General features: G+C 41.1%; 55 protein-coding genes and 1 other annotated feature (1 of these 56 running past the window's edge). Of the genes, 17 read left to right on the forward strand and 38 right to left on the reverse strand.

Features of this window, described 5'->3' with window-relative positions; translation table 11 throughout:
* Positions 1 to 313: 313 nt before the first annotated feature.
* Positions 314 to 760, reverse strand: a complete 447-nt coding sequence (locus GN217_RS01330; RefSeq protein ID WP_156854541.1) for a CotO family spore coat protein — start codon at positions 758 to 760, stop codon at positions 314 to 316.
* A 547-nt stretch (positions 761 to 1,307) separates the two neighbouring features.
* Complete coding sequence (gene mgtE, locus GN217_RS01335; protein ID WP_156854542.1) at positions 1,308 to 2,693, reverse strand: magnesium transporter; 1,386 nt, start codon at positions 2,691 to 2,693, stop codon at positions 1,308 to 1,310.
* A gap of 131 nt (positions 2,694 to 2,824) precedes the next feature.
* Here mgtE and prpE point away from each other — a divergent pair, with 131 nt between their 5' ends.
* Positions 2,825 to 3,565: a bis(5'-nucleosyl)-tetraphosphatase PrpE gene (prpE, locus tag GN217_RS01340; protein WP_156854994.1), complete on the forward strand. Its 741-nt coding sequence runs from the start codon at positions 2,825 to 2,827 to the stop codon at positions 3,563 to 3,565.
* Here the strand turns inward: prpE and GN217_RS01345 are convergent.
* From GN217_RS01345 to yjbM, 3 genes are read right to left on the reverse strand one after another with little or no spacing between them, the layout of a single operon-like run.
* On the reverse strand, positions 3,562 to 4,452 hold the full coding sequence (locus GN217_RS01345) for an RluA family pseudouridine synthase (protein WP_156854544.1): 891 nt from the start codon (positions 4,450 to 4,452) through the stop codon (positions 3,562 to 3,564). The two genes, prpE and GN217_RS01345, sit on opposite strands and share 4 nt — an antisense overlap.
* 16 nt (positions 4,453 to 4,468) lie before the next feature.
* Positions 4,469 to 5,287: an NAD kinase gene (locus GN217_RS01350; RefSeq protein ID WP_156854546.1), complete on the reverse strand. Its 819-nt coding sequence runs from the start codon at positions 5,285 to 5,287 to the stop codon at positions 4,469 to 4,471.
* Positions 5,288 to 5,317: 30 nt separating this feature from the next.
* Positions 5,318 to 5,926 carry a GTP diphosphokinase gene (yjbM, locus tag GN217_RS01355; RefSeq protein ID WP_156854548.1) on the reverse strand — a complete coding sequence of 203 codons (609 nt, stop codon included), beginning with the start codon at positions 5,924 to 5,926 and terminating at the stop codon, positions 5,318 to 5,320.
* 135 nt (positions 5,927 to 6,061) lie between these two features.
* Between yjbM and GN217_RS01360 the strand changes: the two genes are divergently transcribed.
* The 4 genes from GN217_RS01360 to GN217_RS01375 all read left to right on the forward strand — a co-directional run bounded on the left by GN217_RS01360 (position 6,062) and on the right by GN217_RS01375 (position 9,303).
* A complete protein-coding gene (locus GN217_RS01360; RefSeq protein ID WP_156854550.1) occupies positions 6,062 to 6,649 on the forward strand; it encodes a CYTH domain-containing protein in 588 nt (195 codons plus the stop codon).
* Positions 6,650 to 6,744: 95 nt separating this feature from the next.
* Positions 6,745 to 7,131, forward strand: coding sequence for a globin domain-containing protein (locus GN217_RS01365; RefSeq protein WP_156854552.1), 387 nt, complete (start codon positions 6,745 to 6,747; stop codon positions 7,129 to 7,131).
* A gap of 18 nt (positions 7,132 to 7,149) precedes the next feature.
* Positions 7,150 to 8,010, forward strand: coding sequence for a DsbA family protein (locus GN217_RS01370; RefSeq protein WP_156854554.1), 861 nt, complete (start codon positions 7,150 to 7,152; stop codon positions 8,008 to 8,010).
* A 1,113-nt stretch (positions 8,011 to 9,123) separates the two neighbouring features.
* Positions 9,124 to 9,303, forward strand: a complete 180-nt coding sequence (locus GN217_RS01375; RefSeq protein WP_156854556.1) for a hypothetical protein — start codon at positions 9,124 to 9,126, stop codon at positions 9,301 to 9,303.
* 36 nt (positions 9,304 to 9,339) lie between these two features.
* Here GN217_RS01375 and pepF (GN217_RS01380) read toward each other — a convergent pair whose 3' ends face one another.
* From pepF (GN217_RS01380) to GN217_RS01405, 6 genes are all read right to left on the reverse strand, one after another.
* Positions 9,340 to 11,148, reverse strand: coding sequence for an oligoendopeptidase F (gene pepF / locus GN217_RS01380; RefSeq protein WP_156854558.1), 1,809 nt, complete (start codon positions 11,146 to 11,148; stop codon positions 9,340 to 9,342).
* Between the two features lie 105 nt (positions 11,149 to 11,253).
* A complete protein-coding gene (locus GN217_RS01385; RefSeq protein ID WP_156854560.1) occupies positions 11,254 to 12,429 on the reverse strand; it encodes a competence protein CoiA in 1,176 nt (391 codons plus the stop codon).
* A gap of 98 nt (positions 12,430 to 12,527) precedes the next feature.
* Positions 12,528 to 13,211, reverse strand: coding sequence for an adaptor protein MecA (mecA, locus tag GN217_RS01390; protein ID WP_156854562.1), 684 nt, complete (start codon positions 13,209 to 13,211; stop codon positions 12,528 to 12,530).
* A gap of 757 nt (positions 13,212 to 13,968) precedes the next feature.
* The gene (gene spxA / locus GN217_RS01395; RefSeq protein ID WP_156854564.1) at positions 13,969 to 14,364 is read right to left on the reverse strand and encodes a transcriptional regulator SpxA; all 396 of its coding nucleotides are present in this window, start codon (positions 14,362 to 14,364) and stop codon (positions 13,969 to 13,971) included.
* Between the two features lie 282 nt (positions 14,365 to 14,646).
* Complete coding sequence (locus GN217_RS01400; RefSeq protein ID WP_156854566.1) at positions 14,647 to 15,864, reverse strand: putative glycoside hydrolase; 1,218 nt, start codon at positions 15,862 to 15,864, stop codon at positions 14,647 to 14,649.
* 133 nt (positions 15,865 to 15,997) lie between these two features.
* Positions 15,998 to 16,819, reverse strand: coding sequence for an MBL fold metallo-hydrolase (locus GN217_RS01405; RefSeq protein ID WP_156854568.1), 822 nt, complete (start codon positions 16,817 to 16,819; stop codon positions 15,998 to 16,000).
* A 147-nt stretch (positions 16,820 to 16,966) separates the two neighbouring features.
* Between GN217_RS01405 and GN217_RS01410 the strand changes: the two genes are divergently transcribed.
* Positions 16,967 to 17,734 carry a nuclease-related domain-containing protein gene (locus tag GN217_RS01410; RefSeq protein ID WP_232334292.1) on the forward strand — a complete coding sequence of 256 codons (768 nt, stop codon included), beginning with the start codon at positions 16,967 to 16,969 and terminating at the stop codon, positions 17,732 to 17,734.
* A gap of 961 nt (positions 17,735 to 18,695) precedes the next feature.
* Positions 18,696 to 18,871: a binding site (T-box leader), on the forward strand.
* A 51-nt stretch (positions 18,872 to 18,922) separates the two neighbouring features.
* Positions 18,923 to 19,912, forward strand: coding sequence for a tryptophan--tRNA ligase (gene trpS, locus GN217_RS01415; protein ID WP_156854570.1), 990 nt, complete (start codon positions 18,923 to 18,925; stop codon positions 19,910 to 19,912).
* Positions 19,913 to 19,956: 44 nt separating this feature from the next.
* On the opposite strand, the gene GN217_RS01420 is transcribed toward trpS, so the two are convergent.
* From GN217_RS01420 to GN217_RS01445, 6 genes are all read right to left on the reverse strand, one after another.
* On the reverse strand, positions 19,957 to 20,715 hold the full coding sequence (locus tag GN217_RS01420) for a DUF3603 family protein (protein WP_156854572.1): 759 nt from the start codon (positions 20,713 to 20,715) through the stop codon (positions 19,957 to 19,959).
* Between the two features lie 83 nt (positions 20,716 to 20,798).
* Entirely contained in the window at positions 20,799 to 21,005 is a 207-nt protein-coding gene (locus GN217_RS01425) for a YuzI family membrane protein (RefSeq protein ID WP_156854574.1), read from the reverse strand.
* A gap of 137 nt (positions 21,006 to 21,142) precedes the next feature.
* A complete protein-coding gene (gene fabF / locus GN217_RS01430; RefSeq protein ID WP_156854576.1) occupies positions 21,143 to 22,384 on the reverse strand; it encodes a beta-ketoacyl-ACP synthase II in 1,242 nt (413 codons plus the stop codon).
* A 23-nt stretch (positions 22,385 to 22,407) separates the two neighbouring features.
* A complete protein-coding gene (locus GN217_RS01435) occupies positions 22,408 to 23,346 on the reverse strand; it encodes a beta-ketoacyl-ACP synthase III (protein WP_156854578.1) in 939 nt (312 codons plus the stop codon).
* 162 nt (positions 23,347 to 23,508) lie between these two features.
* Complete coding sequence (locus tag GN217_RS01440) at positions 23,509 to 24,465, reverse strand: BMP family ABC transporter substrate-binding protein (protein WP_156854580.1); 957 nt, start codon at positions 24,463 to 24,465, stop codon at positions 23,509 to 23,511.
* A gap of 24 nt (positions 24,466 to 24,489) precedes the next feature.
* A complete protein-coding gene (locus GN217_RS01445) occupies positions 24,490 to 25,110 on the reverse strand; it encodes a hypothetical protein (RefSeq protein WP_198042554.1) in 621 nt (206 codons plus the stop codon).
* A gap of 176 nt (positions 25,111 to 25,286) precedes the next feature.
* Between GN217_RS01445 and GN217_RS01450 the strand changes: the two genes are divergently transcribed.
* Complete coding sequence (locus GN217_RS01450) at positions 25,287 to 25,463, forward strand: DUF2929 family protein (RefSeq protein WP_156854584.1); 177 nt, start codon at positions 25,287 to 25,289, stop codon at positions 25,461 to 25,463.
* 52 nt (positions 25,464 to 25,515) lie between these two features.
* On the opposite strand, the gene GN217_RS01455 is transcribed toward GN217_RS01450, so the two are convergent.
* Positions 25,516 to 25,833: a hypothetical protein gene (locus GN217_RS01455; RefSeq protein ID WP_156854995.1), complete on the reverse strand. Its 318-nt coding sequence runs from the start codon at positions 25,831 to 25,833 to the stop codon at positions 25,516 to 25,518.
* A gap of 113 nt (positions 25,834 to 25,946) precedes the next feature.
* On the opposite strand from GN217_RS01455, the gene GN217_RS01460 reads away from it, so the two are divergent.
* A complete protein-coding gene (locus GN217_RS01460; RefSeq protein WP_370459698.1) occupies positions 25,947 to 26,759 on the forward strand; it encodes an undecaprenyl-diphosphate phosphatase in 813 nt (270 codons plus the stop codon).
* A gap of 83 nt (positions 26,760 to 26,842) precedes the next feature.
* Here the strand turns inward: GN217_RS01460 and GN217_RS01465 are convergent, their stop codons facing one another.
* Positions 26,843 to 27,154: a metal-sulfur cluster assembly factor gene (locus tag GN217_RS01465; RefSeq protein ID WP_156854588.1), complete on the reverse strand. Its 312-nt coding sequence runs from the start codon at positions 27,152 to 27,154 to the stop codon at positions 26,843 to 26,845.
* Between the two features lie 83 nt (positions 27,155 to 27,237).
* Positions 27,238 to 27,999 carry an esterase gene (gene yjfP / locus GN217_RS01470; protein ID WP_156854997.1) on the reverse strand — a complete coding sequence of 254 codons (762 nt, stop codon included), beginning with the start codon at positions 27,997 to 27,999 and terminating at the stop codon, positions 27,238 to 27,240.
* Between the two features lie 300 nt (positions 28,000 to 28,299).
* On the opposite strand from yjfP, the gene GN217_RS01475 reads away from it, so the two are divergent.
* The 3 genes from GN217_RS01475 to GN217_RS01485 all read left to right on the forward strand — a co-directional run bounded on the left by GN217_RS01475 (position 28,300) and on the right by GN217_RS01485 (position 30,112).
* Positions 28,300 to 29,130: a Cof-type HAD-IIB family hydrolase gene (locus GN217_RS01475; RefSeq protein ID WP_156854590.1), complete on the forward strand. Its 831-nt coding sequence runs from the start codon at positions 28,300 to 28,302 to the stop codon at positions 29,128 to 29,130.
* A 99-nt stretch (positions 29,131 to 29,229) separates the two neighbouring features.
* Positions 29,230 to 29,424, forward strand: coding sequence for a DUF3813 family protein (locus tag GN217_RS01480; RefSeq protein WP_156854592.1), 195 nt, complete (start codon positions 29,230 to 29,232; stop codon positions 29,422 to 29,424).
* 424 nt (positions 29,425 to 29,848) lie between these two features.
* Positions 29,849 to 30,112, forward strand: a complete 264-nt coding sequence (locus tag GN217_RS01485; protein WP_156854594.1) for a NifU N-terminal domain-containing protein — start codon at positions 29,849 to 29,851, stop codon at positions 30,110 to 30,112.
* Between the two features lie 48 nt (positions 30,113 to 30,160).
* Here the strand turns inward: GN217_RS01485 and GN217_RS01490 are convergent, their stop codons facing one another.
* A complete protein-coding gene (locus GN217_RS01490; protein ID WP_156854596.1) occupies positions 30,161 to 30,574 on the reverse strand; it encodes a putative periplasmic lipoprotein in 414 nt (137 codons plus the stop codon).
* Between the two features lie 5 nt (positions 30,575 to 30,579).
* Positions 30,580 to 31,422 (reverse strand): YitT family protein, encoded by an 843-nt coding sequence (locus GN217_RS01495; RefSeq protein ID WP_156854598.1) that lies wholly within the window; start codon positions 31,420 to 31,422, stop codon positions 30,580 to 30,582.
* A gap of 359 nt (positions 31,423 to 31,781) precedes the next feature.
* Here GN217_RS01495 and GN217_RS01500 point away from each other — a divergent pair, with 359 nt between their 5' ends.
* Positions 31,782 to 32,648, forward strand: a complete 867-nt coding sequence (locus GN217_RS01500) for a DegV family protein (RefSeq protein ID WP_156854600.1) — start codon at positions 31,782 to 31,784, stop codon at positions 32,646 to 32,648.
* Positions 32,649 to 33,159: 511 nt separating this feature from the next.
* On the opposite strand, the gene GN217_RS01505 is transcribed toward GN217_RS01500, so the two are convergent.
* From GN217_RS01505 to GN217_RS01530, 7 genes are all read right to left on the reverse strand, one after another.
* Positions 33,160 to 34,674 (reverse strand): alpha-amylase family glycosyl hydrolase, encoded by a 1,515-nt coding sequence (locus GN217_RS01505; protein ID WP_156854602.1) that lies wholly within the window; start codon positions 34,672 to 34,674, stop codon positions 33,160 to 33,162.
* 405 nt (positions 34,675 to 35,079) lie between these two features.
* A complete protein-coding gene (locus tag GN217_RS01510) occupies positions 35,080 to 35,442 on the reverse strand; it encodes a YisL family protein (protein WP_156854604.1) in 363 nt (120 codons plus the stop codon).
* Complete coding sequence (locus tag GN217_RS18645; RefSeq protein ID WP_198042555.1) at positions 35,403 to 35,624, reverse strand: hypothetical protein; 222 nt, start codon at positions 35,622 to 35,624, stop codon at positions 35,403 to 35,405. The genes GN217_RS01510 and GN217_RS18645 overlap by 40 nt, the downstream gene beginning before the upstream one ends.
* 29 nt (positions 35,625 to 35,653) lie before the next feature.
* Positions 35,654 to 36,817 carry a DUF418 domain-containing protein gene (locus GN217_RS01515; RefSeq protein ID WP_156854606.1) on the reverse strand — a complete coding sequence of 388 codons (1,164 nt, stop codon included), beginning with the start codon at positions 36,815 to 36,817 and terminating at the stop codon, positions 35,654 to 35,656.
* 87 nt (positions 36,818 to 36,904) lie between these two features.
* Entirely contained in the window at positions 36,905 to 40,633 is a 3,729-nt protein-coding gene (addA, locus tag GN217_RS01520; RefSeq protein ID WP_156854608.1) for a helicase-exonuclease AddAB subunit AddA, read from the reverse strand.
* Positions 40,633 to 44,121 (reverse strand): helicase-exonuclease AddAB subunit AddB, encoded by a 3,489-nt coding sequence (gene addB, locus GN217_RS01525; protein WP_156854609.1) that lies wholly within the window; start codon positions 44,119 to 44,121, stop codon positions 40,633 to 40,635. Before addB ends, addA begins: the two co-directional genes overlap by 1 nt.
* Before the next feature lie 446 nt (positions 44,122 to 44,567).
* Positions 44,568 to 45,230, reverse strand: a complete 663-nt coding sequence (locus GN217_RS01530; RefSeq protein ID WP_156854610.1) for a TVP38/TMEM64 family protein — start codon at positions 45,228 to 45,230, stop codon at positions 44,568 to 44,570.
* Between the two features lie 186 nt (positions 45,231 to 45,416).
* Here GN217_RS01530 and GN217_RS01535 point away from each other — a divergent pair, with 186 nt between their 5' ends.
* The gene (locus GN217_RS01535; protein ID WP_156854611.1) at positions 45,417 to 45,800 is read left to right on the forward strand and encodes a YhjD family protein; all 384 of its coding nucleotides are present in this window, start codon (positions 45,417 to 45,419) and stop codon (positions 45,798 to 45,800) included.
* Here GN217_RS01535 and GN217_RS01540 read toward each other — a convergent pair.
* Entirely contained in the window at positions 45,781 to 46,332 is a 552-nt protein-coding gene (locus tag GN217_RS01540) for a competence protein ComK (protein WP_156854612.1), read from the reverse strand. The genes GN217_RS01535 and GN217_RS01540 overlap by 20 nt on opposite strands.
* Before the next feature lie 355 nt (positions 46,333 to 46,687).
* Entirely contained in the window at positions 46,688 to 47,683 is a 996-nt protein-coding gene (gene lplA, locus GN217_RS01545; RefSeq protein WP_156854613.1) for a lipoate--protein ligase, read from the reverse strand.
* Positions 47,684 to 47,915: 232 nt separating this feature from the next.
* Here lplA and yhfH point away from each other — a divergent pair, with 232 nt between their 5' ends.
* Both yhfH and pepF (GN217_RS01555) read left to right on the forward strand, forming a co-directional pair.
* Positions 47,916 to 48,044, forward strand: coding sequence for a protein YhfH (gene yhfH, locus GN217_RS01550; protein WP_156854614.1), 129 nt, complete (start codon positions 47,916 to 47,918; stop codon positions 48,042 to 48,044).
* A 210-nt stretch (positions 48,045 to 48,254) separates the two neighbouring features.
* Positions 48,255 to 50,075: an oligoendopeptidase F gene (gene pepF, locus GN217_RS01555; RefSeq protein ID WP_156854615.1), complete on the forward strand. Its 1,821-nt coding sequence runs from the start codon at positions 48,255 to 48,257 to the stop codon at positions 50,073 to 50,075.
* Between the two features lie 45 nt (positions 50,076 to 50,120).
* Here pepF (GN217_RS01555) and GN217_RS01560 read toward each other — a convergent pair whose 3' ends face one another.
* The 5 genes from GN217_RS01560 to GN217_RS01580 form a co-directional block, all read right to left on the reverse strand.
* On the reverse strand, positions 50,121 to 50,423 hold the full coding sequence (locus tag GN217_RS01560; protein WP_156854616.1) for a hypothetical protein: 303 nt from the start codon (positions 50,421 to 50,423) through the stop codon (positions 50,121 to 50,123).
* 54 nt (positions 50,424 to 50,477) lie between these two features.
* Complete coding sequence (gene hemY / locus GN217_RS01565) at positions 50,478 to 51,878, reverse strand: protoporphyrinogen oxidase (RefSeq protein ID WP_156854617.1); 1,401 nt, start codon at positions 51,876 to 51,878, stop codon at positions 50,478 to 50,480.
* Complete coding sequence (gene hemH, locus GN217_RS01570) at positions 51,871 to 52,812, reverse strand: ferrochelatase (protein WP_156854618.1); 942 nt, start codon at positions 52,810 to 52,812, stop codon at positions 51,871 to 51,873. The genes hemY and hemH overlap by 8 nt, the downstream gene beginning before the upstream one ends.
* A gap of 43 nt (positions 52,813 to 52,855) precedes the next feature.
* Entirely contained in the window at positions 52,856 to 53,893 is a 1,038-nt protein-coding gene (hemE, locus tag GN217_RS01575) for a uroporphyrinogen decarboxylase (RefSeq protein WP_156854619.1), read from the reverse strand.
* A gap of 106 nt (positions 53,894 to 53,999) precedes the next feature.
* Positions 54,000 to 56,129 (reverse strand): transglycosylase domain-containing protein, encoded by a 2,130-nt coding sequence (locus tag GN217_RS01580; protein WP_232334293.1) that lies wholly within the window; start codon positions 56,127 to 56,129, stop codon positions 54,000 to 54,002.
* A 325-nt stretch (positions 56,130 to 56,454) separates the two neighbouring features.
* Here GN217_RS01580 and GN217_RS01585 point away from each other — a divergent pair, with 325 nt between their 5' ends.
* Positions 56,455 to 56,958 carry an antibiotic biosynthesis monooxygenase family protein gene (locus GN217_RS01585; protein WP_156854623.1) on the forward strand — a complete coding sequence of 168 codons (504 nt, stop codon included), beginning with the start codon at positions 56,455 to 56,457 and terminating at the stop codon, positions 56,956 to 56,958.
* Positions 56,959 to 57,113: 155 nt separating this feature from the next.
* On the opposite strand, the gene GN217_RS01590 is transcribed toward GN217_RS01585, so the two are convergent.
* Both GN217_RS01590 and GN217_RS01595 read right to left on the reverse strand, forming a co-directional pair.
* Positions 57,114 to 57,596 (reverse strand): thioredoxin family protein, encoded by a 483-nt coding sequence (locus GN217_RS01590; protein WP_156854625.1) that lies wholly within the window; start codon positions 57,594 to 57,596, stop codon positions 57,114 to 57,116.
* 5 nt (positions 57,597 to 57,601) lie between these two features.
* Positions 57,602 to 57,671 carry the end of a disulfide oxidoreductase gene (locus GN217_RS01595; protein ID WP_156854627.1) on the reverse strand. It continues 365 nt past the right edge of the window, so only the last 70 of its 435 coding nucleotides appear in the window; the start codon falls outside the window, past its right edge; its stop codon occupies positions 57,602 to 57,604.

The raw sequence follows: 57,671 nt of genomic DNA on the forward strand, positions 1-57,671 counted from the left end.
GGCCTGGTCGTATTGTTGTTATATCAATTCCCATAATTTGCATGAGTAATACTCTGATTGGGCTTAGGATTTATTTTCATTATAGTTTGTGGATACGCAAAGCGTAGCCATGATTGTTTCAGTGGGGAGGGAAGGAATTCCCCACTGAATGAAGTTTCACTTTAGCACGCATTAACGGTCTGTAATACCCCAACCTCTAAACATGAGGGAAGCCCAATATGTGAAGGTGGAGGATAAACAGTCCGTAAATCCTTGATTCTGTTCAACATTCAGTGGGGCAGGGAAGGAAACCCTCACTGAATGAAGCTTCACTTTATAAGCTGAGCAGCCGGATTCGTTCGATTTCTTCACGGGAAATTTCCAGTCTTCTCCTTCCACTTCGGATTGTTACTACGCCATCCAGATAATTTAACACTACCCCCCTATAGCTTCGTTGATTGGTTCTAATCTCACAAACTATTCGTGGCGCATAGGAAGGTTTATCCGTTAAGTAAACCAACTGCTCTTCTACCGTCATTTCTTGGAAGTTTTTATTCTTTATTTGTTCCGTGTCTTCCGATTCGCTTTCATCTGTCTCTGAGTTATGATTATAGACTGGTGACATTTTTTTAATCCGACCGGGACTGGATGGCTTTTCTTCTGTACTTTCCCGCTTCATTTTGGATGACCGATAGTACTGTTGCATGTTTGCATTAATCTTCTCCGTACGGGTTTGATGAATATATAACAATGGATCCTTGGCATACCGTTCCTTATCCAAAATCCCTCTCCCCTTTGTTTTAAATTTTCATATTCAGTATATGCGAGAACCGCCCAGCCGTGTGTAAGTAAAATGGGATACATATACTGACCCGTTTACCCGAATAAACTCTACATAGAATTAACCGGCACTCCCCTGTCTGAGCCCACTATCAATTTCTAAAAGGGGTACAAATTAATCTGCTATTAAGCATAATAATTTATTATACCTTAGGTCTTCCTAATTCAGATAAGAAAAAAGGAGTAAACACAGTAAAACCTGGAGATTTTTTTAGGAGTATTGTAGAAAAATTCCCTCTTGTTAGGGAATATGGACTTCTTGGTACGGGAGCGTTGAGAGAGGTCTTGGTTTTCCATAAGGTCCATGGCTTTTGACCAATTTTTTTAATCAGAAAGGTGAGATAACGTTCGTCTACTTGAACCAAAGATATTGGTCCCGGTAATGAAATAAAGGAGGGAAGAAGCACTCCCCCCTGTTTTCGATTTAAAAATTAAAAACTGCGCCCGCGAAATGAATCGCATACTTAACCTGTAAGGAGCCTTTGTTCTTACACCAAGTACGACATGAAGGATGTTGCCATGCCGAAGTAAATCAGGATTGATGTGATATCGTTCAAAGTAGTAATGAAAGGACCGGATGCGACAGCCGGATCAATCTTTAGCCGATCCATGAGTATTGGAATAAATGCCCCTGCTATCGTCGCTACAATTAGGGACGCAAAAATCGACACCCCGACAAGTAATCCTAAAACGAGATTCTGTTGCCAGATAAAGATGACAATAGCAAGGATTACACCAGAAACACCACCCGTAATCATCCCTGTTCCAAGTTCGCGCAGCAGCCACTTAAATTTCCCTTGCTTTCCAAAGTTTCCTGTTGCAAGACCACGCACTGCAACCGCTAGAGACTGTGTTCCGGTATTACCTGCCATCCCAGCAATTAACGGAATGAATATTGCAAGAACTGCAACCTGTTCCAGTGTTTCTTCAAACTGTCCGATAAGACTTGCTGTGAACAGACCAAGAAATAAAAGTATAATAAGCCACGGCAATCGTTTCTTCGCTGCTTCAAATGGTGTGTCTGTGTGGTGTTCGCCATCGGCTACCCCAGCAAGCTTGGAATAGTCTTCACTCGCTTCCTCATCCACTACATCTAAAATATCATCAACTGTAATAATCCCGATAAGGTGATTTTGAAAATCTACAACCGGTACAGCAAGAAAATCGTAATCCATAAACAATTGTGCAACTTCCTCTTGGTTTTTGCCGGCAGAGACAGTGATGACCCACTCACTCATTACATCTTTAATCAATGCATCGTAATCGGAAACAATCAAATCACGAATTGAGAGCACTCCAACAATTTTCTTCGCTTCATCCACAACATATAAATAATAAATCATTTCAGCATCAGGCGCTTCTTCTTTCAGCAGTTTCATGACCTGTTCGACAGTTTGTGTATCATACAAGGCGATAAACTCCGTCGTCATAATACTACCGGCAGTTTTTTCCTCATAATTTAAAAGGAGTTTAATTTCTTCGGCGGATTCCTGGTCCATGAGCGTCAGGAAGCTTGCAACTTCATCTTTTTCCAATAAACTTAGAATATCGACCGCATCGTCCACCGGAAGTTCGGTCATAATGGCGCCGGAATACTGTGGGTCCATTTCTGTAAAGTACTCTAGCGTTTCTTCAAAATCCATACTCTCGATAATCTCAGCAAATTCCGCTGGAGATAAATAGCCGTAAATCCAACGCCTGAGCTCTACAGGCTGTTCCCTGAAAAAACTTGCCTGTTCATACGTATGCATATCAAGAAAGTCTTCCCGGAAGCCTTTAATATCGTCTTCTTCAAGAGATATTTGTAATTTATTAAAGCGGGCTTGGTAGTTTTCCTGCTTTTCTGCTTCGTATCTCTCTAATGATTCGCTCATGTTCACCAATCCTTTCCTGCAAACCTCTCCATTTATATCTTTCCACGAATAAAAATAAAAAAACGAAGAGAATAAAGTCTTATTAATATCGGTCATGTTGTGTACAATAGTTCTTAAAGGAGGCACGAATGATGAAAATTGATTGTATTGGAGATGTGCACGGCTGCATCGATGAGCTGCACAATCTTTTCCAAAGTTTAGGTTACCATTATGATAATCAAGTTTTCAAGCATCCCGGTGGCCGAGTTCCTGTTTTTCTCGGTGATTTAACTGACCGTGGCCCGAATTCGCTTGCGGTAATCCGTCTTGTCTATCGTATGGTTATTACGGAAAAAATCGCTCGCTATGTGCCCGGAAATCATTGTAATAAACTGTACCGCTTCTTTCTAGGGAATAATGTCCAACAAACGCATGGACTGGAGACAACGGTTCAGGAATTCGAGTCGCTAAGTAAAGATGAAAAGCAGCACATTCGCAAACAGTTCATGACTTTATACGAACAAGCCCCGCTCTATCTCGAAATCCCTGAACTGAATGCCGTTATCTGTCATGCCGGAATAAAGGAAGAATACATCGGTCGTACGGATAAACGGGTGAAGACTTTTGTTCTCTACGGGGACATTACCGGCGAATCCGACGAAAAGGGCAGACCAATTCGACGTGATTGGGCAAAACACTATCACGGAAAACGCTGGATTATTTATGGACATACCCCTGTTAAGGAGCCAAGAATTGTCAATCATACGATAAATATTGATACTGGCTGTGTATTCGGGAATGCACTTTCGGCCTATCAGCTTCCCGAAAAAAATTTAGTTTCCGTTCGTTCCCAACAACCTTTGAACGAAGACAAGTTTCGTACATTCGATTAATCGTTTGATAATTGCTTCATTGCCTGCTCCATATCTTCTGGTAAGCGAGCATTCGTTGTATGAAGCTTCCTTGTAAATGGGTGCAAGAAACTAATTTCATGGCAATGGAGAGCCTGACGATTTAAGTAGTCTTTTTTCCCACCATATAAATCATCCCCTAGTAAAGGGTGGTGAATATGTGAAAAATGGACCCGAATCTGATGGGTTCTCCCTGTTTCAAGTTCCACTTCCAAAAGTGTATGCTCATCCATCCGTTGTTTCACTTTATAGTGACTCACTGCCGGCTTCCCTATCTCTGTGACAACGCGTTCCACAATAGAACCAGGCTTCCTTCCAATCGGCGCGTTAATTTTCCCTTCATCCTCTGCCATCTCACCTTCTACAATCGCCAAATACTTCCGCTTAATTGTGAATTGCTGTTGACTTTTTGCTAGCAAGCTATGGCTCAGTCGGTCTTTTGCAATGAGTAATAAACCGGAAGTATCTTTATCCAGTCTTGTGACAACATGGATTGTATGAGGATTTCCGATTTTTTCATAATGGGCAAGCACCCCATTTGCAACAGTGCCCGATTTATATTTTGGCGAGGGAAGTGTTGGCATCCCTGCCGGTTTATTTATGACTAGTACCGCTTCATCTTCATATACAATGGAAAGTTCAAGTGATTCGGGAAAAAGCCATTTACTCACAGGCTCTGGGGGAAGCTTTACCTCCAAGACATCTCCCGCTTGCAGTTGCCCCCTTACCGTCTGCTTTACCCCATTCAGCAAAATATTCCCCTCAGCAGATTTTGCAGCAATTAAAATCCGTCTAGAAAACCCGCCCACTTGCTGCAAAAAGTCACGGATTAACATGCCTGCCTGTTCTTCCTTAATTATCCATTTCATTTAAATAATTGCCTCTCTATTCTCCAAACCTTTGATTTCCCTCAGAAACGAAAGAATCACGCACCCGGTTCCAGAATGGAAACTGTCTGAACCTTGCAAAACGTACTTTTTCCTTGGCAACCCGGCACTGAATTGATTTCACATCTGTATACGTGTTCGTATAATGATCAATCGAAATTAGAAAGCTGCTATCACGCATCGGACGCAGCATACAGGTATGATGTTGCGGTAAAATAAGCGGTGAGCCGATCGTTCGGAACACCCGATTATTTATCGACGCCATCTCCGTTAACTGAATCGCTTCAAATGAAGGATGGATAATTGCACCACCAAGCGCTTTATTATAAGCAGTACTTCCTGACGGTGTAGATATGCAAATACCATCCCCACGGAATGTTTCAAAATGCTCACCCTTAATCTCAACATCGAGAACAACGGAAGATCCATCTGCTGTTTTGATCATGACTTCATTTAGTGCAAGTAACCGGTCCTCTTTTTCTCCGGTTTTGGAGCGGATAATGACTTCAAGGAGCGGGTACTCCACCGTTTGAAATGGCGTCTTCGCAATTTCAATGATTAATTTCTCTAGTTCATCCGGTGTGTAATCGGCATAGAAGCCAAGATGCCCTGTGTGTACACCAATAAAAGCAGTTTCCTTCAATCGGTGGTGGTAACGGTGGAATGCTTCCAGGAATGTGCCATCTCCTCCGACCGATATTACAAGTTCAGGTTCTTCTTTACTATATTCCAAATCAAATTCTGTTAAATATTGCTTCATTGTTGCTTTAATTGTTTTGGAGCGATGATCGTCCCTTGAAACAATTACAAATTTCACTTTTCCTCCCCCTTACATACGAGTGCCTGATTACAACCGGTGGAAAATCCGATTCGCCTCTTGAATTTCACTTTTGATTTTTGACATCTCTTCGTCGAGATTAAAAGCTGCTTCTGCTGCAAGCTGTAAACGTTTTTGAATTTTTTCAGGTATTCTTCCTTTATATTTATAATTTAAGGAGTGCTCATTCGTCGCCCAGAAGTTCATGGCAAGTGTACGGATTTGAATTTCCGCAGTTACGAGCTTTCTTCCGTGAATCGTTTCGGTAGGATATTGAATAATCATATGAAAGGATCGGTATCCACTGCTTTTCTTACTTTTTATATAATCGATTTCCTCAAGAATTGTAAAATCGCTTCTTTCACGTAACATGTCGACTACGGTATAAATATCATCGACAAATTGGCAAACAACACGGATTCCCGCAATATCTTGAATTTCATCTGCTATCTGGTCCAGCGGCACTTGTCTTCTCTCCGCCTTTTCCAGGATACTCGGGATTGGCTTCACCCTTGCTGTAATAAATTCAATCGGTGAGTGCCTTGATTCATGTTCAAATTGTTTGCGCATCCCTTTTAATTTCACTTTTAATTCTTCAACTACCTGTTCATAAGGAGCCAGGATTACTTCCCAATTCACAGTCACCACTCCTCTTTCCGTTTGAGTATGTACCTAGTCTATTTTAACACATGCAGAGAAAAAGGCTATTCATTGCATATTACTTGAGAAATTGCCATAATCAATTATAATCACTTTACAACGGAGGCATTTCGAGTGGCACAGGAAATTGAAATTGAATTTAAGAATTTATTGACGAAAGCTGAATTTGATACGTTACTGGAAACATTCCCCTTCCCTAAGGAACCCTTCAAACAAACGAACCATTATTTTGAAACTGAAGATCTGAGGTTGAAGAAGCAACGCAGTGCCTTAAGGATCAGAGAGAAAAACGGGGAGTTTACATTAACATTAAAGGAACCATTCGGTGATGGATTGCTGGAGACACATGATAAATTATCGCAAAAGGAAGCTGCAAGTTGGCTGAACGGGAAACCAGTAGCAAAAGTGAATATCGGAAAACAGCTGGAGCAGTTGGGAATCGAATTCAGAGATTTGAAATACTTCGGTGACCTGACAACCGAACGCCGTGAATATGAAAATAAAGACACCCTTTACGTGCTTGATTACAGTATGTATAACAATCAAGATGATTATGAATTTGAACTGGAAGCGAAAAACCGTGCTGAAGGTGAAAAGGTGTTTAAATGGGTACTGGAAACAAATCATATTCCCTTGCGGCAGACACCGAACAAGATTGAACGGTTCTTTATGAATTTGCAGAATCTCGATGGAAGACATTAGGTGATATGTAAATATTCACTATCATAAATCACATTTGTTGCTCATATACTAAAGCCCTGCTACAATAATGAAAAACAAAATTAGGAGAAATCCATATGCAGGACATCAGACACCGCTCCATTTACGACGCAATAGGCGGCTATAGTGAAATTGAGAAAATAGTTGATAGTTTTTACGCACGAGTAGCAAAACATCCGTTACTCATTCCGATTTTCCCGGAAGATTTGACGGAGACAGCAAGAAAGCAAAAATTGTTTCTCACCCAGTTCTTTGGCGGACCTCGACTTTACGAAGCGGAAAGAGGTCACCCGATGATGCGCAGAAGGCATCTCCCCTTCCCCATTACACCAAGCAGGCGTGATGCCTGGCTGGATTGTATGAAAGAGGCACTGGAAGAAGCACGTATCGATGAGCCTTATCGGACGATTATTTTTGAGAAATTAACGATGACAGCTAATCACATGATGAATACACCAGAATAAAGGAAAGGAGGACTTGATGTGAGCTGGCAGCAGCCTGAGTTATTGAGTATGAATCACTCTAATCCATCAGCAACATATCATGATTCGGATTCTGTCCAAAAGCCTGTAGAAATTTATCTGTTTTTGGATCCTTTTTCCGCAGATTGCTGGTCTCTCCAGTTTTATTTAAGGAAACTAACATTGGAATATGGCAGATTTTTCACCGTGAGAGTGATTGTAAATAGCCGCTTTTCTTTAGTGAACAGGCAACAGGTACACGCTCCCTTCGCAAATCATGCAGAAATGGTAAGTGAAAGTAGTGAACGCTATCCAGTCACACATCCACTGATTACCTCCCTCGCCATTAAGGCATCTGAGTTGCAGGGAAAGCGGGCAGGGAAAGAGTTTTTACAGAAGTTGCAAGAAAAGCTGTTTATCGAGCGCTTGAACATTTCCGAGTTAGATGTACTGTTCTCTTGTGCAGAGGAAACAAAATTAGATATGCAGGAATTTGAGAAAGACATTGTTTCTCCATCGGCAAAAAGGGCCTATCAATGCGATTTGCGCCTTACGAATGAAATGGACGTCGATGCGATGCCGACAATGGTATTCTTTAATCAGACGGTGGAAGAGCATGGAATAAAAGTTTCCGGACTATATCCTTATGAAATATATGAGCTTGTTTTAAGCGAAATCTTACAATATCACCCGATTCCATCCACGAAACCGTCACTAGAAGAATTGGTTAGCTGTTCAACAATTATCGGCACCCAAGAAATCTCTATTATTTATGACTGGTCAGAAACAAAAACATTAAGTGAAATGAAGAAATTACAATTAAAGCAACTAGTAGAGAAAGTTGAAGCAGATAACGAAATCTACTGGAAACCAAAAATTTGACGGACTAACCATTAGTCGGTCTATTTTTTTGGTTCGGGACATGGGGTCAGAGGAACTGTCCCACTTGGATTGGGACAGACCCTCTGACCCCATGTCCCAAAAATAGACAAAAAAATAAAGGATATACGGGGCAGCGTATATCCTTATTCCGTCTTTGTATGAATACAAAGGGGGGATGGGAGAAAGTTTCATGATCAAACAAAAGGGGTTTTTGTTTGTTTCAACTTATGTATATATCATAACAACTCATTATCGATTTGACAATACTTTTGTGTGATAGTTCACAAAAAGTTCAAATTCTGGACATTTTACGCCCGGGGTGGTTTTTTTCGTCCCTCTCTTAAAAATGAGAACAAAGGCGGAAGCACCCTCGCAGGTTAAAAACGCGATTCGTTACGCAACACCTGGGACTGCGATTACTCGTCCCACCGAGGAGCGTTTGCACTAGCACATCCAGTAGTCGCAGCAACGTACAAACTGAGCTTCCCAGGATGGGAGGTAGTTCGATGTTGCCCATACGTGAGCGAACTTAATCGAACTTCCTTTTTACCGGAATGAGATAAAGGAAACATGCCCCTTTAGGGGTAGACGTGAGTTGGGCTTCGGCCCGAATTTAAACGGCCCTCCTTTAGTTTTGAGTTGATGCCCGCTTTCACCACAAGGGTATAAGGGCAACTAGGCCTCACAAAGACCGCTCGGCAAGTCTTCTTTATCGATTGAAGGAGTGTGAAGTTTGGGACTGCGCACTGCTCGTCCCACCAAAAGATCTGCTAGTTGCTGGGCGCAGAGCGGACGTGGCTAGCCCTGGATCCCTAAGTTATCACTGCATTTTTATTTTATAGTTTCTTATACAACAAAAAAAAATAGAGAATATACGGGGCAGCGTACATTCTCTAAATTCCGTCTTTGTATGAATACAAAGGGGATGGGAGAAAGTTTCATGATCAAACAAAAGGGGTTTGTTTGCTTCAACTTACAATTATATATTAACAGGTATTTTTTCAATGCGCAAGATATATGTTCAAGTTTTCACAATTTGTTCAATAATAATTACGTTTATCCGGTATATTTACGTTCCTGTTTCATATTTTATACTAAACGAGGGGGATGCTTATGAACCATTTGTATCCAGTTTTGTTTTTTATTTTAACGGTGCTTGCTTTATTCATTAACATGATTGGTTTAATGCGATTGATTCCTTTATTCCTGACGTTGCCATTGTTATTTATTTCAATTTATTTCATGCTTTATTCGATCTTGCACCGCAAAAAAGCATATCGGCGAATGCGGTGAATAAGGGAGCGGTTATGCAACCAGCTCCCTTTCCCATTACCCTAATAGATTTTCTAAATCCTTAAGCTTTTCTTCAAATACATCAAGTGCATCGGAAATCGGCTGTTTGGAATTCATGTCAACGCCGGCTTTTTTCAACACTTCGATTGGATAATCGCTACTACCCGCTTTTAAAAAGTCAGTATAGCGTTCGACTGCTGATTCCCCTTCTTCTAAAATCTGCTTCGCAAGTGAAGTCGCCGCTGAATAACCGGTTGCATATTGATAAACATAATAATTGTAATAGAAGTGAGGGATTCTTGCCCACTCGAGCCCAATCTCCTCATCACTTACTACCGCCGGACCATAATACTTCTTATTCAAGTCGTAATAAATCTCAGTCAGTCTATCTGCAGTGAGCGCTTCCCCGTTCTGGGCCCGGACATGAATGTCATGCTCAAACTCCGCGAACATTGTCTGGCGGAATACGGTGCCTCGGAAACCTTCCAGGAAATGATTCAAAATATACATTTTCTCTTTTTCATCTTCCAAATTTTCCAGTAGATAATCATTCAGCAACGCTTCGTTTGTTGTGGAAGCAACTTCAGCTACGAAGATTGAGTAGTTTCCATAACGGAAGGGCTGATGTTTTCGTGTATAATAGCTATGCACCGAGTGGCCAAGTTCATGAGCAAGCGTAAATGTATTATTGATATTATCTTGCCAGTTCATTAAAATGTATGGATTCGTTCCATACGTACCGGAGGAATAAGCACCACTCCGCTTCCCTTTATTCTCTTCCACGTCAATCCAGCGATTCTCAAACGCCTCTTTTAAAATTTGCTGATAATCGCTACCGAGCGGCTCCAGTCCTTTAGCGACATATTCTTTCGCTTTCTCATATGGAACTTTCATATCGACATCTGTAACTAACGGGGTATAAAGGTCATACATATGCAGTTCATCGACACCGAGAATCTTCTTCCGCAATTCCACGTATCGATGTAATAAAGGCAGACGCTCATTCACTGCCTCGACTAGATTATCATATACTTCTTCAGGGATATGATTGCTCGAGAGTGCTGCTTGTCTTGCTGAATCATAATTACGTACCTTCGCATAGAAATTATCTTTCTTTATATTTCCACCTAACGTAGCTGAAAAGGTATTTTTAAATTTACCATATGTTTCATACATCGCTATAAATGCATCTTTACGAACTCGGCGATCTTTTGATTCAAGGAAGATTGAATATCTGCCATGGGTCACATCAACCTCTTCCCCGTTCTCATTCTTAATCGCCGGGAATGTAAGATCCGCATTGTTTAGCATACCAAATGCTTGTTCACCCGTTCCTAGAGCTTCACCAGCCTCTGCTAGCAATGCTTCCTCCTTTTCACTCAGCACATGCGGACGGCGCTTCGCAATATCTGTTAATACTTTTTCGTAAAGCTTTAGTTCTTCCTTCTCCCGCAAAAATTCATCCAGCTTGCCTTCATCCATCGCAAGGATCTCTGGAACGATATAGCTCATTGCACTGGAAGCTTTCGTAAGCAGCATTTCCGCCTCGGCATTCAGCCCCTGATAAAAAGAATTTGTCGTATCCTGATCATAACGCATATGAGCGTATGTATATAATTTGCCAAGCCGACTGGAGAGGTCATCCTGCAGTTTCAATAATTCATATAACGTATCAGCTGACGAAGCTAACTTTCCTTGATACGTTTCAATTTCCGGCAGGTCTTCTGTGAGTTGTGCATGTTCCTTTTTCCAATCCTCATCGCTCGCAAAAATATCTTCCAGTCGCCAAGTCCGTTCAACTGGAACCTCACTTCTTGATTTCAATTCTTTCGTCGTATTTGACATCAAATTTCCTCCTTTATATCTGCTTACTATACTAATTCTAGAAAATTATAGAAAACCCCTTCTTTTAGTATAACGAATTAATGGGTTATCATGCTCGAATAATGTTTATTTGTTCTGAAAAAGTTCTGTAATAAAGTCGCCGTCTTCTATTATAGCTAGCTCAAGTCGTTCGGGTAGAACGATGTCCGTCAACTTTTCGAAAGTATCAGTATTGGTTCTCCGTAAGAGGCCGACTGAACAAAGAAGTGTAAGATATTCGCGGACGGGTTGTGCTGGAGACTTAATCAAGGGGAAATATTCACAGGGGAATAAATAATGTTGAACTAGATAATTGCACGCTTTCGTCGTAATTATAGATCCGATCGGCCTTGGGGCAATCACTTCGAACAGAATCCAACTCTGCCAAATCCAACCGGGTAGCTTCATACGATAAGCTCCGGAAACGGGAAGATGAACAAATGAAGGCAGCTTTTCAAAATGCAAACCTTTCCTATATAGCCAGTGATGCCACTTCCGCTCCTCTCCAAACAGCTTACCCCACCTTCTTAAGCGGAAATATTTCTTTTCCCGTTTCCAAATCGTTGTAAAATGATAATCCGGTAAAAATTCTTTTGCAAGCAGTTCGGGAAACGTCATTGTTTCAAGCCGTTTTACTGTTAGTTTTCCTAGTGCACGGTTCTTATTTGTAAAAGTGAAGTCTTGGAATTTAATGAGATCATGAGTGAAGGGACAGTAGTAGAAAAGACTTAAAGGATAAGCTGAGGTAAATTGATGGATGAGCGTTCTCGTAAAGGAATCAATCCGTAGCGCCTGTTTTCCTTTTCGCTTTAATAATCTTTCTCCGAGAATCCAGATAACGGGGACGCCAATTTCTTTGTATCCATTGGTTCGTTTAATGGTTTCCTCATTGGATATTCTAGAACATTGGTACTCTAGCACGATTCTGCGTTCACCGTGATGGAGCAGTATATCTGGTCGCTGATTAATTTCCGGCATATATGCTTCAAGCTCTACACTAAGACCTTGACGAAGGAGCCATTCATATAATTGCAGTTTCCCTTGTTCATGATAAGCGCCTTCCCCTCCTCCCCGGGACGGACAATTCACGTTTGCTGTGTGGGCAAAATGGGCAACTACTTTCTCACCTACCCGCAAGATGACCTTTTCATCGCAAACCGGGCAATAAAACGACTCCTCCCCTTCCCTTAATTGCAAAAGCTCACTTTTCGGGTACAGAGCAGGTATAATATATTTTCCACTTTTTAATCTTGCTTGCAGCATGCAAACACCTCCATGCTCGCTATATTCGACAAATAACAATAAATTCCTGCTTTTAAGCAGATCTTTTCCGATAAAAAATAGACATCCTGTCCAGATGTCTATTTTTCTCTTGGAAAGTATTTTCTTATTTCAGCAAACGTGTTTTCCTCGATTATTATTTTCCCGTATTCTTCAAGTACATGTAAGGAGATATCAGAGTTCGTTGCGAATTCATGGATTTTACTCATAAGGTTCGTCTGAATATCGTCATCATCCAGAACCTCGATGCCAAACTGTACGTAAAGATAGTACGCACCTTCATAATGGTAGAGTGTTTCTTCTTGGATTTCATAGTCATGCTTCATCATATGACTAAGCTGGATAACATCTTCAAAATCGGCAAACTTCACGATGACCCACAGTCTCTCTTCATGGAATCCAGGATTGTCATCCACATTGTCTGCACTCTTTCCGAATGTGTCTTCAAGGATATCATCAATATCCTCTTCCCCGTGCAATTCAAGGTCATCATCATCAAGTTCGTATGCCTCATCATGTTTAGAAATCTTGGCTTTCGTAACGATAATTTCCAGACCTTTTTCCATCGCTTGCACTTGAATCCAGAGCGGGCCATCTGGACTAAAGTCTTCTTTCTGATTCACTTCATCCATCATATGCCAGAATAATTGTTCACTGCGTTCTCTGTTGTACCAAATGTCTTCCCTCTTATAGCCTAAATCTTCAATATCCAGATACGAAATATAAAACTTAATCGTATTTTCGTTTATTCTTTCTATTTCCATTCTTCTACTCTCCCTTCAAGCGAAGATTTGAATCTATTAAAATAATATGCGTACGGACTGTTTAGCTAAGAAAAGGGTGTTCCTCCTTAACTTATAGCTATTGTATGATAAAGTATGGCGGTTTGGAAATGAATATGCCTATAATTAAATGTTTATTCTAAAGCAGTTTGAACAATTTGTCACGCATTTTCTTTTAATCATCACAACATCCAGCTCCAGAAGCCAGCGACTAGCGGATTTTCTTCATCTCAGGACGCGGTAAAGAAGCCTTGCCGATTGGTTAAGACATGAAGCTTAGTTGCACTTATGCCTAAGTAGTAAAAATCAACATCGCTCCCTTTGCCTCCTATAGGTAAAATTCGATTAACAACGCTCTCATTGTGGCAACATCGAACTTCCTTACGTCCTAGATGGCACGGTCCGTACGTTGCTGCGACTACTGGATGTGCTAGTACAAACGCTCCTCAGTGGGACGAGTAATCACAGTCCCAGGCATCGCGAAAACGAATCACGTACTTAGTCTGTAAGGGCGCCTCTGCTTAAGATAAAGTGAAACTTCATTCAGTAAGGCGTTCCTTTCCTTCTCCACTGAATATTAGTTGAACAGAATCAGGGATTTTCGGACTGTTTATCCCCCACCTTCACATGTTGGACTTCCCTCATGTTTAGGGGTGGGGGGATTACTGACCGTTAATACGTGATAAATAAAAGCACAAGACGTTGTACTTAGTCCTGTGCTTTAAATGTATAAATTCCTTTAGTTTACCATTCGTTGTGCTTCCTTTAATTGGAATGTACGAACGGTTCTAGGAAGAAATCGTCTGATTTCATCTTCATTATATCCAACCTGAAGCCGTTTTTCATCAAGGATAATCGGCCTTCTTAACAAGCCGGGATTTTTTTGAATGAGATCAAACAAATCCTGCATTGGTAATTGATCAATATTTACATCTAACTTCTGGAATACTTTTGAACGTGTCGAGATGATTTCATCTGTCCCATCTTCCGTCATCCGCAAAATTCCTTTTATTTCTTCAATTGTTAGCGGTTCCGAAAAAATATTTCGCTCCTTGAACGGAATGTTATGTTCTTCCAACCAAGCTTTAGCTTTTCTGCAGGATGTGCAACTTGGTGAGGTATAAAGTGTTACCATGTACTTCACTCCTCAATATTTATTTCTATCGGTACGCAAGCATTGGTTAAACTTATTTCTCATTCTTATATTAAAATAAGTTTAAATAAAACCCTTTTATAGTATACTACATTTCCCGTTAAAAAAGTAGGGGGTAATCACGATTATTTGTAGATTTCCAATTCGCCCGCATAAACGACTGTCTACTCGGTATTGTACCCGAACTGTTTTCAATTAAACCCTTTAATTCCTAGTTAATTGAAAAAACCGGGACACGATCTCTGACCCCCGTGTCCCAATTCTCTATTCTTTTCCTATTAAATAATCGACATTTTCCGTATAAACGTTACTTGCATTCCATAAAAGAAATTCGTCAATGCCGTTTTCATAGAGCGCGCGAATTTGTGCTTCTACTTCCGCTTTCCCGTATTGTTTTGCTGGTCCGCTGTACAACCAAGGTGCCTCAAAATCTTGAAGCCATGGCCTAGATACCGGCGGACTGTCGAGAGCACCAAGTACTTCATTTTCCACTTTAGCATATTCGGTCACAAGCCGATACGGTTCTGTATCCGGCTTTTCAATACCGAAATAACTCGTCCAATGGCTCGGATAAATCATGGATGAAATGATATCGACATTATCCGAGATTCTTGAAAAGTTTTGTCCAATTCCTGGAGTTTCCTCCAGTGTCGCTGCGTAACCGAATATATCAACAGACACGTCAACCCCATATGTAGATAATTCTTCTCTCGCATAAGCAACAAAGTCAGTAACAGCTTCAACACGCTTCTTGATATTGTTCATATCAAGATCTTCATAATCCCCGTGCGTATAAGATAAGCTTTCATCCTTTTTTTCAAATCCTTCTGGAAAACGAACGTAATCAAACTGAATTTCTTGGAATCCGAGTTCTACAGCGAGTTTCGCAATCTCGACGTTATATTCCCAGACTTCTTTTTCAAAAGGATTTACAAAGGCTTCACCGCGATTGTTCACCCATACTTTCCCATTTTCCGTAAACGAAAGATGGGGACGCTCTTTTGCTAGAACGGAATCTTTAAAAACGACAATTCTTGCAATCGGATAAATTTCCTTTTCTTCAAGAACTTTCATCATCGCTTCTGGATCGGAAATATAGTTCTCTGCGATATCTGCATAAGGAGAATCTTCATCAGGCTTGAATGTTAAATTACCATGGTCTTCTTTTATATCAATTACCATCGCATTTAAATCTGTTGTTTCCACAAGATTAAGAAGATCTTCAAACTTGCTGCCGCCAGCTGAATTACCTGTTACGTAAATCCCCCGAACGGCATCCGGATATTCAAAATGAAATCCCGAATCAAAGGCAAATCGCTTCATCCGCTTTTCTACATCATATAATTCAATACTTGTCTCTCTTTCCGCATGCTTGCTAACAGCCACCGATTCTTCTGTTTCTGCGTATACGCCAGCAGGTAAAATAATCCCTAACAGGATTATTCCTGTAAAAATTTTAAGCCAATTTTGTAAGTTCCCCATTACCTATCAATCTCCTAACCTGCTAATCTCTCACCCTAGTATATCGGAAAAACTTGTGTAGTTGAATGGTAAAAACAACTTAATTTTCAAAAGTTGTCGAGTGCTGTCGTACCCACTCCTCCCCTCATTTTGCTTAGTCGCCTTTGTTTGAATCTCTTAGAACGGAACGAATAATATGAATAGAATCCCATTCACCGCGAGACAAATAAGTAATCGGATACTTCTTCTTAAACAATTCCTTTTGAATTTCTTTCTCACGATAGCCTTGCGCATTCATCTCCAAAATCTTCGTTTCCAATTCTTCTAAATACTGCAACTTTCTCCCGAGCATCTTCCGGCCATTATTTACATACCCGGCATGACAGCAAAATATTTCCTCAAAGTCCAGCTTGAGTACATGCTTAATCGAATCGATGATCGTCGGAACACTCTCATTTGCAAGTATCAATTTTGTCACTGGGGTGACAAATAAATCCCCGGAGAATAACTGGCCTGTCTCCCTGTTCAAGAAGGAAAGATGATCTTCCGCATGACCAGGTGTTTCGATTACATCCCATGTTGCAGTTCGTGATGAAAATGTTTCCCCGATCGGTTCAGCGTGGAATGGCTCCCTTTTCCCCCAGAAGAATTTCCGGTAGAATGGATAATCTGCGTTTCTCGCACATTGCTGTATACCTGATTCATTCATAAAAACAGGCAGATTATATTCTTTTTGCAAATAAGCGGCACCCCCGACATGATCTTCATGGGAATGAGTCAGCATCACTTTCTCGGCATTGGACCTTTCAAAAAACGGCTGAAAAGCACGCAGCAATCTTGGCGACCCCGTATCAATTAAAATACCATCTAACGCAAAACTATAAACATTTAATTTTATTTTTCCGAGAGCTACAATTCCTTCGATAAATTGAACCTCGCCCACAGCTCCCACGTTTTTTTCTATTTGGATGAACATGAAATCTCCCCTATATTTTTATTATCTTAAATTTACCATAAATTGAATGGCGGTTCATTTGTTTTATTTCTAAATGACAGATTAGTTCGATTTGAGTTATAATTATCGGGACAACTCTTAAAAAAAGATAAGAAAGGAATATGAGACATGAAAGCCATTGTACTTCCTCCAAAACCAAAAGAATTATTGCTCCTCGAATCGTTAAGTAAGCGAAAAAAGTTATCTGCTGAAGAAAACAGATATTTTCTTAATCTAAAAAAAGGCCATGAAGGTGAACTTTTATTCACCGACCTCGCGTCAAAAACGGAAGGTGATCGTCTTGTTTTAAATAATCTATTGATTGAGCATAACCAAACAACATTTCAAATTGATTGTTTAATTTTAACCGAGACTAGAATTTTCTTGTATGAAGTGAAAAACTTTGAAGGTGATTTTTACCTTGAAGGAGATAAATTTTATAAAAAACCTCGACGCGAATTGAACAACCCATTGCTTCAACTCAATAGAACAGCATCCCTTCTCCGGCAACTGCTCCTCAGCCTCGGCTTGAACACTCCAATTGAAGCTAACGTTGTATTTACCCATCCAGCATTCACTCTCTATCAAGCTCCACTCGACAGTCCAATTATTTTCCCAAATCAAATAACTAATCATTTAAGAATGATAAACAATCAAGCGATAAAATTAACTAATAAATCGGAAAGAATTGCTGCCAAATTACTGCAGCTCAACAAAACAGAATCTCCCCATCAAAGATTACCTTCTTTTCGTTATGAAGAATTACAAAAGGGAATTATTTGCCCAGCTTGTAGGATGTTTTCTATGGTCTCGGGAAGGGGAATTTGTAAATGTGAGTCATGTGGGCACAAGGAATCCGTTGCAACAACAGTCTTGCGTCAAGTAGAGGAGTTTTAGCTACTGTTTCCTGAAAGAAAGCTTACCACGAGGGAAATTTATAAGTGGTGTGGGGAAGTTTTATCCAAAAAGGTGATCTGGAGAATATTATCTAACAACTTTAAATCTGTCGGAGAGTATAAAAGCAGATACTATAAGTGACTAGGATCACTAATCACATCATGAACTGACAGGTTGGAGATATTTATTTGACTAGTGGGGATAGACGTGGGTGCTGGTGCGAAAATAAAGCCGAATGTTTTCCCTTTGGAATAAGGCGAGCATGCTTATGGGAAAATAAATGCCCGTTTTTTCCCTTTAGAGCAAGATGAACGTGCTGAGCGGAGAATAAAGCTCAAGTGTTTTCCCTTTGGAGTAAGGCAAGCACGCTTATGGGAAATAAATACCCGTTGTTTTCCCTATAGAGCAAGATGAACGTGCCGAGCGGAAAATAAAGCTCGATTGTTTTCCCTTTGGGATAAGGCGAGCATGCTTATGGGAAAATAAATACCCGTTGTTTTCCCTTTAGAACAAGACGAGCGTGCTGATGGGAGAATAAAGCTCGGTTGTTTTCCCTTTGGAATAAGGCGAGCATGCTTATGGGAAAATAAATGCTCGTTATTTTCCCTTTAGAGCAAGATGAACGTGCTGAGCAGCGGAGAATAAAGCTCAAGTGTTTTCCCTTTGGAATAAGGCGAGCATGCTTATGGGAAAATAAACGCTCGTTATTTTCCCTTTAGAGCAAGATGAACGTGCTGGTCGGAGAATAAAGCTCGGTTATTTTCCCTTTGGAATTTGGCGAGCGTGCTGATGGGAAAATAAATGCCAATTATTTTCCCATTAAAACAAAATGGGCGCGTTATTGGAGAGTGCCCGCCCCACCCTTTCTCCACGACCGCTAGCGTCACTTCACAAATCTCTTTCTTCTCCCCCTTGCCTTGCATTCCCCTCAAAAACTCTATATAATAAATTAAAATAAATATTTCAAGCAATGACGGAGATATAGTACAATTGCCCGCTGAATGATAGAGAGCTTGTGGTTGGTGGAAACAAGTATCAAGGCAAATTGGAATTGGGCTTCTGAGCTTATATTAACATTTGAGTGATCCTGTAAAAGCAGGATAATAAGGGTGGCACCACGGTTCATTCGTCCCTTCCATAGGGATGCGAATGGGCTTTTTTTATGGACAATTTAAAGGAGTGTTTCGTATGCAAACGATTTTTTCAGGAATTCAGCCGAGTGGGACATTGACACTTGGAAATTATTTAGGAGCGATCCGCCAGTTCGTGGAGCTTCAAGACGAATATCAATGTTACTTCTGCATTGTAGATGAACATGCTATTACTGTGCCGCAAGATCGCTTGGAAATGAGGAAAAATATCCGTTCGCTTGCAGCGCTGTATTTGGCTTCTGGGCTTGATCCTAAGAAAGCGACATTATTTATCCAATCGGAGGTTCCAGCACACACACAGCTCGGCTGGATGCTGCAATCGATCAGTTATGTCGGTGAATTGGAGCGAATGACCCAGTATAAAGATAAATCGACAGGAAAGGAAGCTGTGTCCTCAGCATTACTTACCTATCCTGCGCTCATGGCGGCAGATATTCTGCTGTATCAGGCGAATCTTGTACCTGTTGGCGATGACCAGAAGCAGCATATGGAATTGACGCGGGACCTTGCACAGCGATTCAATAATCGTTTCAATGATATCTTTACCATCCCGGAGATCCGTATCCCGGAGGTCGGAGCGCGTATCATGTCGCTACAGGAGCCGACAAAGAAAATGAGTAAATCGGACGAAAATCAAAGAGGATTTATTTCCATGCTTGACGAGCCGAAACAAATTGAGAAGAAAATCAAGAGTGCAGTGACTGACTCTGAAGGAATTGTCAAATATGATAAAGAGAACAAACCCGGCGTTTCCAACCTGTTAACAATCTATTCGAGCTGTACTGGTGAATCGATTGAGGAGTTGGAGAAGAAATATGAAGGGAAAGGTTATGGGGATTTCAAACAAGGTGTGGCTGACGCTGTGGTTAATCTTCTTAAGCCTATCCAAGAAAGATACAAAGCGTTAATCGACTCTCCTGAGCTTGATACGATTCTTGACGAGGGAGCAGATCGTGCCTCCGCAATCGCCAATAAAACTGTGGCCAAAGCGAAGAAAGCAATGGGCTTGGGACGTGTGAAAAAATAAATAATAATACCGATTCACTTTCCAGTGGTGAATCGGTATGTTTTTCAAGATTTTGATGTGTCTTGTGCATATTCCTTTTCCAAGTCCCACAGTTTTTCTAAAAATGGCTGACCGCGGACAATCTTTTCACAGAATTCTTCATGATTTTTGCTAAATCCTTCCTTAATACCGGAATAGAGCTTTTCCCACGCTGCATCAGCGTTTAGAAATTTCACTGTCGGGTAAAGCTTCGGGTCCCATTCAGTCAACCAGTATCTCAACTCTTCCAGATTTCCGGAACTTTTCAGTTGATCAAGGGCTATCATAAGGATATGTTTAATCTCTCGCTCCCGCCGCGTTAAGCCAAATACTTGTTCAGGTGACATCGATAAAATATGATACTCTTTCTTGTAATTTCTCTTTTTAAAACCGTAATTCTGAGCTTTTGCAGATTTGATCATATCATAGACGAGCTGCTCCTGCCTTGGAATAAGCCGGCTTTTTCGAACAGGAATGGTATAACCAATCGTATCAAATGCGAGGGTCTCCACCCCGTTCGTAATGACACAAGCATATTCGATAGCTTTCCGGTTCTGGCCTTTCCGGTTGTATGAACGTTTATAAATTGTATCTAATAGGCTCTCCGGAATCTCTTGCAAATCATTCTCAATATACTCAAATAGATCATTCTTTATGTATAACAAAGGTGTCTGGTCCAATAATTCGATCTTATCTTCCTTCCTCCACTCATGGTAACGGGCAACTTGATAACCGTTCTCTTCACTTTCAAACCAATTTACCCAAACATCATGTAAATATAGCATTTCACCCTCACCTCTTTGGAAAATTAATCTAGAATCATTATGACCAATAAAGAATGAATTTATTCTCATCCGCTCGTAACGGTTTAGGAATTATTCGGGTAGCGATACAGAACAAGCAGCATAATGACGATACCAATAGGGAAAAAATAGCATTCTATTCGCAGTGTAATAAATTGCAGAAATTCTAACCAGGATACCCCGGCAGGAAGCAAATTAAGATAACCAATGAACGTGACTCCGCCAGTGACCGTTAAGCCAAAACCGATTAGAAACCAAAATATATAGAACATGAAAACACCACCCATACGGACCAGCCAATCGTCCCGCTTCTTGTTACATCGTATGCTTGTCCCGTGTTTTTAATGCTTGGTCTCAATAAGGGAAAACAAAAAGAAGCAGACCGCAAAAGGATCAGCTTCTTCATCTATTAAGCCTCGTATTTTTTAAATACTAATGACACATTATGCCCGCCAAATCCAAGCGAATTACTTACAACGACGTTTACATCTTGTTTTCTCGCTTCATTCGGTACATAGTCAAGATCGCATTCCTCATCTGGTGTCTCATAGTTGATGGTTGGAGGTACAATCCCTTCCTGAATTGCTTTTAAGGAAATGACAGACTCAATCCCGCCAGCAGCTCCCAGCAAGTGTCCCGTCATCGATTTTGTCGAAGAAACGGTAAGATTATATGCATGATCGCCAAATACTGCTTTAATTGCAGTCGTTTCATATTTATCATTTAAATCTGTACTTGTTCCATGCGCATTAATATAATCGACTTCATTCGGCGAAATCCCGGCAGCATCAATTGCCATTTGCATTGCGCGGGCCGCTCCTTCCCCGTTCTCTGCAGGGGCGGTAATATGATATGCATCCCCTGTTGCACCATAACCGACAATCTCCCCGTAAATAGTCGCATCACGTTCCAAAGCGGATTCCAATGTTTCAAGAATTAAGATTCCAGCACCTTCCCCCATTACAAACCCATCACGGTTTTTATCGAATGGGCGACTTGCGGTTTTTGGATCCGGGTTCGTTGATAAAGCTTTCGCGGAAGAAAAACCGGCAAATGCCATGTTGGAAATCGGTGCTTCCGTCCCACCTGCGATAATATAATCAACGTCGCCGCGTTTGACCGCATGATATGCATCACCTATCGAACTTGCTCCAGAGGCACAAGCAGTTACGGTACAAGAGTTAATTCCTTTTGCACCCAACTGAATGGAGACTTGTCCTGCCGCCATATCAGGGATCATCATTGGCACAAAAAATGGGCTGACCCGGCGTGGGCCTTTTTCAATCAACTTCAAATGCTGATCTTCCCATGTTTTCATCCCGCCAATTCCAGAACCAATCCAGACACCTACCCGGTGTGCATTACTATCATCAATGACAAGCTTTGCATCTTCTACAGCCATTTTCGCAGCTGCCACCGCATATTGTGTAAATGGGTCCATACGACGGACCTCTTTCTTCTCCACATAATCTTCCGGTGTAAAGCCCTTCACCTCAGCGGCAACTTTCGCTGAATATTGCTCCACATCAACACGAGTTGCAATATCGATTCCAGATTTTCCATTTTTAATGCTGTCCCACATTGCTGTAACATCATTACCGACCGGAGTTACTGCACCTAGGCCAGTTACTACTACTCTTCTTTCATCCATTGTTCTGCTCCTTTCCAATCTAATCAGACTCCCCAGCGGATTGCCGCAGCTCCCCATGCTAACCCGCCGCCAAATCCGACTAATACGATTAAATCATTATCTTTGATATTACCATTCTTTACAGACTCAGATAAAGCCATAGGTATAGACGCGGAAGAATTATTTCCATATTTCGTTATCGTTTTGGCCATTTTATCTGAAGCCATACCGAGACGTTCTCTTGCTGCATCCATGATACGAATATTCGCCTGATGCGGAACGAGGTAATCCACATCTTCCTTCTGAAGGCCAATCTTTTCTACAACATTTACCGTTGATTCCGGCATCTGACGGACAGCGAATTTAAATACCTCTCGCCCATTCATTTCCATAAATCCTTCTTTATTTTGTAATAAATCTTTCCCGCCAGAACCTTTCGAACCTAATTCAAAAGAAAGGACTCCTTTCCCTTCTCCAACTTCACCAACAACAATGGCACCTGCACCATCACCCAGGAGAACACAAGTTGAACGATCTTCCCAGTCAATAATTTTAGAAAGCTTATCCGCTCCGACAACAAGCACGTTTTTATACGCACCTGCTTTGACAAACTGTGTAGCTGTTACAAGGCCATATACAAACCCGGCACATGCGGCTCCGAGATCTAGTGCCGCCGCATTTGTTGCACCGAGCCGATCTTGAATCATACAGGAAACCGATGGAAATGGTGTATCTGGCGTCACCGTTGCAACTAGGATTAAATCAATTTCTTCTGGAGAAATATTTGCTTCCTTAAGCGCCTCCTTTGCAGCGTGATAAGCCATATCGGATGTGTCGATTTCATCTTCTGCAAATCTTCTTTCCTCAATTCCAGTTCGCGTGCGGATCCATTCATCTGTTGTGTCTACAATCTTTTCCATGTCTTTATTCGTCATGACCTTTGTCGGTACATAATGGCCAGTTCCCAAGATACCTACATTCATTTTAACATCTCCTTCATACTTCCTCCCAAGGTTTAACTAATACTAACAATCTATTTTGTATCGCTTCTGTTAAGAGAAATCTATACGAGTAAATATTATGACTTGGTACTAATTTTAAAGCAAAAAATCCCTCCTGACAAGAGGGAGATTCTAACATGCTCCTTAGTTCTCAATGGGCAGCAAGTTCGTTTTCTTATATTCTTCTATCGCTTCTGTGATTTTTTTCTCAAAATTACTGTTTATCTTCTCATTGAACATGCCTAATGTGATATAATCATCATGAAAATCATAAGAACGGATTCCGCCCATCAATGCTTCTTCATTAAAATCCTCAGCTGCATTCAGATAAACAGCTTCGACATGCTGAATCATGCTCGTAAGTACATGTTCCGGCGCCAACTCATGCTGATCTGCAACATAACCAATCGAATAAATATCATCTTTTGCCGCCGCTTCAATTACTGCCTTGCTATACGCATTTCCGACTGGAACTATAACATCCGTCCCTGCTGCTACAAATTCATTATAAATGATCATCGCCTGTTCTTTGTCATCCCAATCATTGACGAAATCAATATGAACTTCCGCTTTCGGGTTCTGATACTTTACCCCTTCATAAAAACCCTCCAGTTCAGCTTGCCAACTAAAGACAGCAATCACACCAATTTCATCAGTCTCTGTCATTTCACCAGCAACCATTCCACCAAAGAAACCCATCGCATGGGAATCGAAATTTAAGCTTGTAACTTTCGGATTATACAAGTCCCCGTTCATATAGATGAATTGTACTTCCGGATACGTTTTCGTTAGATCGACAAAGTGGTGTCCATAACTATTTCCATGCCCAATAATCAGATTGACACCTTCTTGGACAAATTCATCAACAGCTTGAATAACATCATTTTCTTTACTAGTATTTTCCTTATAAAAGACATCGATATTGAATTCCTGCTCAATCGCAAGTAAGCCTTCATATCCCTTCTCATTCCAGGCATTTCCTGCAATTTCCGATTCAAACAGCATTCCTGCATTTTGCAAATTATTATCATCTGAAACATAACTACAGCCAGGCAGTATCATAATCATTATTATAATGGTAAGTATCAGTTGTTTTTTCATACTGCCCCTCCTGTTTATATGTTATTAAAGTCTATCCTCCACGATAGGATAAAGAGTTTGGAACTTATGAAAATGTTCCTTTACTTGAATTAAATTTTTTTCTATAGCAATATTTTCATCTAATAGGAAAGTTTTTTCAAGTTTTTTCCCTTTTAAACTTTGATTTCGTGCAGATCTCACAAAGAATACTTGACCTGCTGGTGGACTTTCCAACAACTTGAGCAATAATTCAAGAAAATCTTTAATATATACGCCTTCTTCTAGGAACTCTTGAGAAGAAAAACTGACGCGATTTCCTTCAATGTAACATGCTTCTTTTGTCATCGGCATCCATTCACCAAATAAATAAGGGATGTGGATTGCTATTGTATCTGTAGAATGGGGGTTTTTTCCATTGATTTGAATAAGTTGATCATAATTGCATTCGACTCGTTCAGGTATCTCTCCCACACAGATAGCGAGCGGAATAGTTATTTCAGCTCTACTTGTGATTAATTCAAAATTACTGTTTCTTAAGAAAAAATCTATTAGATGATTATTGAATGCCTCCCCCTCTATTCCCTTCACTTTATACCCTTCCTGCAAAAGTCGATTGGCAATATGATAGCCAATCCAGTGTGAAACATTGAAAACAAGGACTTCCATCGTGCTTGTTTCCCCCTTTGTTCTAACAAATATAGAGTCAATCTTACTTTTCATTAGTATATGTCAGGATTAAGGCTTTTATTTTTTTTCGTTCTTTGTTAAACTATAGAAGGATATTATTTAAGTAGCATTCAATCTTTTTACATATGAAATTTTTGAAATGCGGGGTGTAGAATATGCGTTACATCTTCACGATTATTTGGTCACTGCTAATTAGTGCGGCTGTTACATACGTGCTAACAAGTATGGCTGGTGAACCATTCATCTTATCTGAAGCGGTCATTTTGGCAGTGATTTTTATGATTGTCACTTTCTTGATGGGCGACGTAATATTAAAAGAGAAGAAAAATTAACAAATAACAAACCCTTGCCGCCAAGGAAAGTGGCAAGGGTTTGTTATTTGTATTAATACCACGCAAGTAAGCCAAGTGTTGCAAGGGCTGCGAGTGGAAGAATCACCCGGCTGAACCGTCTTGGAGGAACATACCCAAATCCTGGTCCATACCAGCCATATGGTCCAAATTGCCGGTAATCATGCCCTTCATCATGAGGGGCTTCTGCCATTTGTGTCTGTGCATCGATAGGAACGGCCATATATACATATTCATCATCTAAGCCAGTGATGATGCCATCAATACGAGCCCCTTCTATCGTTTCAATAAGCACATAAGAATGCATATGTTTTTTACATTGTTCATACATTTTTTTAGAATCATGTTTCATTGTCACATCAATCAACCCTCCTCACCAATTAGACTATTCACCTAGTTAAAAATAGGAACTTGTCTATTTGAGGATGGATTCGATGTATTAAAGGGGAGAATAGGATGGATTTCATTCAAGATTTAATTGTTATTATTCAGTATTTCATTCTTGGACTTGTACAAGGGGTTACCGAACCGATTCCAATTTCTTCAAGCGGACATTTGATTATTTTCCGCGAGCTCTTTGGGATTGAGGCAAAAGGACTTTCATTTGAGATTTTCGTAAACTTCGCTTCTTTACTCGCTGTTTTATTAATTTACAAGGAAGACATCATCCGACTAATCAAAAATACGTACCTATTTCTATTTAAAAGAGATAAAACGGCAAGAAGTGACTTTATGTTTGTCGTTTATCTCGTAATTGCAACTATTCCGGTTGGTGTGGTCGGTGTATTATTTGGCGATTATCTTGGAGAAGTGTTGAGCGGGACAAATGTAGTTGGTGTTACTTTATTAATTACAGCAGTAGCTATTTGGTTCATCCGTAATCTTCGCGGGAGACGACTTGAGGGCGATTTAACGATGAAAGATGCTGTAATTGTCGGTCTTGCCCAAGCAGTTGCCGTTACACCGGGAATCAGCCGTTCTGGTGCAAGTATTGTTTCCGCGATGCTTGTCGGGATGAGACAGGATACCGCACTACGCTTTGCATTCTTACTTTATATTCCGGTCAGTTTAGGGACAACCATTCTGGAAGTTCCGTCATTGGTTGCAAGTCCGGAGTTCCAAGCGCTACTCATTCCGAATATCATTGCCTTTGTTACTTCTTTTGTTGCGACTTACTTTGCATTGAAGTGGTTTATGAATATTATGGCACATGGTAATCTGAAATACTTCTCCTATTACTGTGTCGTTGTTGGATTGCTTGTAATCTTTTTCTTATAACCTAACTCTCAAATGACTGTTGAGTTACCATTTTAAAAAGCAGCTCCGTCTTGGTAGCTGCTTTCTTTATGTTTAATATTAGATTAATCCGGGATGCCCAGTGCTATTTTAGCATAGCGGGACATTTTGTCTTTGCCCCATGGCGGATCCCATACGATATTTGTTTTCGTCTCTTTAACTTCCGGAAGATCGGCTAAGGCAAATCTTATGTCCTGTTCAATATGACCGGCAAGCGGGCACCCCATCGTTGTTAGGGTCATCGTAACCGTACATAAACCTTCTTCATCAAGATCAACATCGTAAACTAAACCGAGGTTAACAATATCTATACCTAATTCAGGGTCAATCACATTTTCCAGTGCTCCCATTAGATACTCTTTTGTCGCTTCATCCATTTTACGAACCTCCTTTTTCCCTTCTTTTCTTTATTAAACCATAATTCCAGTAAAATATTAAGTATTTGAATCCGTATAAACTGTTACAGATTCGCACGGAACCATTTTACTAATTCTAGGATAGCACGCCTGCTTACTTTATGTCCGGCATTTGCCTCTTTGATAAACTGGATATCTTCTTCATTCTCATACTGCTTTTTTACTTCATCGTAAAATGTATACGAGTGATCAAATGGAACAACTGTATCCTGCCCGCCGTGCCAGAACAATATTGGCCGCCCGTTTAACTTGTCCGGTTGAAGGGATAAATCACATCTCTCCAGTTGATCGTACAATGCCTCAATTTGTTCGTCGGTTACTGGCAAGGCTCCCTCTTTTTTGAAGCTTTCGACGAGTGTTTTCGCAAATGTTGTAATGCGTGGGGAACCCATCAAGATAACGGCTGACTTGATCCAGTCATATTGAGTTAATGCTGCTGATGTTGTAATTCCCCCCATACTCGTTCCCGCTACACCAACTCTATCATCCAAAATCAAGCCTTCTGCATCCAGCGCCTTTTTGATTTCTTCCAACTCTTGTACATTTTTAAGTACAATATCCCAGAAAGATATTTGCCGTTTCCGTTCGGATGTATTGATTTCCCTTTCTCCATGAAGTTCGCTATCAGGAAGTATGACACGGTAACCTTTTTCAGCAAGTAAGAAGGCTATCGGGAGATTATGTTCCTTTGCACTTGTAAAGCCATGGAAAAAGATGACAGTCGGTAATGCTTTATCCTTATCTTTGGTTTCTACAACGATTAAACTCGGTATATTTCCTATTTTTTCTTTCTCTATTCCAATCATCACTTTTCACCTCACTCCTATGTTACCGATATTTAAACTCGTCCGCCAGTCTGAAACCTGCTAAAGTGAAACTTCACTCAGTGGGGTCCGTATCTCCCCACTGAATGTTAGTTGAACAGAATCAGGGATTTACGGACTGTATATCCCTCACCTTCACCTGTTGGGCTTCCCTCATGTTTAGAAGTGGGAGTGTTACAGTCCGTTAATGCGTGATAAACTGACTGCTGTTAAAATAAATTTACTTTACTTACAGGCCTTTCTCTTATAGACTTAGTTACAAGATGAGGTGATTGAAAAATTATGAAAAAACATATGATTGCGCTCGATTTAGACGGGACATTACTGACAGATGATAAGAAGATTAGTGAACGAACGAAACAAGTGCTTTTCAAAGCAAAAGAAGAGGGACATATAGTAGTTATCTCGACTGGAAGACCACACCGGGCCAGTATTAATTATTATTATGAGCTTGGATTAGATACACCAATGGTAAACTTCAACGGGGCTCTTATCCACCATCCGCAAAACAGAAACTGGGATGCTTTACATACCCCGATGCCAATCCGGACAGCACATAAGATTATTGAAGCTTGCTATGACTTACGTGTCAATAATATCTTAGCTGAAGTGCTGGATGATGTGTATATCGACTCCTTCGACTGCAAACTGATTGGCTTCTTTGATGAAATTGAAGATGAAGCCCCTTATGTAATTGGAAACTTAAAGCAAAAACTTGAGGAAGATCCTACATCGATCCTCGTTTATCCAGAGGAAGAACAAGTGCAGCAATTGAGAAGCCACCTTGACGACTACCATGCTGAAGTGATTGAGCACCGTAAATGGGGTGCGCCGTGGAACGTCATTGAAATCATTAAAAAAGGGATGAATAAGGCAGTTGGTCTTCAAAAAATCGCACATTACTTCGATATTCCGCAAGACCAGATTATAGCATTCGGGGACGAGGACAATGATTTGGAAATGATTGATTATGCTGGTGTCGGTGTTGCTATGGGAAATGCAATTGATGAGCTGAAATCACTCGCCAAACATGTCACTGCAACAAACGAAGAAGATGGCATCGGAGCATTTTTAGAGGAATATTTAAAATTAAAAGTGAACACACCAAATTAAAACGAGCGTATGCATAGCAATAATAAAAGGGTTCATACTAAAAGGGAAACGTGAATAGCGTTTCCCTTTTTACTTGCGAAAAAACGAGGAGGATATTAGATGGAACAACAATCACTATTCCAGCAAGCTAGACAACGAGTAATGGATATGATGAATATGGGTGAAAATGTGACCGAAGCAGACAAGGAAGCAGTTCAACACGCAATCCAAGCAGCTTACCAGGAAGCAACGCCCGAAGAACAAAAAGAGCTGCAGCAACTGGAACAGCAATTAACAAATAACGAGCAGCTATAAATAGTAACGAGGCTGGGGCTTACCTCTAATCAAATGTGGTAAGTTCCCAGCCTTGTCCCTTTAACGTGCTGTCCCTCAAAGCGTAAAAAACTAAAGAATTATAAATTGATACACAGCCTATAAAGTGAATGTTAGTTGAACAGAATCAGGTATTTACGGATTGTATATCCTGCACTTAACATTTGGTTTTCCCTCATGTTTAGAAGTGGGGGTATTACAGACCGTTAATACGTGATAAACTTTCGAATCAGTTCAACTAAACATTAAGTGAAGAAGGAACACCAACTCATAATGCGAGTTTTAACGCCCGCCGCCTCGGCACACCCTGAGCATCGACCCCTACCACAGTATGAAGTTTTACTTTATAATTTCCTCTTTATCTGCTACTATATGAGTAAGTATGAACAAAAGAGGAGTGTGTAGGATGGCAATTCGTATGGAGGGTACTCCAAACCCAAACGCGATGAAATTCACATCTGATAAAGTGATTTTTGAAGGTACAAAAAGCTATTCGCTCATGCCAGGAGATACGAGTGAGTATGATATTCTAAATGAATTAATGACTATTGAGGGTGTAGATAACGTTTTCGGCTATCAGAACTTTATTACCGTCAATAAACACTTTGATGTAGAGTGGGAGCAACTATCCCCGCGCGTTATTGAAATGATCGAGAAACACGGCTATTAATACATAGAAAAAAGGAACTTCTTATTGATGGAAGTTCCTTTTGTTCTCTTATTCAGTGATATCAATCGGGATAAAATTCGGGTGGAGCACTTCACCGTCTGGAGATTTACCATATAACGTTAAGATCGGTGTTTCTTCCTTTTCAAAAGAAGATGCTGGAATCTCCTCAGTAATTTCAAAACTTTGCCAAACTCCCGGTTCTCCTTCTAATTCGTAAACTGTTTCCGGGTGCAATTCCTCTTCCCCTTGCTCTAGGTGATAATAGAATTGCTCATTCTCAGCTCGCACTTCACCAGTTAAGGTATAAGTATTAGCTTCCGTCTGCAAGTCCAATCCCCGAAAAACAACGGTATACTGTGCTTCCGTGTTATCCGGTGATTTTGCTTGCTCGTTTGGTTCACTATCATTTCCACATCCAACAAGGATAAATAAGCATAAAAATGCAACTAAGTATTTCTTCACACTACCTAATCCTTTCTAAAATAGCCATAGACTGCGGTTGTTTCCACTACGTTTGTGAATGCATCCGGGTCTACTTCTTTAATGATCTTCTCAACGTCATATAATTCATAACGGCTCAACACCAGATAGACCATCTTCTTCTCTATCTTCGTATAGGCTCCCTGTGCAGGAAGGAAAGTAATCCCTCTAATAAATCGACTATGGATTGCTTCTTGCAGTTCTTCCGGCTTTTGCGTAATAATCATTACCGTCAGTTTCACATGGCGAGTATGGATCATGTCGATCACCCTAGTCGTCACATAGAGCGCAATTAATGTATAAAGTGCGTTCTCCGGTGAGTAAAGTACCCCGGCAAGCAAAATGATAATTCCGTTAAGCGCCATTAAATACGTGCCGACTGGCTTATCATTCACGCGTGATAATAACATCGCGATGATATCCATTCCCCCGGTTGAAGCTCCAATTTTTAAGGAGATCCCGATACCAGCACCTGCAATCACACCACCAAATACTGCATTCAGCATAATATCCTCTGATAATGCAATAACCGGCATGACCTCAAGAAATATGGTCGAAAACAACACAGAGATTCCACTATAAATTGTAAACCCTTTTCCTACTTTAAACCAGCCTAAGATGAATACCGGTATGTTCAAGATAAATAGAAATATCCCTGTTCCAATGTGCATCCCAAGGAAATCCTGAAAAACACTCGATAAGAGCTGAGCTGCACCCGCAAAGCCGCTTGCATAAACGTTAGCCGTAATTAAGAAAAAGTTAAGCGACACTGCTAATAGAAAAGCACCGATAATAACGATGAAAATTCGTTTAGCTTCCATCATAAACATGAGCGTTCCTCCTGTATTAATAATTTGTTCAAAATGGGGATAAAAAAGACCAAGCTCGCTTAGGAACACAAGCATCCTTGCACAACCAACATTAGCACGTCCTGTGCTGCGTCGAAGTTCGAGGTGATGAGACTCTGAACAACGAAATGTACGTTATTAGAGGAGCAAAAAAACTAGCTAACAAGCTTCCACAGAATGCGGAAGGTTTATTAGAACTTCCTCTTTCACGACGTGTCCTTTTTACCGGAAATTTTGAACAACCTTGACAAATTCATAACTTTTCAAATACTTTTTGACTAAATGACCTTCTCGTTTTAAACTAGAAGAAGGCAAGCAAATTGTAGAATGGAAGTGATTTGATGAACGTAAAAATTATAGCTGATTCTGCTTGTGATTTGTCAAAAGACTATTATATCGAATATGGCATTGAAATGGTACCATTAAATGTCCATTTAGATAACAAAGACTATGCGGATGTAAAAGAAATCGATCCGAAAATCATTTATGATGGGATGCGGAATGGCAAAGCCCCAAAGACTTCCCAACCTTCTCCGGAGGCTTTCAAAAAAGTGTTCACCGCCTCTGCAGAAAAGAAGGAGCCACTCGTCTATGTATCATTCTCCTCTGAATTATCCGGAACGTATCAAAGCGCGAAAATTATGGAAGACCAGATAAAAGCAGAATATCCGGATGCACCTATTCGGGTTATCGATTCTAAATGCGCTTCACTCGGTTACGGACTTGTAGTTCTTCATATAGCAAAAGCGGCTAAAAATGGTGCTTCTTTTGACGAAATTGTCGAAGCTGCTGAACATCAGGCCCAACATATGGAGCATATTTTCACTGTTGATGATTTGGAATACTTATATCGCGGTGGCCGTGTCAGCAAGACTTCCGCATTTGTCGGCAGCTTACTCAAGATAAAGCCAATTTTAAATGTAGAAGATGGTAAATTAATTCCACTTGAGAAACTGCGCGGTTCTAAAAAGGTATTGGGCCGAATGATTGAACTAATGGAAGAACGCGGAACAGATTTCCAAAATCAGACGATCGGCATCAGTCACGGAGACGATTTGGAACGGGCCGAACAACTCGCTTCCCTCATTCATGAAAAATTCAAGGTTCCGAGGGAAAATATCGTTATCGAAATGGTCGGTGCTGTTATTGGCGCCCATTCAGGACCAGGTACCCTTGCTTTATTCTTTTCCAACCAACCAAATAAATAACAGCGATAAAGACGTTTTGTCCGCAGTTTAAGGGGACATGGCGTCTTTATCCTTCTTGCTACACCCTCCTCTTCTTTATTCTAACAACTCTTACTGGAATCTGGATACGATCTATATCCATTAGCATCCCATACATAGATAGATTATACTCCTATACTGCATGCCCATATCGCCCTACTTGGATGGATTTTCCTCGGTGTATTTATTATCGTTTAAGAACCAAATCGCAGCACTTCTCATTCTAGGAGCATTGTTTATCACGTATTAACGGTCTGTAATACCCCCACCTCCAAACATGGAAGGAAGCCCAAGATGTGAAGGTGGAGGATATACAGTCCGTAAATACCTGATTCTGTTCAACTAACATTCAGTGGGGAGGGAAGGAAACCCCCATTGAATGAAGTTTTCACTTTATCACGTCACTTTTCATGTTCCTAGCATTCCTTATCAGGGTAACAGCGAATAATTAAAGAAACGCTCGGGCCGCTTCCCAAGCGTTTCTTCATTCTTGTTATTTCTGAATCCCTTGATCGGCCTCTTTTCTTTCTTGTTCTTTCTGTTTCTTCGATAAATAGACAACGACAAAAACAAAACCTAACAAGATAGTAGCAACCATTATAATAAGGGTCCAGTTCAAGCCTACATCATCCATCAATTGATAGACTTCCACCGATTCTCTCGGAATACCTATCCGGTAATTATCTTCTGGATTCTGACGAGCAAGGTTATCTGCTAGATAGCCGCGGAACAACATATCCGGACCGACATCGGTAACATCTATATAGCTGGATTCACTGCCATTATTGATGCCGATATACATAGTTTCTCCTTCATAAGTTCGCTTAAACACTGCATAGGAATCACGCTCATCAATCAATTCAAAGTCACCGTGTCTTAAAGAAGGGAATTCAGTTCGTAAAGAGGAAATCCGTTCATGGAACTCCATCAAGTCTTGATCCCCACTGTTAAGAGGTACTAACCTTTGAGAATCTTCTGCTGTCTCCCCATACATCCCCACTTCCGTACCTTGTAAAATCAAAGGTGTTCCAGGTGTTGTATACATATACGTTAAAGCAAGTTGCCAAGCCGTTACAATATTCCTGCCATTTTCGGAAAATTTCTGGGAGAATCGTTTCGAGTATTTATCATCCACGATAAGGATACTTTGAAAATCGCTCATCTCTTTTTGTATTTCATAAATTTCTACTGGAGATTGATCAGGCATACTGAAAATATCAGAAATCATTTGTCCTATTTGATAATTATCGATTGCATCAAGTGACGTATGTTCCATAATCTCAGCTATATCAGCTTCTTCGTCAAGTATATCTCCGAGTAAATATTTGTTTGGATGACTTTCTTTTAACTCTGTTGTAAGTCTATTTAAAAAGTCAATAGATGATTGATCAACTGCATGAAGACTCAGTCCATCGATTTTAGTCTCATCGAGCCAGAACGAAGCGGCGTCGATTAAGTATTCTTGTACATCCGGGTTATCCTGATCAAATTGTACAACACGTTCTGCCCAGTCTGGACCCGTAACTTCTTCTGTTAAAACCCAGTCCGCACGTTGGGGATCCAGTGCAATAGAATGATCCTCCGGTATGTAATTCGTAACAAATTCAAGAACAACCTTTATATCCTGCTCATGTGCAGCCTCAACGAGCTGTTCCAATTCCTCAAACGTACCGAATTGCGGATCGATTTCTGTAAAGTCTTCCACCCAATACCCATGGAATCCATCATCCATATTTGCCATAATCGGCGACAGAACAATCGTTGTTACACCGATTTGTGCGAGATCCTCCAACCGGTCCATAATCCCTATAAGGTCACCACCATGGTAAGCGGCTGGGTCATCGACATCGACTGCAATATCATTGGAAAAGTCCCCATTGTTATAACGATCGACGATGATTTCGTACATGATCTCATCTTCAATTTGTCTATCTTCTGCTGCAACCGGTAACACATATATGAAAAACGAAAATAGGATTGTTAAACCGATGACTAGTTTTTTCCTCATTATCTTATCCCCACCATTTCAATTATTACTGTCTTGTACTATTATTAATGAAAATAAATTTTAGTCAATTGCTATTCCACAATTGTTGAAAAAACTTCAAAAGCTTTTCATAACAAAGGCGCAAGCGCCCTTACAGGCTAAAAACGCGATCGTCTTCGCAACGCCTGGGACTGCGATTACTCGTCCCACCGAAGAGCGTTTGTACTAGCACATCCTGTGCGTCGTAGCAACGTACAAACTGTCCCTCCCAGGACGGGAGGTAGTTCGATGTTGCCCCAGGACGTGGCTAGTCCTGAATATCTAAGTTATCAACAATATTTATATTTTTATAGTACGCTTGCAATAAAAAATAAGGCTGGAACACGTAGTCCAACCTCATTTTTTCATATCGAATTTAAACCCATCCTATAATGGCAGGCGGATGTATCCTAAGACGAGTACTAGGATTAGTGCGATTATGAGTTGAGCCCACCAGCCGGCAACCGGTTTGCCTTTGGTTGTTTTGACAAGAAGCATTTCCATTGCTGCAATGAGCCAGATTCCGGCAAGACCTTTCGTGATTGCCTCTGCGCCCTCTGGCATGGTGAAGTTCGCCAAATAGACATCGAATAATAAATACCCACCAGTAAAAATAATGATGAGATAGAATAAGCGTAAAATCATATGAACGATTTTTCCGCCTTTTTCGTTCCCTTGTTTATAAAGGAATAAAGCTACTAAAAATAGGATCAGTCCAAGTATCCAAGACGTGACATGCATATGAAGCATTGTATCATTACCTCCTTCAATCTGTTTGTACAGTTTACATCAATCCTCATCATACCATGTTCCAGAAGAGAATTCATTTTAGAAGCAAAGAAGGTTGGCTTCCCAAGTGATTCGTTAACAATTTGGACACTTAAAACAATCCCCTTCTTCTCCCCATGCTCTTCCTTCCCTTTCCAGCTCACGACGTTTCATTTGGCTTCCACCCTTCTTGCTATTTTCGCAAAGGTTGTATTGCTTTATAATTCAAACTTCGCCAAATCCATTCTAATGGACCGAATCGATAGCGGGATAACCACCATTTACTTACCAATATTTGCAAGGTGAAGATAAACACAACGATTACGAGTGAAACAGAAGGTAACACAGAATTATACAAACCAAAGCCAATTCCGTAAAACAAAATAAAACTAATGACTGATTGGAGAATGTAATTACTTAAAGCTGTTCTCCCGACATAACGGAGCGGCCGAAGCAGTTTCCTGCCTGATTCAGTTTGGGCCAAGACTGTTAGCAGTGTCATATAAAATAAAGCAGATGCCGTTCCTCCGAGGTTATCTTGTACATACGAGAGCCATAAAGGATTTCCTATAAGATATGGTCCAACCTTTAAGATCAGACTAAATAGAAACGTGATGATTAACAGCCGCTTTAGTGTATGTTCGTGTTTTTTCGGCTCATGGAACACTCGCTTTCTCGCTAAATACATACCAAGCAAAAACAATGGCAAAAGTGTCATGATGAGAAAAATAAAACCTATACCCGAATTAGCTAAAGACCAATCATAAAAATTTTGTTTCCAAATAAGCGGAAGCTCGTTACTCGAATAATTTTCTATCGCTTGATTGATTGCAAGTTCATCCGAAAAGTTTAATAGATCACGCACCGCATATAAGGCTGGTGTAATCAAGCCAACACTGCCAAAAAGAAGGACAGCAGCCCAAACTAATAACGTCCGCTCCTTCACTTCAATAAACAAAAGGAGGAAGAGTCCTATTAAACCATATGATAGTAGAATATCTCCATGCCAAATGAGGAATGCATGGATGAGTCCAAAGCCGATTAATCCAAATTGTCGCCGTAATAAAAACGGTGTAAACGCGATTTCTTTCACTTGCAGGCGTTCTTTCATCAATTGCCAACTGAAGCCGAATAGTATGGAGAATAATGTATAAAAACTACCTTGAAAAAAGATATCAATAAACGCCTGAATGGCCCGTTCAAGCGGTGTATTCCAAACCATTTCCGCACCACCATATATAAAATATGGCGCTGAAAAAGCTCCAATATTCACGGTAAAAATACCAAAGATAGCAAATCCTCTAACGATATCAATATGCTCCAAACGATTATTTACCCTCGTCGGTGCGAACTGCATCCTTCCATCCCCCTCCCTTTGGGGTCAGAGCAGTTGTCCCAGTTGGGACAACTGCTCTGACCCCAATGTCCCGATTCTACTTATAGTTTACCCTTCTGGGACTTGTATGAATAGTTGTTTTTCGAAAAAGTATAAATATGCTTCTTTTACCGGCTGGTTCCAGATTCGTTCAACCGCGGCCCGGTATAGGGATAGCTGGACTTTGTATCTTTTCCTTAGTTTTTCTTCTAAGGCAGATGTAACAGGTTCGGTAATTGTATCCGTCTTATAATCCAGGATGATCCAGCCATCATCTTTTGGAATAAGGCAATCGATTACCCCCTGAATGAGTACTTCTTCCTTTTTCTCCGGATCAAATTCCGAATAGACTTCTTCGGCCTTGAGCATGAGACTAAACGGAACCTCGCGATACACCCCCTCAATCTTCCTCATATATTCCGCTAAAGGAGTCCCGTAAAAATGTTCAATCGCAGCAATATCAATAACATCTGCCTCAGTTCGTGTCAAGATTTCCTTTTCCACAAGCCGCTCGACTTCTTCTGCAATCTCTGGGGCGGTAAGAACTCTATTCAATGGCAAATGCTGCATGACCGTATGCATTGCCGTTCCCTTTTCCGCAGAACTTAGTGTCTTCTCCTTCTGCAGGAAGTTCGGCCGCTTGATGATCGGCGGCTTATAATCGGAGATCAATTGATCCGCACCATATTCATCAAAAAGCTCGCGCTGACGTTTGATTTCCGTCACCGTCTGCTTCGCCCTCGTCATTGTCGCTTCCTTGTCCGGATAATTATAATTTAACCGCTCATTGACATACTCCCGAAGCGTCTCACTCTCCACGGGAACCGGCTCCCACGCTTCAATATGTTCTTTCAACTGCTCCTTCTCTATGCTTTCATCCGCATCCAAGTTCGTTAAATCGCGCGCATGGACAATGGTGATTTCCCACCGCGAATGATCTTCGCGAATCTCCTGTCCTAATCCCACTGGTAGCTCCCTCGTTCTTAGGATTTCGTTCTGTTCATGACGGATGAGTGCAGGGCCAACCCAATCAAGATACGATTTCTTCTCTAGACGATAATGTTCCGGCAGCACCCAGTCCGGATGGTCAAGTATTTTATCCCAATTATCCAATCGTTTCTGTAGTTCCCTAACATAACCAGTCATGACGAGTTTTTCCTTTGCCCTTGTGAGCGCAACATAAAGAACACGCATTTCTTCAGCGAGCTGCTCTCTTAACTTCTTCATTTTAACAGCTTCATAGAAAAGGGTCGTATATGTCAGGCGTTTGACCGGATCAATGAACTTTGTTGCAAATCCATATGTCTTATCCAACAAATACTTTTCATTTAAATCGCGTAAATTAAATTGTTTATCCATCATGCCGACAATGACAATTGGAAACTCAAGACCTTTACTCTTATGGATTGTCATAATCCGAACCACATCTTCTTGTTCACTAAGCGCCCGGGCAGCTCCTAAGTCTTTCCCTTCTTCTTCCATACGCTCAATAAAGCGCAGGAATCGGAATAAGCCACGGAAACTCGTTGATTCATAACCTCGCGCCCGGTCATAAAGCGCACGTAAATTCGCTTGGCGCTGTCTTCCACCGGGCATGCCACCGACAAAGTCATAATAGCCGGTCTCACGGTAAATATCCCATATTAATTCCGATAACGCACCGTCTCTTGCCGCACGCCTAAATTCTTTTAAGCGTTTCAGAAATGGCGCAAGCTTTGCCGTCGTTTTGTTATCACTCGCTTTTACATAGGTTCCAAGCGCTTCATAAAAGGATCCATTCCGGTTTGCCACCCTGATTTGAGTCAGTTCATCTTCATTTAACCCGAGAATAGGTGAACGGAGTACGGAAGCAAGCGGAATATCCTGGTGTGGATTATCAATTACTTTCAATAGACTGATCATCACTTTTATTTCGATCGCTTCAAAGTATCCTTCCGAAACATCAGCATAAACTGGTATGCCTTGCTGCTTTAATTCTTCGGCAATAACTGGAGCTTGTTTCATCCCTCGAAGTAAGATGACAATATCGCGGTATTGGGCAGGGCGCTGGGCACCTGTTTCTTTATCGACGACTGAAAAGGCTTCTCCGTCTCGCCCGATCCACTTTTTAATCAGCTTGGCATAAGCTCTGCCTTCGATTTGCGCCTTTTCAAGATCGCGGAAATCTTCCGCTTCTTCCGTTTCACCCTCAAGAGGCTCCACTTCTTTATCTCCATCAATTAAAATAAGCTCCGCCTCAGGACGAGCAATCGGCACCTCATCATAGCTTTTATTCCCGTAAATCAATTCAGCTGCCGCGTCATATTCTATCTCACCTAAAGCTTCATCAATAACTTGCCGGAAAATATAATTCGTCGCGTTTAAAACTTCTTCCCTGCTACGGAAGTTACTCGCGAGATCAATCCGCTTTCCAGCACCTTCCTCCATACGGAAACGTTTATATTTCTCAAGGAATAGTCTTGGTTCGGCATGCCGGAAGCGGTAGACACTCTGTTTGACGTCCCCGACCATGAATGTATTGCCTGGATTTTCCTGTTTACTCACCATTTGGATAATCGTTTCCTGCACATGGTTCGTATCCTGATATTCATCAACAAGCACTTCTGTAAATTTAGCTTGCAAATCAAGAGCGACACGGGAGGGTATTAGTGTATCCGCATCTGCCTCCTCATCCAGTAACAGCTCCAGACAGTAATGTTCCAAGTCGGAAAAATCAACAAGTGCCTTTTCCTTCTTCGCCTTCGTAAATTCTGTCTTAAACTCTTTTACAAGTCCCGTCAGTTTTTTAATGACCGGATACATTTCCTGCATCTCCGCCACATGGCGTTCTAGGGGCCTGCTCAACCATTTTTTCTGGATCGTACTAAAACTGTCCCTATAGCTCTTTCGTAAAGCTTTCACAGCTTCTTTCTTCTCTTCGTTACAATCCATTTTCTTTGACGAAAGGCGGATAAATTTATAACTGTCCATCCATTCGACAAGTTCACTCCAGGAATCTATCCGCTCTTCTGCAGCATGTAAGCCTTCGAGGTCGGAAGTGATTGTATCGATATAAGCGTCGGGGCCATCACTTTCCCTCGCAATCGTCAGTGCCTGTTCCATTTGCTGCCGGATACCTGTCAATGTATTCTTTATTTCATATTTAAGGATTGGAAGAAAGTCTAAATCACCTTCCTCCCAATCTTCCGGAATATGATAGCTTTCCGCTAAATCATCAAGCCATTGTTCCGGCCAAGGGTTCTGAATTGCGAAGGTGTATAACTTTAAAATCAATTCCTCAACATCGACGTCACTCCTGTCACTCGAAAAGCGATCGACTACTTGAAAGAATTCATCAACGGCACTCGTCTCGTCACCGTACCATTCCTCAAATAAATCATCGAGTACATCCTGTTTAATTAAATCCATCTCCATATCATCGCCAATCCGAAAGCCCGGATCAATATCTAATAGATAGGCATACTGCCGGATGACTTCGAGACAGAATGAATGAAGAGTAGAGATCGATGCGCGCTGGAGTAAGGATAACTGTTTCTTTAAGTGCACGGAATCCGGGTCCACTTCAAGCGCTCGCTCAAGAGCTGTTCCTACACGGTTACGCATTTCTTGTGCTGCTGCATTCGTAAAGGTTACGACTAGTAAGGAGTCGATATCAACCGGGTCCGCTTTGTCCAGCAGTTTTTGAATAATCCGTTCGACGAGCACTGCCGTTTTTCCAGACCCGGCTGCGGCTGCAACAAGGATATTCGTTCCTGCTGTATAAATCGCTTCTTCTTGTTCTTTTGTCCACTGTACCATTAATGTTCCTCCTCCCCTACTATTTTCTCAAGCACTTCACTTTCTGACATGTGTTTCAGCCGGCGAAATTCATTCTCTTCCAAGCCTGTATCAAATTGACAGACAGAAAGGAATGGACAGAATTTACATGCTGTCATTTGCTGATCCTGATATGGATTGAGCTTGACTTGACCGGTTGTAATTTCAATCCCGGCCTGCTCGATCAGTCCATGGATATATTGTTGCAAATCGTGGAATGTATCTTTCGTTGCCACTTTAGACTGTTTATAAAAGTTTCCCGTTTTCGTAAGCGCAATTGGCAGCATGTCGCTATATCCAGTTTCAAGAGCTGTATCCATACTACGAACAGTTGTCTCATCCTGAAGCAACAGTCCTTTCATTTTAAACGCTTTGAACAATTCCTTTTCCAGCTTGCTTGCTTCCATATCTGGTTGTTCACTAATCATCGGATTATGAACATGGAAATAAAGAACACCAGCTGGACTCGCCTTCATTCCAAGCCACTCCTCCGCTTGGGACAAGACGACATCAAGGTATGCAAGCATCTGCAAGGCAAGACCGTAATAAACATTCAAGAGCTTCAAACCTTGGTCACTTGATTTATAATCAATAATCCGTAAATAAAGCTCGTCATTTATTTTCGCTTGGTCGACCCGGTCAATTTGGCCGCGAAGAATGAGTTCAAAGCCATTTGGCAACTGCATTACCATTGGCTTTAGAGGTGCATTCTCACCGAAAGCAACTTCTAATCCGACAGGTGAAAAATTACTTTTCCTTGCTTGTTCACTCAAGATAAACGTTGCTCTAGCAATTGTTTCCTGTAACTTCTGTTGAATATATTTATAACGATTCGAACTATATAATATCTGATGCTGTAAAATAGGAGCAAGCTTACCAACAGCCCGGTGCGCATAGGCACTGGAATCTTCCTTCGACAATTCTCGGTAATCTCTGCCCTCTATTCGAATCCACTCGGTAATGACCTTGAGCGCTTCATGGAATAACTGACCAATATTTGGCGCATCCAGCTTATACCTTCTTCTCTCTTCCAAGTTTAAACTGTATCTTGCAAAATGTTGATAAGAACAGCGATAGTATGTTTCCAGTCTACTAACACTCGCCTTAACCTGTTTTGGATAAAGTTCTTTAATCGTATCTTCAGCTAGGTCAGTCGGCAAATTCCGGTAGTAGAGACTTTGCAAAATCATATAAGTCGTATCGTTTTTTGGCTCCTGTTCCATATACCAATTTAATACATGCCACCAGACATCTTCCACTGGATAGCCCCGGCGATAACGGGCAAGTTGCGCCGTTAAGGCTGCTCTTGTCTTGACCGGGTTCGTAATAAATCGTTCAGCACGCACAAGGTCATCCGGATCTTGAAGCAGGGACCTTTCCTTCGTCTCAGGGAAAAGATCCTCTACTCGCTTGATGAGCTGGGACGGCATTTTCCCCTTCCCCTCCTCATCGCTTAATGTGTAACTAATATGCAGACGGTCCCTGGCAACGGTAAACGCAAGATACATAAAAAATTGATCATCAAGCAACTGGCGTACACTGCTTTCTGCCAAGCGGACACCATTTTGTTCAAGTAGTTCTCTTTCCCTTTCATTGATGAGCCCATCCCCTGCTGGTTTCATTGGCCAGACTCCATCATTGACCCCAAGCAAAAAAGCAACCTGAACGCGGCCAATTCGGGAGCGATCAATTGTCCCAACAATCACATGGTCCATACTCGGTGGTACATGGGCAAACTCAAGCGTCTCTAAACCTGCTTCCAGCGTCGTACGGAAGACATCAAGACTTAGTGCCTCCTCGCCTGCCATTTCAACAAGCTCATCAAGGATTTTCAAGACACCATCCCACACTTGTTCCTGCTCCCGTGCTTTTTCAATTTCCCCTGCTGCGTCATCTGTTTCCCGCATTTGTTCCAATCGTTCAGGTGCCCGCACCTGTTCAAATAATTTGAATAGAACTTCACACTTTTCGCGGACGGTTTCCGCCTCCCGTATCGCCTCATCAAACCCTTGTAAAGAGTAGACAATTTGCCGGCGATAACGATTAATCCGCTTCTGTTTGTCGAGCTCCCGATCTGTTTGACCCGCTTCCTCAAACCCGCGGAAACGTTGAAAGATCCATTCTTCTTCAGTAAACCAGCGCTCCCTTGTACGGATTCCATACTCTAATACATAATTCTCCAGTTCATCAATCGCATCCGCCGTCAACGGATAATGCTTATCGGCAGGTGGAACAAAACCCGTTTTCAGCACCCGGAAGACGGCATCATAGCGCCAATTCCCTTCAATTACATCAAAAATGGAGCGGATAAATTCGATAAAAGGGTGGTTCAACATCGATTTCTTCTCATCAATAAAGACAGGAATACCATGATCTTCAAAAATTGTATCAATTAGATCATGATAAACATTTGCTTCCCGCATAAAGACAGCAAAATCACGATAACGGTAATCTTGTTCCCGAACGAGTCGAAGAATTTCCTGAGCGGCTCCTTCCACTTCCGCTCGTGGATGTACCGCCTCAGCAATTTGAATCGGAACTTCACCTTCATAAGTTGGAGCAGGTCTTGTGTCAAAATATTTTTCCATATGGAGAAAGTAAGGACGCTCCTTGAATCTGCCGTTCTCCGGGTAAAATTCCAGCTGCTCCTCAAGCGGAACATCATTCGCTTCTGCTAGTTGCACGAGCTGATGATAGGTTTCCTTCGTCTGATAAAACAGATCAAGCTCTGCTGGCTCTTCTCTCGTATCGTCCACCGTGAGCACGACAGTAACCGTCTTACATTTCTTCAATAAGGCTTCTACTACCGCAAGTTCATTTGGTGTAAATTGATGAAAACCATCCAAATAAATTTCTGCATCTTCCAGCAGACGGGATGTACCGATTTTTTCCGCAAGCAATTGGAGCTGGTCTTCGCTATCAATATAGTGAGGCGCCAGGCGCTCGGTTAAACGTTCATAAATATATAACAAATCCCGCAATTTCATTTCCAGACTTACTTCATTTGGCTCCTTATGAACATATTTTTCTATTCCCGCAATTTCTTGCTGCAAGATTTCCGGGGTGACCTGGTATCGTTTAAATTCAGTTATCATCCGTTCGAGCTCTTGGAGAAATCCTTGTTTTTCCAATGCTTTTTTAAAGGTATACCATTCCCCTTGTTTTTCTTCAATAATCTTCCGGAGCATCATTTGAATACCGATCGAGCTAATAAATTGTCTTGTCCCGCCGCCGACTTCTTGCAAGATGCGCCAGGCGAGTCGTGAGAAGCTAGCTACTTGTGCGCGGATGCTTCCGTCAATTCCTTCCGCGGTGAATAGGGCGCGTTCTTGTTGGAAGGTCATTTGGTCGGGGACGATATAAAATATTGGTTTGCCATGCGGGCTTTCCAACAGTTTTTCTTTAATTTCTTCAATGACAATTTGACTTTTATCTGTTCCGGAACGCCCAGTAATAAAGCGTATTCCCATAGATATCCTCCTCTAATGATCAAAATCTATTTACAAATAGTTAAATGTACTTTGTCTAATCTCCCAAGGCCCATAGCCCAACTCCTCTCGCTTTCCACGAACGAGTGATGAAGCTCCCGCTTGAACCTCAAGCTTTGGACTGCTCCCAAGAGATACTTTGAATAGGATTTTTGAATTTAATTTTTTAATCGTCTATGCAACTAATAAAATTAATTGAAAACAAAATCAGACGTTTATTTACAATTTTTACTGGGAGCGAGTCTAACACCCCAGAGGTTCCTGCAGGAAAAGAGGCAGCAATGAGACATCGCAAGGCGCCTCCGCCTCAGAAGGAGCTCATCAGCCGTCCGCAGAAAGCGCAGGTGTGTTGAGCCTCCCGAACCCGAGTATAAAGCAAAAGGCTTATATCTCTAGTTTACCAGAGATATAAGCCTGCTCCTATATTTTTAGTTTGTTCTTTTTGGATAGTTTTTCTCCATTACTTTGCGCTGTAATCGGCCTTCTAGGTATTTGCCAATGAACCAGAATAACCCCACTCCGATGAGTACGACGATTGTTTTCATCGGGTTTTTGGCAAATTCCATCATACTTGATCCGACGTAAGCGATAGAGAATATCATCACCGCTTTCCCGAGCAGCACAGCCAGAATAAACTGCTGTGCGCTAATCCTTGAAAAGCCTGCGACAATATTAATTATTGCAGATGGAGAAAATGGAAAACAAAGTAAAAGAAACAATGGTCCAAAGCCATGCCGTTCTACCCAGCTCGTCACCCGGGAGACTTGTTTGTTTTGCTTAATCTTTCGTTCCACCCATTCAGCATTTGATAACTTTCGCATGAGCAAGAAAACAAGAATCGCACCAACACAAGCACCAATCCATGAATAGAGAAAACCTTTCAATAAACCATAAGCAGCAGCATTCGCCAAGACAAATACCATAAGCGGTAAAAATGGCAAGAGCGCTTCAATAAAAGGCAATAAAATTCCTGGTAAAGGGCCTAATCCTTCATACTGGTTCAATAGTTGTTGAATAAATTCCTCAATTTCTTCATTTTGTAATTTCGTTCTCCAATTTTGAAATGTAATGGTCGTTGATAATAAGTACATGTAAGCCCATTCTCCTCAGCATAGATGAACACGTTTCTTATAGTTTAAGTTATCTTTCAGAAATATCCTAGTTTAACATCACTAAATTTTGCCACTTTCTTTTTTCTCTTTTATTATAGTATTTTTTTCAAGTTTGTCGTATAATAAACTAAAGCAAACACATGTTCTCTTAAAGGAGGATGGCTCATGCGATTTATTACGGAAGAGGAATACGCAATCGCTTCCCGTTTCCTATTTCTTTCGATGGCAATTGTTGTAATGAGACAAGACATCCAGCATGTTGACGAAGGGCCGTTTAAAATTAAAGCGCCCTATCTGGAACTTTTGAAGAAAATGGAGTCTTTGGCGTTAGAAGAGCGAAGGGGCTTAAAATTCAAGATGAAGAAACAAAATATAGAAGTCATTACGCTAAACAAAAATGATTCCTTCTCCTCTTTTCTGTTTCTTTGCCAAGGCAGAGAGGAAAAACGGAACTATTTCAATCCTTCCATCCGCAAAAAAGTGGAACTGATTATCAAAGAACATCTCATTCAAGCGCTTGAGACCGACTCTAATCGCGTTCATTCTTAAAAATATTCGGCGCGTCAAATGGATTCGGGGTCTCGGCTATCATCCCTTTCCCCATATAGTGTAAACGGCTATTCAATCTATAACGGAACTGGGCTGTTCGGCGTACCTGATTGGTTAACGAACCGTAAGACACATCAAGGGTGATTGTTTTTCCATTGATAAAAAGTACTTCGGTGTCTCCTTCAGTTAACGGTATCACGTCATCAACATGGGAATGAGAGAGCCAAGAACACTTTGGGCTTGTCGGGGAGTATGTAGGCAGGAAATACATACCACTTGCGGGATCAATGGAAACAGGAACTTTATGGGTGAACCCGCTAATGACGCGGCTTCCTTCCTGCCTTCCCTTCAAACTGCTCCCGAAGAACATGCAGGCTTCATCGATGAGTTTACTTGGGGATTTGTCGCTAACGTACTCTGCCGACTCATCCAAGATATAACTGATGAGTCTGCCCTCTTTATCACGGCTCGCGATAATAGCCATTGTCAACGGACTGATTTCATGAGAAGAGGTAAATATTTTTGCATTCATTTAGAAACTTCCTTTCCATGAGAAAAAGAAAGTGGCTTGAACATATAATAACAAAGACCCATTAAAAAAGAAAGACATAAAACCAAATTTTTAGAAAAAAAACCAACAAACTGATAGATTTGTCATTACATAATCAATTTTTAAAACAAAAAAAGACCTAGACATTCCATCTTCGTCAAGGTCTATTAACTCAAATCTCCCTAATCACTTTCATCCAACGTAAGTGTCTGGCTTGTTCACACCAGCAACCCGCGGAAAGCGAGAGGTGTCTGGACTGCGGACCTCCAGAAGTAAGTCGCACACACTCACGCTGAATAAAAGGAATCAGCAGCTCATTGACTAGGAGTTTAAGTTTTTAATAAATCAAATTAATGAAATCTTCTTTGGAGATTTTCCCAAGATAATGTGAAACGGGGAAGTCTTCGAGTGCTGCTTCAATTGTTTTTCGATCATGACGGAGACCAATTAATTTATTCTCCAAGTCTTTAATGTCCCCAATTCCGAAGAAGTCACCAAAAATCGTGCAATCCTCAATGATTCCTTTTTTCACATTTAGACGAACGTCAACAAGGCCTGCAGGGAATTTGTGAGCTTCCTGAATGTTGAATGACGGTGACTTACCATAGTTCCATTCCCACTTTTGATAACGGTTCCGGGAAATCTCATGGATTTTTTCCCAGTCTTCATCTGTCAGTACATATTGTGGAACGTCTTTGACATCATCGACGTTAAACACATGCTTCAAAATCATTTCTTTAAATTCTTCAATCGTCAGCTTGTCTTCTAAGTATTCATTAATATTTGCTACACGACTTCGAATTGATTTTATTCCTTTCGATTCGATTTTAATCTTGTTAACTTTCAACGCTTTCGTCAGTTCATCGATTTTCGAATTTAACATTAGTGTACCATGACTAAACATTCTGCCTCTCGTAGAAAACATGGCGTTTCCGGAAATTTTTCTTCCTTCTACCGCAATATCGTTTCTACCTTGCAACTCAGCTGGTACCCCTCTTTCATTCAATGCATCAACGATCGGCTGGGTGAACTTCTGGAAGTTTTGGAAGCTCTCCCCGTCATCTTTCGTAATAAAGCTGAAATTCAAGTTCTCTTCATCGTGATACACTGCACCGCCACCGGATAATCGGCGAACAACTTTAATATTATTCGCATCTACATAATCCGTGTTGATTTCTTCAATCGTGTTTTGGTTTCTTCCGATAATAATGGAAGGTCCATTCACATAAAAGAGCAAGTATGTATCCGTTTCTCCGAAGTTTTCCAAAATATATTCTTCAATGGCGAGGTTGATCATTGGATCGGTAATTCCTTTGTTATCAATAAATTTCATTGCCTGGCCTCCTCTTGATTATCTATATAAATATTCTAATGGAAACAAAATTCTAAAGCAATAAATAAAGCCAGGCTAACGTGTAGTATAACAACGTTTTCGTCGCATATTATATAATAGTCAAAAAAGTTTTTCAAAAATGTATTAAAACAGCGTTGACAAATTACACTCTGTTATATTACAATACATTCAACAGGTAATTAATTGACAAACAAACGAGGAGGAACCACGCATGCTAGGTTTAGTTGAGTTTTTCAAAAGTTTACCAAAGAAGAAGTGCAACAAATGCGGTCAGGATATTTATGAAAAAGCTGACTGCTATGGCAATATTTGTGATGAATGTGATCATCCTGCAAGATAGTCACGCGCTTCATTTGTTTTACAGAACCTATTCACTCTAGTTTAGTTTCCAACTGTATTACAACACCATATTTCTCCTTTTAAGACAGTTGTTCATAAGAACATCTGTCATTTTTTCTTTCCCTTCTTTTGAAAGATTCTATCATTTTATTTTTATTTGTATTATAATCATTTAGAGTATCGAAATAAATAACTAAAAGGGGACTCGAAAATGACTGTTCATACAAATAGACGTGCCGAGCGCCGGGATGTACCAGAGGAACAAAAATGGAACCTAGCGGACTTGTTCCCAACCCCTCAAAACTGGAAGCTTGAGCTCAATAATTTGGAAAAAGAAACGGATCAGGTGGCTATCTTTAGGGGTAAAATAACAGAAAGTGCGACTACTCTGCTCCAAGCACTAAAAGCTCTTGAAAGCTACCGGGAAAAAGTTGTTCGTGTAGCTACCTATTCGAATTTAAAAGCGAGTGCAGATGGGTCTGACCCCGCCAATCAGCGGGACGTGGCGCTCACCAGCAGTGTATTAGCGAGGATTAATGCAAAACTTTCCTTTTTCCATTCGGAGTTGCTGGAATTAACGAGCGATAAGGTCCAGCACTTCCTAGCAAGTGAACCAAAACTAAAAAATTATGAAAAAATACTTTACGACGCATTAGAAGATAAACCCCATACCCTTGCACCCGAAGTGGAGGAAACACTGGCAGCACTCCATGAAGTCCATGGTTCCCCTCACCAGATTTATCAACGGGCAAAAACAGCGGACATGCAATTTGACCCGATCACCAATGCGGAAGGTGTCGAGCTGCCGATGTCTGAATCATTATATGAGGACCGTTATGAGTTCTCAGCCGATACAACAACGCGAAGGAATGCCTATAAGTCTTTTACGAAAACATTGGATAAATATAAAAATACATTTGCTCACCTTTATGCAACAGAAGTCACAAAACAAGTGACAATGGCAAAGCTCCGAAAGTTCCCGTCTGTAACCGACATGCTGCTTGCACCTCAGCAGGTGACAAAAGAAATGTACCATAATCAGCTTGATATCATCGGAAAAGAATTAGCACCACATATGCAGCGATACGCAAAGTTAAAGAAAGAGAAACTTGGTCTTCGGGAATTACATTATTGTGATTTAAAAGCTCCACTCGATCCTTCACTCAATCCAAAAACGACTTATGAAGAAGCTACGGATATTATTCTTGACGCGCTATCAATCATGGGTCCGGAATATCATGAAATTATGAAGAAATCTATTTATGATGGGTGGGTTGACCGGGCGGACAATATTGGAAAGGCAAACGGAGCTTTCTGTTCGAGTCCGTATGGAGTACACCCGTATATTTTGATTACATGGACAGATACGATGCGAGGTGCATTCGTACTCGCTCATGAGATGGGCCATGCCGGACATTTCTACCTTGCCGGGAAAAATCAATCCTTCATGAATACACGCCCGTCAACCTATTTTGTTGAGACTCCATCGACATTAAACGAATTGCTGCTAGCGGAACGTCTTCTGCAGGAAACAGAAGATGTCCGGATGAAGCGCTGGGTCATTACCCAATTACTCGGTACATATCACCATAACTTCATCACCCATTTACTTGAAGGCGAATTACAACGTCGAGTCTATGATTTAGCGGAAAATGGTGTGCCACTCACAGCTGATGTGTTAACGGAGCAGAAACTCGATGTGATCAAGAATTTCTGGGGTGATAGTATTACGGTCGATGAGCGGGTCGGATTAACATGGATGAGGCAGCAGCATTACTATATGGGACTCTATCCGTATACGTATTCTGCTGGACTCACAGTATCAACAGCTGTTGCTCAGATGATTAAAGAAGAAGGACGCCCTGCTATAAATCGCTGGTTAGACGTATTAAAAGCTGGCGGCACGAAGAAACCACTTGATTTGATTAAACTAGCAGGAGTCGACATGTCCAAGCCGGACGCGATTAAAGTGGCGGTCGATTATGTCGGTTCATTAGTTGATGAGCTAATCAGAAGTTACGAAAATGAATAAATAGAAAAATCGCCTGAAATCAAATGATAAGATTTCAGGCGATTTTTAGTGACTGTAATTTTTCTCTACGGAATCTGTGTAATTCGTAACTTCCGCACCTTCCTGTTCAATTCCTTTATTATGGAAAAGAGCAAGCAGACGATCTTGCGTTGCTTGCGATGTAATAATACAGTAATGACTGAAGGATTTTGTCTTAATTCTCAATTCGTACTGATCATTCACTTCTTTATCATATCCGTAAAATTTATGATTTACATCAATTTTAACAAGTTTATACGATTTGATATTCTTCCAACTTATAAATCGTGCCCCGCAAAGGATACCATCATTTACAACTGCAAATTTCAAAAAAATACAAAGAAAGAAAAACACCGAATCGAAACTGACTGGTGTTTTCCCTCATCAATTATTCTTCAAAAATTGTAAAGCTTCTAATGCGGCTTTCTTTCCATTTGCTACACAATCGGGAATACCTGCGCCGTCGTAAGAGCTACCGATGATTTGGATACCGGGTAGTTGGGTCGAAAGTTCGTCGCGGATACGTTGAATGAACTTACGATGACCGACTTGATATTGCGGACGGGCATCCTTCCAGCGTGTAACGACTGTAAACTGAGGATCTGCCTTAATCGTCATTACTTTCTTCAATTCATCCAATACAAGTTCCGTTAGCACCTCATCGCTTAGCTTCATGAATGCTTGTTTTTCTGGACTTCCGACATAGACACGGAGTAATACTTTATTTTCCGGTGTTGTTGATGGCCATTTCTTATTCGTCCACGTACAAGCTGTAATTTCAATATCTCCTTCACGAGCTACTTGAAACCCGGTCCCATCAAGATCATTTTCAATTGCATCCCCATCAAATGCCATCACTACATTTGCCGTTGAGACAGCAGGAATCTGCTTCAGTTCCTGTAAAAAAGGATGATCGCAGAAAAGATTCGGAACGGCCGAATGCTCTGTTGCAAGGATAACAGCTTCTGCAGCAAGCTTCTCTCCTGATTCCAGGTAAATTTCATAGCCGAAGTCTGTCTTTACAATCTGTTCAGCCGCCACTCCTGTACTGACGGTATCTGCAGCTAATTTCTCATGCAACTGGTGAACTAATGTTTCCAGTCCGTCTTTAAAGGTGAAAAATATCCCGGATGAACGTTTTTCCTTCGTGACAGGTTTATTAGGCATATGTTCCTGTAATCCCTTCATGACACTTCCGTACTTCTGTTCCAGTTCGTAAAATAGCGGATAGATTGCCATCAAGCTCATCGCATCAATGTCACCAGAGTGGATCCCAGCAAGCATCGGGGCGATTAAACGGTTCACCGCTTCATCACCAAATCTTCGGCGCATAAATAAACCGAGGGGCTGGTCTTCCACCGGCTCGCCCTTTGGAATCTCAAGCTCCTCTAGTGCTCGCTTTTTCCCTGCTTCCGTAAAGATTTCCGTATCCACAATTGCCTTTTCTTCTTTTGGTACTCCCATAAACGTCCCTGCTGGCATTGGATGCAGCTTTCCGTCCACAAGAATGAAAGACGAGCCTGTCTCGTTAAAGATCATCTCATCTTCTAATCCAAGCTCCTTCGTCAGCTCGACGATAGCTGGTTTTCTAGAGAGCAGGGAATCTGGTCCTTGTTCGATTGTAAAACCATCCCGCTTCATCGTCTTTATCTTACCACCAAGACGCTCACTTGCTTCGATCAACTTTAGTTTAATCGGTTCTTGCTTACGCTTGCTTTCTTGCTGTAAGTAAAAGGCGGCGGATAAACCTGTTATACCGCCGCCGATAATTACAATATTACGCATGTGCGTCACGCTTTTCCGTTTTCAACACAACATCTGCCAATGTTTCGATGAATAACGGAGCCAAGTTCGGCATTTCTGGACGATAATAGTTCGCACCGACTTCATCACAAACAACTTTACATTCGTAATCATTGTCATATAAAACTTCCAAATGATCGGCAACAAATCCGACCGGAGCATAAATAAAGGAACGGTAACCTTTTTCATTGTATAGATCACGAGTTAAATCTTGAACATCAGGACCGAGCCATGGGTCAGGCGTGTTCCCTTCACTCTGCCAACCTACTTCATAATTTTTAATTCCGGTAGCTTCAGAAATAAGCTTCGCGGTTTCTGCCAGCTGTTCCGGGTACGGGTCACCGGCTTGGATAATTTTCTCTGGTAAGCTATGAGCTGAAACAATCAGCACTGTTTTTTCTTGTTCCTCTTTCGGTAGCTCGTCATAAATAGCTTTAATACCGTCTGCCCAGAATTTGATATAGCCTGGTTCGTTATACCAATCAACGACAGAAGTGAGCGTTATACCATGTTTATCTGCTTCTTCTTTTGCCCGTTCGTTATATGATTTAATGCTGAATGTAGAATAATGTGGAGCTAATACGATGGAAACAGCTTCTTTAATTCCATCCTGCGCCATTTTCTCTACCGCTTCTTCAATAAATGGCGTAATATGTTTGAGACCGATATATACTTTATATTCCACTTCATCTTGTACTTCATTTAACTTAACACATAGACTATTCGCTTGGTCTTCTGTAATTTTCGCAAGCGGGGATACACCGCCAATTGCATCATAGCGCTCCTTCAAATCTTGAAGTGCTTCCGGCTCAGGTTTTCTGCCGTGTCTGATATGTGTGTAATAAGGTTCAATATCCTCTTCTTTAGTTGGAGTTCCATATGCCATTACTAATAAGCCTTTTATTTTTTTCGCCATTTTTCAACACCTCATCTTTAATATTCATTGCGTCCTGCTATTTTTAAGAACGCTTGCTATATTCATGAACTAAATTTGTCAGCTTTTTCAATGTTTCCGGCTTAATTTCCGGTGTCACACCGTGGCCGAGATTAAAGACATGCTTCCCTTGCTTTATGCCTTCATCTAAAATATTCTTTGTGCGTTTTTCGATATTTTCCCATTCGGTTAAGAGCATAACGGGATCAAGATTACCTTGTAATACTTTCGTTACTCCCATATTCCTTGCTTCTGTAATCGATGTTCTCCAGTCTAACCCGATTACGTCTACTGGAAGATCGTTCCACTCAAGCAGGAGGTGACGGGCACCTACACCGAAAATAATGAGCGGGACGTCAAGCTTCCGTAACTCACTGCAAATTCTTGTCATTACCGGTTTAATAAACACACGGTAATCTGGAGCATTCAGTGATCCTACCCAAGAATCAAATAGCTGGATTGCTCGGGCTCCCGCTTCCACCTGGGCTTCAACGTATGTAATAATCATGTCTGCCAATTTGTCCATCAATAGGAACCATGTTTCCGGTTCAAGGTACATGAGTTTTTTGGTTTCGTGATAGCTTTTTGATGGGCCGCCTTCAATCATATAGCTTGCCAATGTGAAAGGCGCTCCGCTAAAGCCAATAAGCGGGACTTCCAGCTGTTCCTCCGTCAGGATACGAATTGTATCCAAAATATAAGGAATGTCCGCGTTTGGATTAATCGTTCCAAGCGCTTCTACATCTTGAAAGCTGCGGATTGGATTATCGACGACTGGGCCGATGCCTGCCTTGATTTCTACATCAATCCCCATTGCCGGTAGTGGCGTCATAATATCTTTGTATAGAATTGCTGCATCCACATTATAATTTTCTACTGGGAGTCTTGTAACATATGCACTCAACTCAGGCTGATGTGTGATTTCAAACAGGGAATACTTTTTCTTAATCTCCTGATATTCCGGTTGAGATCTTCCTGCCTGGCGCATGAACCAAGCAGGTGTGTAACTTGTTTCTTTACCGCGATACGCTTGTAAAATTGTGTCATTCATCTTTTTCGTCATTTATTTCATCCTTTTGTCATTATCACTTTCGCCATCTTAAACTATAACGATTCTTAATAAGCCTGTATAGGTTTTCGACTTGAATGTCACTAATTTGTCTAAAACGTTAGTTCAAAATAACTGTTTCCGATCTTTGACTTTCAAGCTTTGTGAACGGGTCATAGGTGACGACATAATATTTTTTATGCTTAAACAATGCATGTTCTATCATATATTCACTTTCCCCTTCCACTTCTCCGATTCTTCTGTCGATGCCATCCCTTTCTTCATAAATCCGGTAGATTGCTCGCTCATCATCTAAAGGGTCCCAACTGATTTTCCCTTGCACTAAAGAGATACCGCCCCATACATAATTTGCTTGAACGTTGGTTACCGGGGCAATCCAGACTGGTTCCGCGAGTGCTTCCACCGTATCCGGTTTTTCAAATTTCTCAGCTAATGGGTGTAGTTTGTCGATTTCTGTCAATATATCTTGAATAAACCGAGCCGGATAAATACTTCCACCTGTTAAATAGTGTTCTGCATCGGATTGATCATAACCAGTCCAAGCAGCCATTACGTATTCAGGAGTATAGCCGACAAACCATGCATCCTTCACTTCGTTTTCCACGAGTGGATGTTGTGTCGTTCCTGTCTTTCCGGCGAGTGCTTTCGAATAGGTTCGAGCTGCTTCCGGCATGGATTCTACTGCTTTTCGGAGCATTTCTGTCATGTCCCAAGCAACTTGTGGCGTAAACACTTCCTTTTCTTCTGACTTATTTTTATAAATGCGTGTATCGTTATAATCATAGATTTCTTCAATTGTATAAGCTTTGATGAAATTCCCATCTTTTGCAAACGTTCGGTATGCTTCGACGAGATTAAGTGGTGTAACTCCTTCATAAAGCCCACCAAGTGCAATCGCTAAGTCTTCATCCTCAATATCCATGTCCAACTTTTCTAAATAGCTTTTCGCATAGGGAATACCAATGCGATCTAGCAACCAAACGGCTGGAACGTTTTTTGAAGTTACGAGACTGTCATACATACTCACTACCTTTTGATACGTATCGTCGACATTGGCAACAGGATAATTTCCATTCACAGCTTTTTCATCCGGCAGCAACGAATACGGTGTAAATGTTTCCTCTTGCATCAGTGCAGGACCATAGACTGCTAACGGCTTGAACGTTGAACCCGGTTGCCGATTGACCGTAACACGATTTAAATCGCCGAAAGTATAATCCCTGCCACCAATTGCGGCAATAATTTTCCCTGTATCCTGGTCCATCATAACAAATGCCCCTTCTGTACCAGAAGTATTTCCAGGGAAATAATCATCTTTGGTAAACATTTCGTAAGCAGTTTGCTGAACGTCATCTTCCATTCCGACGATAATCCGGTAACCTCCCCTTCTCAATTGTTCGATCGGCAGCTGACTCTTTTCCTGCGCTTCTTTTATGACTAGGTCAAGATAACTATCGATCCACGGGGTATTAGCTGCTTCTTCCAATTGTAAACCAAGCGCTTTCCCTTGTTCCGTTTGTTTTGTCTCTATCGAAATCATCCCAGCATGCTCCATCGCGGCAAGGACGATATTCCTTCGCTCCAAAGCTTTTTCCGGATGGTTTATTGGGGAGTAACCGTTTGGAGCCTTAGCCATTCCAGCAAGCAGTGCCCCTTCTCCAATTGATAATTCGCTCGCATGTTTCGAGAAATAAAAGTTTGCTGCTTTCTCTATGCCATAGATTCCGTGACCGAAGTAAATTTCATTGAGATAAAGTTCTAAGATTTCTTCTTTAGACAGCTTTCTTTCCAAGTAAATAGCCGCTGCCGCTTCTTTCGCTTTACGGGTCCAGGTTTTATCATTATATAAAAACAAGTTCTTTACGAGCTGCTGCGTAATTGTACTCGCACCCTCTACTTTGCTCATCGCGATGATATCCCTATACACAGCCCGCGTAACCGACTTGATATCAATACCGGCATGTTCATAAAACCGTCTGTCTTCAATCGCAATATAAGCATCTTGTACATGTTTAGGTATTTCATCCAGCGGAATATAATCACGATTTTCCTGATAGAGTTCCGCAATGACTTCTCCATCAGCGGTTTCAATCGTTGTCGTCTGGGCAAGGATGAGCGCATCCTCATCGACAATCTGACTACCGAAGTAGATAATCATAGCATAACCAGCTAAAGCCAAACCTATAATGGAAACAAGCGTAATGATTATCCATTTCAGTTTTCGATTCATCTTCCTTTGATTCGGTTTCACCATTATTCCACCTCTACCTCTGCATTATACGACAATCTTCTACAGGGATAAAGTGAAACTTCACTCAGTGGGGGTTTCCTTACTCCCCGACTGAATGTTAGTTGAACAGAATCAGGGATTTACCGGCTGTTTATCCCCCACTTTCACATGCTAGGCTTCCCTCATGTTTAGATGCGGGGATATTACAGACCGTTAATACGTGATAAAGTTTGAATAAGTTGTTTGGGAAACTTCTGTCGTTGCGTACAGCGTTCGGTTTTAGGGTAGAATAGGAGTTAAGAGGAATATAGAAAGGGGAATAAAATTGAATGCATACATGACAAACGGTACGATTGACTTCTTGCTGCAAATGGAAAAAAAACATGAAGAATTAGAACTAAAACTCATGGAAAATAATGCGGGTGGGCTTCTCTATTATGAACATCCGACAAAAGAAATTTTTCAATCTGGCCGGAAATATGAGATCCTGGAAGCAACAGGGGAGATACAACAAAGAGGTTATGTCGTCATGAATAATATCCCTGTGGCTGAAGAAAGCAGAGCTTTATTCGAAGACCGTTTCAAGCGGCGGAAACATTCCGTCGAAGCAATGCCAGGATTTCAAGCATTCCGGGTATTACGCCCCTATAAAGGAACAACATATGTCATTTTAACCCAATGGTCCTCAAAAAAGGATTTTGAATACTGGAAGGCATCTGGCGAGTTCCAAAAAGCACATGAATTAGACCAAGTGAAGCCATCTTCCTATTTTTTCAAAAACACCTATTTAGCAACCTATGATATGTATGTAGAGGAAGAGGAAGAATAAAAACAGCGTACCAAATGGTATCCTTCCACGGAGCAGTTCAGACACCTGGACTGCGCACCTCGAGACCTAAGTTGGCTTTACACTGAATGAAAGTAATCAGTAGTTTAAAAAGGTTACCCGCTTATATTAAAGTGGATAACCTTTTTTCGTTTCGTTTATTCACCAGCCAAGACGAATTCATTAAAGAATTGTTCGTATTGTTCTTCAGGGTGCTGGCCTTCGAGGCGAGCTACTTCCTTACCATTCTCATAATAAATGAGAGTAGGTGTGGAGCGAATGCCAAATGGTTCCGCTTCTTCACCAAACTCAAGCAAGTTCAGCTTCTTCATATCTACATCCATCTTTTCTGTCAATGGAACGAGATAAGGTGTTGTCTGCTGACAGTATACACAGGTCGGGCTGTAAAAATAAACAGTAGTTGGTTCCCCACTCTCCACCTGCTCAATCAAATCATCCGGTAAAATTTGATTGCCGTATAATGGATCTCCTAATTGGTCGATGGTCGCTTGATCTAAATCATTGGTTCCATATGGATTATCTCCTTCAAGCGCTTTGTTGTTTTTATAATTAAGCGCAAAGAATAACGCTATAAATAGTACCACAACCACGGAGACAATTATCGTGACTTTCTTACCCATTCGAATCAGTTCCTCCTTATTTCTTTAAGCAAAAGTAGATGGAAAACAAAGATGACAATAAATGCTACACCAGCC

Source organism: Oceanobacillus sp. AG, assembly GCF_009746545.1.
Taxonomy (GTDB): Bacteria; Bacillota; Bacilli; order Bacillales; family Amphibacillaceae; genus Oceanobacillus; species Oceanobacillus indicireducens.

Excerpts from the sequence above, each read along its gene's own strand:
- mgtE (WP_156854542.1), bottom strand. The coding sequence starts at position 2,693 with ATGAGCGAATCATTAGAGAGATACGAAGCAGAAAAGCAGGAAAACTAC.
- prpE (WP_156854994.1), top strand. The coding sequence starts at position 2,825 with ATGAAAATTGATTGTATTGGAGATGTGCACGGCTGCATCGATGAGCTG.
- GN217_RS01345 (WP_156854544.1), bottom strand. The coding sequence starts at position 4,452 with ATGAAATGGATAATTAAGGAAGAACAGGCAGGCATGTTAATCCGTGAC.
- GN217_RS01365 (WP_156854552.1), top strand. The coding sequence starts at position 6,745 with ATGCAGGACATCAGACACCGCTCCATTTACGACGCAATAGGCGGCTAT.
- GN217_RS01375 (WP_156854556.1), top strand. The coding sequence starts at position 9,124 with ATGAACCATTTGTATCCAGTTTTGTTTTTTATTTTAACGGTGCTTGCT.
- pepF (WP_156854558.1), bottom strand. The coding sequence starts at position 11,148 with ATGTCAAATACGACGAAAGAATTGAAATCAAGAAGTGAGGTTCCAGTT.
- GN217_RS01385 (WP_156854560.1), bottom strand. The coding sequence starts at position 12,429 with ATGCTGCAAGCAAGATTAAAAAGTGGAAAATATATTATACCTGCTCTG.
- mecA (WP_156854562.1), bottom strand. The coding sequence starts at position 13,211 with ATGGAAATAGAAAGAATAAACGAAAATACGATTAAGTTTTATATTTCG.
- spxA (WP_156854564.1), bottom strand. The coding sequence starts at position 14,364 with ATGGTAACACTTTATACCTCACCAAGTTGCACATCCTGCAGAAAAGCT.
- GN217_RS01400 (WP_156854566.1), bottom strand. The coding sequence starts at position 15,864 with ATGGGGAACTTACAAAATTGGCTTAAAATTTTTACAGGAATAATCCTG.
- GN217_RS01405 (WP_156854568.1), bottom strand. The coding sequence starts at position 16,819 with ATGTTCATCCAAATAGAAAAAAACGTGGGAGCTGTGGGCGAGGTTCAA.
- GN217_RS01410 (WP_232334292.1), top strand. The coding sequence starts at position 16,967 with ATGAAAGCCATTGTACTTCCTCCAAAACCAAAAGAATTATTGCTCCTC.
- trpS (WP_156854570.1), top strand. The coding sequence starts at position 18,923 with ATGCAAACGATTTTTTCAGGAATTCAGCCGAGTGGGACATTGACACTT.
- GN217_RS01420 (WP_156854572.1), bottom strand. The coding sequence starts at position 20,715 with ATGCTATATTTACATGATGTTTGGGTAAATTGGTTTGAAAGTGAAGAG.
- GN217_RS01425 (WP_156854574.1), bottom strand. The coding sequence starts at position 21,005 with ATGTTCTATATATTTTGGTTTCTAATCGGTTTTGGCTTAACGGTCACT.
- fabF (WP_156854576.1), bottom strand. The coding sequence starts at position 22,384 with ATGGATGAAAGAAGAGTAGTAGTAACTGGCCTAGGTGCAGTAACTCCG.
- GN217_RS01435 (WP_156854578.1), bottom strand. The coding sequence starts at position 23,346 with ATGAATGTAGGTATCTTGGGAACTGGCCATTATGTACCGACAAAGGTC.
- GN217_RS01440 (WP_156854580.1), bottom strand. The coding sequence starts at position 24,465 with ATGAAAAAACAACTGATACTTACCATTATAATAATGATTATGATACTG.
- GN217_RS01445 (WP_198042554.1), bottom strand. The coding sequence starts at position 25,110 with ATGGAAGTCCTTGTTTTCAATGTTTCACACTGGATTGGCTATCATATT.
- GN217_RS01450 (WP_156854584.1), top strand. The coding sequence starts at position 25,287 with ATGCGTTACATCTTCACGATTATTTGGTCACTGCTAATTAGTGCGGCT.
- GN217_RS01455 (WP_156854995.1), bottom strand. The coding sequence starts at position 25,833 with ATGAAACATGATTCTAAAAAAATGTATGAACAATGTAAAAAACATATG.
- GN217_RS01465 (WP_156854588.1), bottom strand. The coding sequence starts at position 27,154 with ATGGATGAAGCGACAAAAGAGTATCTAATGGGAGCACTGGAAAATGTG.
- yjfP (WP_156854997.1), bottom strand. The coding sequence starts at position 27,999 with ATGATTGGAATAGAGAAAGAAAAAATAGGAAATATACCGAGTTTAATC.
- GN217_RS01475 (WP_156854590.1), top strand. The coding sequence starts at position 28,300 with ATGAAAAAACATATGATTGCGCTCGATTTAGACGGGACATTACTGACA.
- GN217_RS01480 (WP_156854592.1), top strand. The coding sequence starts at position 29,230 with ATGGAACAACAATCACTATTCCAGCAAGCTAGACAACGAGTAATGGAT.
- GN217_RS01485 (WP_156854594.1), top strand. The coding sequence starts at position 29,849 with ATGGCAATTCGTATGGAGGGTACTCCAAACCCAAACGCGATGAAATTC.
- GN217_RS01495 (WP_156854598.1), bottom strand. The coding sequence starts at position 31,422 with ATGTTTATGATGGAAGCTAAACGAATTTTCATCGTTATTATCGGTGCT.
- GN217_RS01500 (WP_156854600.1), top strand. The coding sequence starts at position 31,782 with ATGAACGTAAAAATTATAGCTGATTCTGCTTGTGATTTGTCAAAAGAC.
- GN217_RS01505 (WP_156854602.1), bottom strand. The coding sequence starts at position 34,674 with ATGAGGAAAAAACTAGTCATCGGTTTAACAATCCTATTTTCGTTTTTC.
- GN217_RS01510 (WP_156854604.1), bottom strand. The coding sequence starts at position 35,442 with ATGCTTCATATGCATGTCACGTCTTGGATACTTGGACTGATCCTATTT.
- GN217_RS01515 (WP_156854606.1), bottom strand. The coding sequence starts at position 36,817 with ATGCAGTTCGCACCGACGAGGGTAAATAATCGTTTGGAGCATATTGAT.
- addA (WP_156854608.1), bottom strand. The coding sequence starts at position 40,633 with ATGGTACAGTGGACAAAAGAACAAGAAGAAGCGATTTATACAGCAGGA.
- addB (WP_156854609.1), bottom strand. The coding sequence starts at position 44,121 with ATGGGAATACGCTTTATTACTGGGCGTTCCGGAACAGATAAAAGTCAA.
- GN217_RS01530 (WP_156854610.1), bottom strand. The coding sequence starts at position 45,230 with ATGTACTTATTATCAACGACCATTACATTTCAAAATTGGAGAACGAAA.
- GN217_RS01535 (WP_156854611.1), top strand. The coding sequence starts at position 45,417 with ATGCGATTTATTACGGAAGAGGAATACGCAATCGCTTCCCGTTTCCTA.
- GN217_RS01540 (WP_156854612.1), bottom strand. The coding sequence starts at position 46,332 with ATGAATGCAAAAATATTTACCTCTTCTCATGAAATCAGTCCGTTGACA.
- lplA (WP_156854613.1), bottom strand. The coding sequence starts at position 47,683 with ATGAAATTTATTGATAACAAAGGAATTACCGATCCAATGATCAACCTC.
- yhfH (WP_156854614.1), top strand. The coding sequence starts at position 47,916 with ATGCTAGGTTTAGTTGAGTTTTTCAAAAGTTTACCAAAGAAGAAGTGC.
- pepF (WP_156854615.1), top strand. The coding sequence starts at position 48,255 with ATGACTGTTCATACAAATAGACGTGCCGAGCGCCGGGATGTACCAGAG.
- hemY (WP_156854617.1), bottom strand. The coding sequence starts at position 51,878 with ATGCGTAATATTGTAATTATCGGCGGCGGTATAACAGGTTTATCCGCC.
- hemH (WP_156854618.1), bottom strand. The coding sequence starts at position 52,812 with ATGGCGAAAAAAATAAAAGGCTTATTAGTAATGGCATATGGAACTCCA.
- hemE (WP_156854619.1), bottom strand. The coding sequence starts at position 53,893 with ATGACGAAAAAGATGAATGACACAATTTTACAAGCGTATCGCGGTAAA.
- GN217_RS01580 (WP_232334293.1), bottom strand. The coding sequence starts at position 56,129 with ATGAATCGAAAACTGAAATGGATAATCATTACGCTTGTTTCCATTATA.
- GN217_RS01590 (WP_156854625.1), bottom strand. The coding sequence starts at position 57,596 with ATGGGTAAGAAAGTCACGATAATTGTCTCCGTGGTTGTGGTACTATTT.